General features: G+C 66.3%; 33 protein-coding genes and 1 pseudogene. 20 read left to right on the forward strand and 14 right to left on the reverse strand.

Annotation, left to right across the window (positions count from 1 at the left end):
• Positions 1-347 precede the first annotated feature (347 nt).
• Positions 348-1,166: an AraC family transcriptional regulator ligand-binding domain-containing protein gene (locus BDO18943_RS36630; protein WP_260865378.1), complete on the forward strand. Its 819-nt coding sequence runs from the start codon at positions 348-350 to the stop codon at positions 1,164-1,166.
• Positions 1,167-1,403: 237 nt separating this feature from the next.
• Here BDO18943_RS36630 and BDO18943_RS36635 read toward each other — a convergent pair whose 3' ends face one another.
• The 5 genes from BDO18943_RS36635 to BDO18943_RS36655 form a co-directional block, all read right to left on the reverse strand.
• Positions 1,404-1,940, reverse strand: a complete 537-nt coding sequence (locus tag BDO18943_RS36635; protein WP_175026027.1) for a MarR family winged helix-turn-helix transcriptional regulator — start codon at positions 1,938-1,940, stop codon at positions 1,404-1,406.
• A 52-nt stretch (positions 1,941-1,992) separates the two neighbouring features.
• Positions 1,993-2,667 carry a TetR family transcriptional regulator gene (locus tag BDO18943_RS36640; protein WP_175026028.1) on the reverse strand — a complete coding sequence of 225 codons (675 nt, stop codon included), beginning with the start codon at positions 2,665-2,667 and terminating at the stop codon, positions 1,993-1,995.
• Between the two features lie 93 nt (positions 2,668-2,760).
• Positions 2,761-4,209 carry an AdeC/AdeK/OprM family multidrug efflux complex outer membrane factor gene (gene adeC / locus BDO18943_RS36645; protein WP_175026029.1) on the reverse strand — a complete coding sequence of 483 codons (1,449 nt, stop codon included), beginning with the start codon at positions 4,207-4,209 and terminating at the stop codon, positions 2,761-2,763.
• Entirely contained in the window at positions 4,206-7,364 is a 3,159-nt protein-coding gene (locus BDO18943_RS36650; RefSeq protein ID WP_175026030.1) for an efflux RND transporter permease subunit, read from the reverse strand. Before BDO18943_RS36650 ends, adeC begins: the two co-directional genes overlap by 4 nt.
• An 11-nt stretch (positions 7,365-7,375) precedes the next feature.
• A complete protein-coding gene (locus BDO18943_RS36655) occupies positions 7,376-8,536 on the reverse strand; it encodes an efflux RND transporter periplasmic adaptor subunit (protein ID WP_374101841.1) in 1,161 nt (386 codons plus the stop codon).
• 955 nt (positions 8,537-9,491) lie between these two features.
• Between BDO18943_RS36655 and BDO18943_RS36660 the strand changes: the two genes are divergently transcribed.
• A complete protein-coding gene (locus tag BDO18943_RS36660) occupies positions 9,492-10,460 on the forward strand; it encodes a LysR family transcriptional regulator (RefSeq protein WP_235996286.1) in 969 nt (322 codons plus the stop codon).
• Positions 10,461-10,565: 105 nt separating this feature from the next.
• Here the strand turns inward: BDO18943_RS36660 and BDO18943_RS36665 are convergent, their stop codons facing one another.
• Complete coding sequence (locus BDO18943_RS36665) at positions 10,566-11,225, reverse strand: TetR/AcrR family transcriptional regulator (RefSeq protein ID WP_175026031.1); 660 nt, start codon at positions 11,223-11,225, stop codon at positions 10,566-10,568.
• A 129-nt stretch (positions 11,226-11,354) separates the two neighbouring features.
• Positions 11,355-11,888, reverse strand: a pseudogene (locus BDO18943_RS36670) (porin); the annotation flags it as partial.
• Positions 11,889-11,916: 28 nt separating this feature from the next.
• Between BDO18943_RS36670 and BDO18943_RS36675 the strand changes: the two are divergent.
• On the forward strand, positions 11,917-12,174 hold the full coding sequence (locus tag BDO18943_RS36675) for a hypothetical protein (protein ID WP_175026032.1): 258 nt from the start codon (positions 11,917-11,919) through the stop codon (positions 12,172-12,174).
• A gap of 264 nt (positions 12,175-12,438) precedes the next feature.
• Here the strand turns inward: BDO18943_RS36675 and BDO18943_RS36680 are convergent, their stop codons facing one another.
• A complete protein-coding gene (locus tag BDO18943_RS36680; protein WP_175026033.1) occupies positions 12,439-13,533 on the reverse strand; it encodes a potassium channel family protein in 1,095 nt (364 codons plus the stop codon).
• Between the two features lie 82 nt (positions 13,534-13,615).
• Entirely contained in the window at positions 13,616-14,950 is a 1,335-nt protein-coding gene (locus tag BDO18943_RS36685) for an NAD(P)/FAD-dependent oxidoreductase (protein ID WP_175026034.1), read from the reverse strand.
• A 224-nt stretch (positions 14,951-15,174) separates the two neighbouring features.
• Here BDO18943_RS36685 and BDO18943_RS36690 point away from each other — a divergent pair, with 224 nt between their 5' ends.
• Together BDO18943_RS36690 and BDO18943_RS36695 are read left to right on the forward strand one after the other, a co-directional pair.
• Positions 15,175-16,029, forward strand: coding sequence for a helix-turn-helix domain-containing protein (locus tag BDO18943_RS36690; protein WP_175026035.1), 855 nt, complete (start codon positions 15,175-15,177; stop codon positions 16,027-16,029).
• Between the two features lie 126 nt (positions 16,030-16,155).
• Positions 16,156-17,823 (forward strand): ATP-binding domain-containing protein, encoded by a 1,668-nt coding sequence (locus tag BDO18943_RS36695; RefSeq protein ID WP_175026036.1) that lies wholly within the window; start codon positions 16,156-16,158, stop codon positions 17,821-17,823.
• Between the two features lie 54 nt (positions 17,824-17,877).
• On the opposite strand, the gene BDO18943_RS36700 is transcribed toward BDO18943_RS36695, so the two are convergent.
• Positions 17,878-19,437: a methyl-accepting chemotaxis protein gene (locus BDO18943_RS36700; protein ID WP_175026037.1), complete on the reverse strand. Its 1,560-nt coding sequence runs from the start codon at positions 19,435-19,437 to the stop codon at positions 17,878-17,880.
• Positions 19,438-19,668: 231 nt separating this feature from the next.
• Between BDO18943_RS36700 and BDO18943_RS36705 the strand changes: the two genes are divergently transcribed.
• Positions 19,669-21,183, forward strand: a complete 1,515-nt coding sequence (locus BDO18943_RS36705) for an MDR family MFS transporter (RefSeq protein WP_175026038.1) — start codon at positions 19,669-19,671, stop codon at positions 21,181-21,183.
• Positions 21,184-21,242: 59 nt separating this feature from the next.
• Here BDO18943_RS36705 and BDO18943_RS36710 read toward each other — a convergent pair whose 3' ends face one another.
• Complete coding sequence (locus BDO18943_RS36710; protein WP_175026039.1) at positions 21,243-22,241, reverse strand: quinone oxidoreductase family protein; 999 nt, start codon at positions 22,239-22,241, stop codon at positions 21,243-21,245.
• A 131-nt stretch (positions 22,242-22,372) separates the two neighbouring features.
• Here BDO18943_RS36710 and BDO18943_RS36715 point away from each other — a divergent pair, with 131 nt between their 5' ends.
• From BDO18943_RS36715 to BDO18943_RS36745, 7 genes are all read left to right on the forward strand, one after another.
• The gene (locus BDO18943_RS36715) at positions 22,373-23,245 is read left to right on the forward strand and encodes a LysR family transcriptional regulator (protein WP_175026040.1); all 873 of its coding nucleotides are present in this window, start codon (positions 22,373-22,375) and stop codon (positions 23,243-23,245) included.
• An 87-nt stretch (positions 23,246-23,332) separates the two neighbouring features.
• A complete protein-coding gene (locus BDO18943_RS36720; RefSeq protein WP_175026041.1) occupies positions 23,333-23,875 on the forward strand; it encodes a GNAT family N-acetyltransferase in 543 nt (180 codons plus the stop codon).
• A gap of 27 nt (positions 23,876-23,902) precedes the next feature.
• Positions 23,903-24,745, forward strand: coding sequence for a MerR family transcriptional regulator (locus BDO18943_RS36725; protein WP_175026042.1), 843 nt, complete (start codon positions 23,903-23,905; stop codon positions 24,743-24,745).
• Between the two features lie 123 nt (positions 24,746-24,868).
• Positions 24,869-25,852: a sulfonate ABC transporter substrate-binding protein gene (locus BDO18943_RS36730; protein ID WP_175026043.1), complete on the forward strand. Its 984-nt coding sequence runs from the start codon at positions 24,869-24,871 to the stop codon at positions 25,850-25,852.
• 348 nt (positions 25,853-26,200) lie between these two features.
• The gene (gene ilvA / locus BDO18943_RS36735) at positions 26,201-27,781 is read left to right on the forward strand and encodes a threonine ammonia-lyase, biosynthetic (protein ID WP_374101817.1); all 1,581 of its coding nucleotides are present in this window, start codon (positions 26,201-26,203) and stop codon (positions 27,779-27,781) included.
• 638 nt (positions 27,782-28,419) lie between these two features.
• Positions 28,420-28,623, forward strand: a complete 204-nt coding sequence (locus BDO18943_RS36740; protein WP_006485974.1) for a cold-shock protein — start codon at positions 28,420-28,422, stop codon at positions 28,621-28,623.
• Positions 28,624-28,900: 277 nt separating this feature from the next.
• Positions 28,901-29,125, forward strand: coding sequence for a hypothetical protein (locus BDO18943_RS36745; protein WP_043177258.1), 225 nt, complete (start codon positions 28,901-28,903; stop codon positions 29,123-29,125).
• A gap of 325 nt (positions 29,126-29,450) precedes the next feature.
• On the opposite strand, the gene BDO18943_RS36750 is transcribed toward BDO18943_RS36745, so the two are convergent.
• Positions 29,451-30,884 (reverse strand): CoA transferase, encoded by a 1,434-nt coding sequence (locus tag BDO18943_RS36750; protein ID WP_175026055.1) that lies wholly within the window; start codon positions 30,882-30,884, stop codon positions 29,451-29,453.
• A gap of 103 nt (positions 30,885-30,987) precedes the next feature.
• Here BDO18943_RS36750 and BDO18943_RS36755 point away from each other — a divergent pair, with 103 nt between their 5' ends.
• On the forward strand, positions 30,988-32,283 hold the full coding sequence (locus BDO18943_RS36755; protein WP_175026056.1) for a citrate synthase family protein: 1,296 nt from the start codon (positions 30,988-30,990) through the stop codon (positions 32,281-32,283).
• Positions 32,284-32,511: 228 nt separating this feature from the next.
• On the opposite strand, the gene speB is transcribed toward BDO18943_RS36755, so the two are convergent.
• On the reverse strand, positions 32,512-33,480 hold the full coding sequence (speB, locus tag BDO18943_RS36760; RefSeq protein ID WP_175026044.1) for an agmatinase: 969 nt from the start codon (positions 33,478-33,480) through the stop codon (positions 32,512-32,514).
• Between the two features lie 364 nt (positions 33,481-33,844).
• Between speB and BDO18943_RS36765 the strand changes: the two genes are divergently transcribed.
• From BDO18943_RS36765 to BDO18943_RS36785, 5 genes are all read left to right on the forward strand, one after another.
• Positions 33,845-34,516 (forward strand): lysoplasmalogenase, encoded by a 672-nt coding sequence (locus tag BDO18943_RS36765; RefSeq protein ID WP_175026045.1) that lies wholly within the window; start codon positions 33,845-33,847, stop codon positions 34,514-34,516.
• A 246-nt stretch (positions 34,517-34,762) separates the two neighbouring features.
• On the forward strand, positions 34,763-36,352 hold the full coding sequence (locus BDO18943_RS36770; protein WP_175026046.1) for a flavin-containing monooxygenase: 1,590 nt from the start codon (positions 34,763-34,765) through the stop codon (positions 36,350-36,352).
• A 21-nt stretch (positions 36,353-36,373) separates the two neighbouring features.
• A complete protein-coding gene (locus BDO18943_RS36775; RefSeq protein WP_175026047.1) occupies positions 36,374-37,306 on the forward strand; it encodes an SDR family NAD(P)-dependent oxidoreductase in 933 nt (310 codons plus the stop codon).
• Entirely contained in the window at positions 37,303-38,208 is a 906-nt protein-coding gene (locus BDO18943_RS36780; RefSeq protein ID WP_175026048.1) for a metal-dependent hydrolase, read from the forward strand. Before BDO18943_RS36775 ends, BDO18943_RS36780 begins: the two co-directional genes overlap by 4 nt.
• A gap of 4 nt (positions 38,209-38,212) precedes the next feature.
• On the forward strand, positions 38,213-39,130 hold the full coding sequence (locus BDO18943_RS36785) for an alpha/beta fold hydrolase (RefSeq protein WP_175026049.1): 918 nt from the start codon (positions 38,213-38,215) through the stop codon (positions 39,128-39,130).
• Here the strand turns inward: BDO18943_RS36785 and BDO18943_RS36790 are convergent.
• Positions 39,085-39,645: a putative glycolipid-binding domain-containing protein gene (locus BDO18943_RS36790; protein WP_175026050.1), complete on the reverse strand. Its 561-nt coding sequence runs from the start codon at positions 39,643-39,645 to the stop codon at positions 39,085-39,087. The two genes, BDO18943_RS36785 and BDO18943_RS36790, sit on opposite strands and share 46 nt — an antisense overlap.
• A 256-nt stretch (positions 39,646-39,901) precedes the next feature.
• Here BDO18943_RS36790 and BDO18943_RS36795 point away from each other — a divergent pair.
• Positions 39,902-40,615, forward strand: a 714-nt coding sequence (locus tag BDO18943_RS36795; protein WP_175026051.1) for an urea transporter, incomplete at its 3' end; no start/stop codon positions are given.

Here is a 40,615-nt window from a genome sequence, read left to right on the forward strand (position 1 = left end):
CGCGCGCGACATCTTGCAGAAGGTCATTCGCGCCAACAGTCGCTTAAGTTCCAAACAGAACGGAACACTGCACTAGTCTCTGTTTGTTGGATGTCGGTGCTTCGCTGACGCGAATGCCCGTCAGACCGGAGGCCGCGGCTTGCCCGGGCCCGGTCGGCGCAGGGTGGAGTCCGGCCAACCGTGCACATTGATCGACAGGATTGCCGTCGACGCGAATGCGTCAATCGAAAGCACAACGAAACAAACAACGTCGCGCACCAGTTTTGGCGCGTGAGTCACGACCCGGCGGTATCGCCACCGTTCTGTCGCGTTGTTTCTGGAAAGGAGTGTAGGTTTGGAGGGGACAGGTGGCAGCTACCCGTTCGGGTAGTTTGAGTGCATGGATTCCCCTGATCGGGGGCCGTGCATGCCGGCGTGAGCAACGCCGGCCATGTCATGCGCTAAGGCGACGATATTACGATTTACTTTCAGATGACCTCGGCCCGCTCGCGATGGCCATCCAGCATTCCGCCAATGTCCGCGAGGCCATGACGACGGCGTCCCGTTATCTGTACGTGCACAGCCCGGCCGCACAGCTTTCCGTGATCGAACCGAGCACGCGGGTCCAGGATGCGGCGGAGATCCGTCTCGAGTTGCTGGTTCCTCGCGCGCCCGTGTCCCGGCAAGCGCTCGATCAGTGCCTGGGCAGGATGCATCATCTGGTGCGGTCCTTCGCGGCGGACAACTATCGGCTGCTTGCGGTGGCGTTACCGTACGGGAACAGTGCCGATCCCGGCGCCTATGCGCGTTTTTTCGGGCCAGCGCGCATCTATACGGAGCAGGAGCACGCCGGTTTGCACGTGTCGCCGCAAACCCTCGGCAGCCGGCTGGAGAACGTCAATGCGTCGCTGAAGCACATCGCGCTGGAGTATCTGCAGCGGCACTACGGCGCCCCCGGATTGTCGATGGTCGAGCGCGTGCGACGGGCGCTGCATTGCACGCTCGGCGCGACCGGCGGAAGCAAGTCGGCGATTGCGGAGCTGCTGTTCGTGCATCCACGCACCATGCAGCGCAAACTGGCCGACGAAGGCGCGACTTTCGAAGGGGTCCGGGATGAGGTCCGGCAGGAAATCGCATTGCGCCACCTGCAGCAGACGACCATCCCGCTGGCCCAACTGACGAGCTAGTTGGGGTTTTCCGATCAGTCGGTCCTCACCCATTCGTCGATACGATGGTTCGGCATGCCCCCGTCGAAGATCCGTGCAAGTTCGCGATCTCGAGCGCCTGCTGCCGCGCATCGATCGCGATGAGCGGCGTCGATGTCGGAGGGCCGATCCGGGAGCAGGCACGCCCGTCCCGTTCGGCACCGGGGACGCATCAGCGAAGGCAGCCGTCGGTACGCAAGGAAAAGCCGGCCATGACGCTCATCCGCTCGCATCGCGTCGCGCCGCATTGACGAGCATGCGCGACAGCAAATCACCCATCATCCGAAGCTCGTCGTCGTTCGCGAAGGCGCTCATCTCGCGCTGGATCTCGTCTTGCACGTCGCGCCACGCAGCCGCGATCCGGCGCCCGTCCCGCGTGAGCGACACGTGGACGATACGGCGGTCATCCTCGTTCTGCGTTCGCGTCACGAGAGACAGCGCCTCCAGCCGGTCCACCAGGCGCGTCGCCGCGCTGCCGGCAATGCCGCAGGCATCGGACAGTTCGCCGGCCGTCAACGGTTCCCCGCCATCGAGTGCGTGCAAGAGCGACGCCTGCGACGTCGTAATGCCGAGCGCCCGCTCGACATGCCGGTCGACGCATCTGGACAGCAACGATTCGGCAGCCGACAGCAGGTGCACGATGGACATACCCCGGCTGCTCATTTCCCGTTGTCTGGAATCCGAACCAGACCTCTCCTGCACCACTTCACGGCACCCTTCTTTCTCGATTTCAAGTTCTTCCGGTACGGGATTCATGGCAGCACGCGCGGAACCCGGCGCTACACCGTCCGCCGAGCGCCCGACGCATTCATCCTTGAATCAGAGTCCGGACGATTTCGGTAATGTCAGCCATGTCCGGATTGCGACTTCCTGGCCGCGTCAACTCCCGGCGCAGCAATCCGCTCAACGTCGCGTGAACCACGCTGGCGATCACCGCCGGTTCATGTTCGCTCGCCAACTGTCCGGCCGCTATCGCACGACGCACGCAGGCTTCGATGCGCTGTTCGGCATGGCACGCGGCCTGACGAACCCGCTCGCAGAACGCGGCCGTTTCACCCGCGCTCTCGCAACGCGTGTAGGACAGCGTGTACAGGCGACGGGACAGCTTCGAACGGGTTGCCGCCCGCCAGCACGCGCCGAGTGAATCGATCAGCGCATCGAGCGCATGCGCCGCATCCTGACGCGGCGGAATCAGAAAAGGATCCAGCGGGATCGCCGCATCGGCGAAGATGGCATCGAGCACGTCGAGCTTGCTCTCGAAGTGCCAGTACACGGCCCCGCGCGTGACGCCGGCGCGGCGGGCAATTTCCTCGAGCGACGCATGCGCGAAGCCACGATCGAAGAACACGCCCTGCGCCGACTCGACGATGATGGCCCGTGTCGCCTGTGCCTGTTCACGGGTTCGTTTCACCATAACGTTTCCGAACGTCCATCCGCCTCGGGATGGCTCGCCTGTCACCTCGCAGCGGCCCGGCAAGGGCATGCGATTGCGAGCCCCGGGTGTCGGGGCACGCCTCCTGAATCACCGCAACGGGCCTGGCCCGTTACGGTGTCCTGCTTCACGTCAGCGCACGGATCAACCCGGCGGATGCGCGGCTTGCCCGGTCGGCACGTCGGCTTTCACGGTCCGGTCCTGCCAGCCGCCGCCCAATGCGCGGTAGAGATCGACCGTGTTCGTCATCCGCGCCAGCCGAACCTTCACCAGATTCTGCTGCGCGTCGTACAGCGACCGCTGGTTGACGAGCACGTTCACGTAGCCGTCGACACCCTCGCGATAGCGTACGTCAGACAACCGGTATGCCGACTGGCTCGCATCGACCAGCAAGCGCTGGGCCGTTTCCTGCTGGCCCCAGGTCGCACGCCCGTCGAGCGCATCGGAGACTTCGCGAAACGCCGTCTGGACCGCCTTCTGGTACGTCGCGACTTCGATGTCGCGATTGACCTTCGATACCGCCAGGTTCGCGCTGTTGCGCCCGTAGTCGAAGATCGGCACGCTGATCGTCGGCCCGAACGACCACGCCGCGCTGCCTGGATCGAACAGGTTGCGCAACGACGCACTGGCGGTGCCGCCGCTGGCCGTCAGCGAAATGCTCGGGAAGAACGCTGCGCGGGCGGCGCCGATGTTCGCGTTGGCCGCCATCAGCTGATGCTCGGCCGCCATGATGTCCGGCCGCCGCGCGAGCAGATCCGACGGGAGCCCGGCCGGCAGATCCTCGTCGAGCCGAACCGTCGCCAACGATTCGCGCGACAGCAGCGCGTCGTCGAGCGGCGCGCCGACCAGCAGCGTCAGCGCGTTGATGTCGGTCCGCACCTGCCGTTCGTACTGCGCGAGATTCGCTTCCGCGGCACGGACGGTCGTCTCGGCCTGACGCAGATCGAGCAGCGACGACGTGCCGTTTCGGTACCCCGATTCGACGATCTTCAGCGACGCCCGCTGGCTGGCGAGCGTGTCGGCCGTCAGCGACCGGATGTCCTGGTCGGCTTGCAGCGTCAGCCACGCAGTGGCCACCTCGGCGATCAGGCTGATCTGGGTGGCCTGGCGCGTGGCCTCGGTCGCCAGATAGGTTTGCATCGCCTGCTCCGTCAGGCTGCGGATCTTGCCGAACAGGTCCAACTCGTACGACGCGACGCCCCCGACGTTGTAGGAGCGCGTGACGCCGGCCTGCCCGGACGTCGACAGGTCCGACGGCAGCCGCTGGATCGACCCGGAGGCGCTGGCCGACAGCGTCGGCAGCAGGTCCGCCCGTTGGATCCGGTACTGCGCACGCGCCGCTTCGATGTTCAGCACGGCCACGCGCAGGTCGCGGTTGTTTTCCAGCGCCATGCCGATCAGCGTCTGCAGATGCGGGTCGGTGTAGAAGTCGCGCCAGCCGAGTTCCGCGGCCGACGGCTTGCCGGCGGTGTCCGGTGCAGTCGCCGCGTATTGCGCGGCGACCGACGGGTCGGGACGATGATAGGTTGGGATCATCGTGCAGCTCGCCATCAGCAGCGCCGCGGGCAACACCGCGAGTTTCAGGATCTTCATGCGGTCACCTCGTCAACCTTGTCGATGTCGTCGGCCTTGTCGGCCTTGCCTGTCTTGCCGCGCGAGAACAGGCCCGTCACCAGCACATAGAACAGCGGCACATAGAACACGGCCAGGAACGTCGCGGTCATCATCCCGCCGACCACCCCGGTGCCAACGGAGTGCTGGCTGCCCGAGCCGGCGCCGTTCGAGATCGCGAGCGGCAGCACACCGAGCACGAACGCCATCGACGTCATGATGATCGGGCGCAGCCGCAGCCGTGCCGCCTGAACGGCCGCCTGCATCAACGACATGCCTTCCTTTTCGTACAGCTCCTTCGCGAACTCGACGATCAGGATCGCGTTCTTCGCCGACAGGCCGACCGTTGTCAGCAGGCCCACCTGGAAGAACACGTCGTTCGTCAGGCCGCGCGCCAGCGTGGCGACCACGGCGCCGATCACGCCGAGCGGCACGACCATCAGCACCGAGAACGGCACCGACCAGCTCTCGTACAGCGCGGCAAGGCAGAGGAACACGATCAGGATCGACAGCGCATAGAGCGCCGGCGCCTGCGAACCCGACAACTGTTCCTCATAGGACAGCCCCGTGACCGCCAGCCCGAATCCGTTCGGCAGCTGCGCCGCGATCTTCTCGATCTCCTGCATCGCTTCGCCCGAGCTGTGGCCGGCTTTCGGCTGGCCCTGCAGTTCGACGGCCGGAATGCCGTTGTAACGCTCGAGCTTCGGCGAACCGTATTCCCAGTGCCCCGACGCCACCGCCGAGAACGGCACCATCTGGCCGTTGCTGTTGCGCAGATACCATTTGTACAGATCCTCCGGACCCACGCGCGCATCGGGCACGCCCTGGACGTACACCTTCTTCACCCGGCCGCGATCGACGAAGTCGTTCACGTACTGGGAACCCCAGGCGGCCGTCATCGTATCGTTGATGTCGGCGATGCTGACCTGCAGCGCACGCGCCTTCTCGTCGTCGATATCGATGTGGAACTGCGGCTCGTCGTTCATGCCGTTCGGGCGGACGTTGGCCAGCAGCGGGTTGTCATGCGCGAGCTTCAGGAACTGGTCGCGTGCCGCCATCAGCGCCTCGTGGCCTTGACCGTTCCGGTCCTGGAGGTACACGTCGAAGCCCTGCGAGTTACCCATTTCCATGATCGCGGGCGGCACGATCGGAATCACGATGCCGTCCTTGATCTTTGCAAAGGCCCCGCCAGCGCGCTGCGCCAGGCCGAACACGCTCGTATCGCTGCCCTTGCGCTTTTCCCACGGCTTGAGCGAGACGAATGCCAGCGCCGAGTTCTGTCCGCGCCCCGCGAAGTTGAAGCCGTTCACGGTGTAGACCGACTCGACGACATCCGCCTCGTCTTTCAGCAGGTAGTCGCGTACCTTGGTCAATGCGTCTTCGGTCCGTTCCGCCGATGCATTGCCCGGCATCTGGATCTGGACGAACAGCGTCCCCTGGTCTTCGTCCGGCAGGAAAGCGGTCGGAATGCGCGTGAACAGGAAGCCCATGCCGACCACGATCAGCAGGTAGACGACGATGTAGCGCCCCTTCTTGCGCAGGATCGCTGCGACCGCACCTTCGTAGCGGTCGGTACCGCGGTCGAACGTCCGGTTGAACCACCCGAAGAAGCCCTTCTTCACGTGATGATCGGCATCGCCCGGCTTGAGCATCGTCGCGCACAACGCCGGCGTGAACACCAGTGCAACCAGCACCGACAGCGCCATCGCCGACACGATCGTGATCGAGAACTGGCGATAGATCACGCCCGTCGATCCGCCGAAGAACGCCATCGGCAGGAACACGGCCGACAGCACCATCGCGATGCCGACCAGCGCGCCCTGGATCTGCCCCATCGACTTGCTGGTCGCTTCCCGCGCGCTCAACCCTTCCTCGGTCATCACGCGCTCGACGTTCTCCACCACGACGATCGCATCGTCGACCAGCAGGCCGATCGCCAGCACCATGCCGAACATGGTGAGCGTGTTGATCGTGAAGCCGAACGCGGAGAGCACGCCGAACGTCCCCAGCAGCACGACCGGAACCGCCAGCGTCGGAATCAGCGTCGCGCGGATGTTCTGCAGGAACAGGTACATCACCAGGAACACGAGGATGATCCCTTCGATCAGCGTCTTGACCACTTCGTGAATCGACGCGTGAACGACCGGCGACGTGTCGTACGGAATGACGATCTTCACGCCCGGGGGCAACAGCGCTTCCTGTTCCTTGAGCAGCTTCTTGACGGATTCCACCGTCTCGAGCAGGTTCGCGCCGGTCGCCAGACGCAGTGCGATACCAGCGGACGGCTTGCCGTCGTACATACTCGAGATCGAGTAGTTCTCCGGCCCGAGGCTCACGGTCGCGACGTCGCCAAGCTTGACCTGCGAACCGTCGGCATTCACCTTGAGCAGGATCTGCTTGAACTCGTCGGCGGTACGCAGGCGCACCTTCCCGATCACGGTCGCGCTCAGTTCCACGCCGCGCCGCGTCGGCAGCCCGCCGAGCTGGCCCGACGAGACCTGGACGTTCTGCGACCGGATCGCGTTCGTGACATCGAGCGGCGTGAGCGAATAGCTGTCGAGCTTCGCCGGGTCGAGCCAGATCCGCATCCCGTACTGCGAACCCATCAGCAGGTAGTCGCCCACCCCTTTCGTCCGCAGGATCGGATCCTGGAGGTTCGATGCCAGATAGTTGCCGAGGTCGCCGCTCGACATCTTCCCGTCTTCGGAAACGAGCGCCGCGACCATCATGAAGTTGATCTGGTACTTGACGACGCGAATCCCCTGCTGCTGCACTTCCTGGGGCAGAAGCGGCGTCGCGAGCGACAGCTTGTTCTGCACCTGGACCTGCGCGATATCGGGGTTGGTGCCCTGGTCGAACGTCGCGACGATCGTCATGCTGCCGTCGGCGTTACTTTCCGACGACATGTAACGCAGGCCGTCGAGGCCGTTGAGCTGCTGCTCGATCGGCTGGACGACCGTGTCCTGGACCGTCTGCGCGGACGCACCCGGGTAGCTGACCGTGATCGACACCGCGGGCGCCGCGATGTTCGGATACTGGTTGATCGGTAGCGAGCGAATCGCCAGATAACCGGCCAGCATGATGACGATGGCGATCACCCATGCAAAGATGGGTCGCCTGATGAAGAACTGTGACATGCGCGCTCCGACTAGCTGCCGTTTGCCGTAGACGGCGCGGCAATGCGCGCGTCACCCAGGTCGACATGGACGTTCGTCGAGGGCACCGCGACCACCTTCATGCCCGGCTGCAGTTTCTGCACGCCCTCGGTCACCACGCGTTCGCCCGCATTCAACCCGGAGCGGACGAGCCACGTATTGCCGACCGTCCGGTCCACCGCAAGCTGCTTCAACTGCACCTTGCCGTCGGCATCGACGACCCAGGCCACCGGCGTGCCCGTCGTATCGCGCGTGATGCCCTGCTGCGGCACCAGGATCGCGTCGCGCTTGACGCCCTCGTCGAGCTTCGTGCGCACGAACATGCCCGGCAGGATCTGGTGATCCGGATTCGGGAACTGGGCACGCAACGTTACCGAGCCCGTGCCTTCGTCGACACTGACCTCGGAGAATTTCAGCGTACCGCCGTGCGCATACGACGTGCCGTCCTCGAGCAACAGCCCGACACTGGCCGCCCCTGCGCTGACGGTCTGCAACTGGCCGTCGGCAAGTTCCTTGCGCAGACGCAGCATGTCGGACGACGACTGCGTCACGTCAACGTAAATGGGATCGAGCTGCGTGATGACGGCCATCGACTGCGCCTGGCCGTTCGTGACCAGTGCGCCTTCCGTCACGAGCGAGCGGCCGATACGCCCGGCGATCGGCGCGTACACCTTCGTGTAGTCCAGGTTGACCTTCGCGGTATCGAGATCCGCCTGCGCCTGGCGGTACGAGGACACCGAGTCGTCGTACTGCTGGCGGCTCACCGCGTTGTCGGCAAGCAGTTTTTCATTACGCTCGGCGAGATGCTGCGCCGACACCAGTGCGGCACGCGCCTTTTCGTACGCGGCCTTGTAAGGCGCATCGTCGATCTGGTAGAGCTGCTGCCCCTGCTTGACGTCCTCGCCTTCGACGAAGAGCCGCCGCTTGATCACGCCATTGACCTGCGGGCGCACCTCGGCGACACGCCACGAATTCGCCCGGCCCGGCAACAACGACTTGAGCGTGATCTCCTGCGGCTGCAGCGTGACCACGCCGACCTCGGGGACGGCCGCCACCGCGGCTTCCTTCTTCTGGCATCCGGCGACGGCCATCGACCCGACCACGACACACGTCGCAAGCAAGGCGCTTCTCTTGGGAATGATCATCCGGTACATACAACATCCCTCACTGTTCGTTTCATGTTTCTCACTCTCAACGTTGCGAATCCGGCAGCCGCTGGGGAAGCCCCTCGGTGCGCCGGGCTGAACGACAAGTCCCGTTCGTCGATCCATATGGACGCCTGCGTGGCGCATCCGCCATCGCGACATGCATACGATCCGCCGCACGCAACGTCGAGTCGGCAAGTGGCACCGCCTTCAACAATTTCTGCGCGCAGCATGACCCCCACCCGTTCCGTAGGTGTACTGATCTATAAGAAAGGACGTTAACGGTCCGGAACATCGCGCCCGTTAACGCACGACCCGACGCAACGAATCACCCGTACGAATGACGCGTGCGATGCGACGGGACCATCCACCCGATGGGGTAGGCATGCCACCCGGGTTGCCGGGCGCCTGTCGTGCGGGGCGGAAGCAGAGCGCGCTGCGCGCTATCCGTCCCCGATGGCCGGAATCCTCATGGTCGAAATTTATTCATCACGTGTTGATTTAATGCGATGGTAGGGCATCCGTCGCGACGCTGTCAACCGTTCGATCGTCGCGCCATGCGGCAGGACGGCACGCTCGAGGCAGCGCCAAACCGGGCGCAAGCAGCACTCACGTGGCAGAACGGACAGCGGATAGAAGTGCCACTCAGATCGAGGCAACGAGGTGCCAGGTGCGCCGACGGGAGAAGAATTTCAGCGATCGCACCGCCTGGACGAAGGGTCGGCGTCGAATCTGGCGAGCGTGTCGAAAGCGCTACCGCCACCCCGATCGACGCACTGAGCCGTCGTGGCGGACATGACAGCGCGAAGCGATCGCGGGCACGCTTCACGCATGATCATTTTTGCGCTATCATTTTATTCACCATGTGTTGAATAATGTTGGCGAACGATGCCAACGACCGTTCCCAAGCACATGCCGAACACGTCGATTGCCGGGCGCGATATGTCCGGGACGGAAACGACTCGTGAACCCGGAAACCGAAATGGACAAACTTCAATCGATGCGGTCGTTCGTACAGGTCGTGAACGACGGAAGCTTTATCCGCGCAGCCACCCGCCTCGGCATTTCTCAAATGATGATCAGCCGTCGCGTCAACTGGCTCGAGGAACAACTGGAAAGGCGCCTGCTCGTCCGCAGAACGCGGAGTGTGTCGCTCACGGATTTCGGGAAGACGTACTACACGCGCGTCAGCGACATTCTGGCGAAGCTCGCCGAAGTCGAGCACGCAGTGTCGGTGCCCACGCAAACGCCGTCCGGAACCCTGCGCGTAGCGGTCTCCGTCGGCCTTTCGCTGCGGCACCTGTCGTCGTGCCTGCGAGACTATTGCGATTCGTATCCGGAAGTGGTTCCCGTTCCCGTGCTGGTCGATCGCCCGGTCGATCTGGTCGCAGACGGATACGATGCCGGCATCTTCGACCTGTCGTCGTTGTCATGCACGAGCCTCGTCGCGCGCGCGGTCTTCAGCTCGCCGCTCATCGCGTGCGCATCCCCCGACTATCTTCAGCGGCGCGGCGAGCCGACGCGACCTGAGGAACTGGCCGAGCACGCGTACCTCGCGATCTCGCCCCCCCAGCGCGGCAAATCCGAGCTGCAACTGGACAGTGCCGACGGCACCGTGACGATCACGTGCCATCCGGCCGTCGTGGCCAACAATATCGATTTTCTGATGCAGATGGTCCTGTCGGGCGCAGGCATCGCGTTGATCCATCCCGCACTGGTTCAGCGGGAACTCGAGAAAGGCACGCTGAAGCGAGTTCTCCAGGATTACTGGGCGCCCTCGCCCACGTTCGGCATCGTCTACCCCAGCCGTCGCCACTTGCCGGCCAAGGTGCGAACCTTCATCGACCATCTGTTGGCGACGTTCGACGAATCCGAGACTGCCTGGCACGGCGCCGCATCGGCTCAATGCCAGGCAAGCGCGGATGCCGCGTGACAGCGGCTGCCCGCTCGGCCGCATGATGCGCCGGCCCCGCGACCTTCGTCACCACGCACCTCACCGGAATTTCGTCGCACCTGGCACTTCGGCGCGACGGCCACGCTATCGCAGCAGCCCCATCGCAATATCCAGGACGCCTTGCTTGAATTTTTCGGGGTGATCGGGCAGCGTTGAAAATTTCGCGAACACGTGGCCATACGAAATCGTATTGCTGATCGCATTCACGATCATCGCGTGCATCAGCTCGGGATCGTGAGACTTCATCTTTCCCGCTTCGATTGCATCCGCGAGAAGCGGAATGAACGCGTCACGATAGGGGCCGAGCAACCGTTCCACGAGGACGTTCAAGCGCTCGCCGTGCTCCGTCGTGGCGGTCGAGAAAAACATGCCGATATCCGGGTTGGCGAACACGTTGTCGATGAACAGTGTCAATGCCTGCCTGATCCGTTCGACCGGCGACATCCGGCTGTTGCGGAGCTGTTTCGTCATCTCGATCAACGGTGCCAGTTGCGCGGCCAGTTGGTCGACGACCGCCGTCCACAGCCCCTCTTTCGACCCGAAATGATGCGCCATCAATGCAGGATCGACACCGGCCAGACCCGCGATTTCCCGCACGCTGGTTGCCGCGTAGCCCTGCTTGGCGAACCGCTGCCGCGCACATCGCAGCAGCGAATCGAAACCCACGTGCGCAGTGCCGGACGGGCGTCCCCTGGTACGTTTGGCAGTGAGCTGGCGCTTGGCCGAAGTATCGGAGCTGGGCATGCAGGAATAGCGTCGAAGGCGGGAAGAGGTCGAAGTATACCAAGCACATGTTGCGCGCCCAACGCGATTACCGTCCATACGCGCCGCGATCGTTCACCCCGACATACCCGCCACACCGACACCCGCCGTTCAGAAGAAATGCCGGATACCGATATCGGCACCGACGGTCGTCCCCTGAACGCCATACAGTGCCCCGTCTGCGGAAATGCCGGTATTCATCGTGCCGTGGTTGTTCACGACAGCGACTTGCGCGCAGAGCGCCGTGCTTTTCGACAGGTTGTAGGTGGCCCCGGCAGCGCCCATGATCGAATGATTCGCCGTGTGATTCTGGTCACTGGTGAAATAGATCCCTCCGTTGAAATTCAACTGCGGTGTCACGTAGCTGTCCAGGCCTGCACTGTACACATTGGAATCGTACGAGTGCGCCACCTTGTAGTTGACGAACTGCGCCTTCGCCGTGACGACGCCGAAATGGTAGGTTGCGCCGATCGCGCGCCCCCAGAATTCGACCGTCGTCGGAATCGGCGTCGACACCGTACCGCCACTGTTGCCGGAATAGACTCCCGCGCTGATCAGGAGATTGCCGACCGTGTATTTCAGGCTCGCCGAATACTGACGGCCGGCCTGGAAATTGCCGGCGGCGCCCCCCAGTGCCATTGACGCTTCACACCGGCAGATGAACGAGACGTTCGTGGTTCGGGCGTCGAAAGACATTGGTGACGGCGCCGCGCAAAAGCGGTTCTCGATTCAGTTCATCGACACCGCGGCGGACATCACGATCGCAGCCTTGATCAGTGCGATGACCCGGATTCTCGACGGCGGCCCGAGTGCGCAGATCACCGCCGAGACAGTCGAATGCCTGATGCGGCTCTATGGCATCGCACCGGATGAAGCCCGCCGCCTTGCCGAAATGCCGCTGCCGGATTACGTCACCGATTTCTTCAAGTAACGCCGTCGCGGCCGTTGCGCGTCCATCGGCAACCCCGCACGGGCTCGGCACCCGCGACCGTCGAGCGATCGCGAAGTGGTCATGCCGGGCCGCGTGCCATCGGGTACGCCGTCGCGTCGCCGTTGAGACGGCCTGCACCCTGCACCGCCCTTTCGCGAGCGGCACCGGCTGCCCGATGGCGGTGATCTTCGACCGCCCTCGCTGAAGTCGGTCGGCGTATCTGCCTGAGTTGCTCGGGCTGCGTTCGGATCGAACGCCCGCCCATCAAATATCCGGATCCGGAATCCGCGCCGACTGGATCACGACCAGCGTGTCCCCCGCCTCGATCCTGCACGGCGGGTCCTCGTAGAACGAAAAAATCTTCCCGCACCGATCGAGCCCGACGACGATCGCGCCCGGCACGACGTTCGTCAGGCAGCCGATCTCGCTTGGCATCGCCTCGCGCTCCAGCAGCGTCGCGCGGCCGCGCGTCGACAGCATGTCGTTCACGAACGGCACGATATAGCGGCTATGCACGGCATCCGCGAGCAGCAGCGCGCCGATCTTCGTCGACGACACGATCACGTCCGCCCCCGCCTGCCGCAGTTGCCGCTGGTACAGGTTCTCCTGGATCCGCACGACGATCTTCGTATCGGGCGCGATGCTGCGCACCGACAGTGTCAGCAGGATCGCGGTCGGATCGTCGGTCACGGAAATGATCACGGCCTTCGCTTCACGCACCTGTGCCTGCTGCAGCAAATCCTCGTGCGCGGGATCGCCGAGCAATCCCGCCACGCCGAGCGACGTCGCGGCCTCGATCGCCTGCTGCTGCGAATCGATCACGATGAGCGTCGCCGGATCGACGCCGCTCTCGAGCAGTTCGCGCACCGCGATCGACCCCGACAGGCCATAACCGCATACGACGATGTGATCGGACAATTGCTTCTGCAGGCGTTTCATGCGGAATTCCTCGATGACGCGCTGGATCACGAACTGATACGCCGTGCCCAGGAAAATGAACCAGATGACGATACGGATCGGCACGATGAAGAACGCATCGATCAGGCGCGCCCGTGCGGTGACGGGCACGATGTCGCCGTAGCCGACCGTCGCGACGGTCACCATCGTGAAGTACACGAGATCGGCGACGGTCATCGGCGTGCTCTTGGTCGAATCGCGCAACCCATCGCGATCGAGATACAGCACGAGGAACGCGAGCGTGCACAGCAGCACGACCGCGCCGATACGGAACAGCAGCGTGCGCCGCGGCGACGTCGCGGGACGCGTGAACAGCGTGCGCGCACGCGGCGCCTGCCACGGATTACGGGCGCGACGCAGGCGTGAGCGCAACGAGCGGCGCTGGGCGGAAGGCGTTGCCAACGGGGAATCTCCTGAAGGATGCGGGCTCGATTCTACGATGGGTCGGCCGCGACCGGCCGACGTCATCGCGTCGCTTCGTCTGCTACAACATGCTGCGCGGCCGGACCATCGTCCCGTCGACGAAGCGCTGCGCGCGAAACGCCGACAGGTCGAGCGATGGCGCGCCCGTGTCGACCCATTCGGCAAGCAGTCGCCCGACGATCGGCCCCATCGCAAAACCGTGGCCGCAGAATCCCGTCGCAATCGCGAGCCCGGACGGCGTGCCCGGCGCATCGATCACCGGAATGCCGTCGGGCAGCACGTCGATCAGGCCGGCCCAGGCTTCGACGATCTGCGCGTCCTTCAGCGCGGGGAAGATTGTCTTGAGTTTCGTGAGCGCACGCGGCGCATGCGCACGATTCGGCTGCGGCTGCGGATCGCGCGGCTCGATCGGCCCGGCCGCACCGTTGATGCGGGCAAGCGCATCGCGCCACGCAGCCCCGTTCACGTGCAGCCGGAACTTGTCGCGCTGCGACCAGAACTCCGGCCAAAACAGGCTCAATCCGCGCAGGTGACCGAGCGTCAGGTCGACGTCGACCTGCATGTCGTCGGCGAGATTGATCGCGCCGTTCTTGCGCTGCCGGATGCCGAGGCCATGCCCCCACACCGTCGACGCCGACACCGGCGGCACCACATTGGTGCGCATGCAGGTGCCGCGGACGGCCTGCTGCGGTAGCCGGATGCCGACGCCGTCGAGCAGCCGGAAGCTGGTCGCGCCGGCCGCACAGATCACGCGCCGCGTACGGATCGTGCCGCGCTCGGTCACGACACCGACCACCGCGCCGCCGGCCGTCTCGATCGCGGTCACGCCGCAGCCTTCGAAGAAGCGCGCGCCCGCCTCGGCGGCACGCGCGGCGAACGCGGCGGCCACGCGGCGCGGCTCGGCCTGGCCGTCGGTCGCGGTGTACAGTCCGCCGAGCGTGCGTGCCTGCGACGAAAGGCCGCTGACGCGCTCGTCGATCTGCGCGCGCGTCAGCGTACGCGTGTCTAGCCCGTGCTCGCGCGCGACGGCGAGCCACGCGTTGAACGACGCCCAGTCCGTTTCGTTGTCCGCAATATAAAGACAGCCGCCCTGCCGCCATTCGAGGTCGAAACCGAGGGTTTCCTCTAGCCCCTCCCAGATCCGCATGCCGGCCATCATCAGCGGCACCTCGGCCGCTTCGCGGCCCTGCTGCCGCACGAAGCCCCACGCACGGGTCGACTGCTGTCCGGCGATGCGCGACTTGTCGAGCACGACGGCCTTCAGGCCGCGCAGGCCCAGGTAATACGCGGCGGCGCAGCCCATGATGCCGGCACCCGCGATCACGACGTCGGCTTCTGCCGGGAATCGCGTGCCGGCGGGGGTCAGGGCATCGTGCAGCGGATAAGTTGTCGTCATTGTTTCCTGTCAGGCGTTAATGCATCCGGATACGAACCGCGACGGTAACGTCGTGACACACCTTTCACACAAACGCACCTTTCACGGCGCTGAATGACGACCATTTTGCGGTAAAGTTATCTTTTCCGCGCGTGGCCGGTCGGCTCGCCCCTGGACGTCTTGAAGACTGTCCGTCGAGACTGCCGAAAGGCGTCGTTCTGAACGTCACGATCCGTTCCCGTAGCATGACCACTGAAGCAATCACCACGGATTCCCTCGCGGTTGCCGAGCGCGTGCGCGAGCTGATGACCCGCAACGGCATCGGCAAGCGCCAGCAGACCACCGAGCTGTGCCGCATCCTCGACCTGAGTTTCTCGCAAGGCCATCGCAAACTGCGCGGCAGCAGCCCCTGGACGCTCGCGCAGATCAAGAAAGTCGCCGAAGCATACGGCGAACCCGCCGCCCAGCTGTTCGGCGCGCAAACGCTCGACCCCGGCATGGTCGGCGCCTATTCGCAGGAAGCCGTCCTTTATGCGGGCGTCGCCGAGATTCCGTGCACCGCATGGATCGGCGCGCCGCTCGAAGCCGGCGCTCGCCCCGAGTTCGTCGCGTATGAACAAAACGGCCGCTGGCGCGTGCTGCGCCACACGGGTGTGCTGTACCAGAACGCGTACGACGTGCACAAGATCGAGATCTATCCACGCCGCGCGGAGAACGACAAGCTCGTCGTCGCGGTGATCGACCCCGATCGCGTCAGCGCGACCGAGCTGTGCCGCTATCTCGAACGGCAGGGCTTCGCGACGGCCGCATTCGACGGCCTCGCGCCGTTCGTCGACGCGCTGCAGGGCCAGGCGTTCGACGCGGTCCTGACCGAATGGCTGTTCGACGACAGCACGGCCGCCACCGCAATCAAGGCCGTGCGCACGTCCGACAACCCGGGCGCGCCGATCTTCGTGCTGACCGGCGACCTGCTCACCGGCCGCGCGAGCGAGGCCGATATCAGCGACGTGATCCGAGCGTTCGACGTCGTCTGCTACGAAAAGCCCGCGCGCATGGCGATCCTCAGCGCCGACCTCGCGAAACGGCTCGCGCGCGGGTAACGTCCCCGGGCCGTTCCGCCTCCGGACGGCCAACGTCCGCGCGGCCCGGCGGTCGTGAACAGGCTCATAGCTCAGTACAATAGCCGCACCCGTTCACGCCCACGCCGGCTTCCGCCGCCCGACGCCATGGCCCGCCTCATCCCCGACGACTGGAAAAGCCTCGCCGCGACCGGTGCGGCCGAACGCGAGCGCGAAACGCTCGCCGCGCTCGAACACGCGCTGCCCGACAGCTACACCGTGTATCACGGCGTGCACTGGACGCGCGCCGATCAGGCATTCTCGGTGTTCGGCGAGGCCGCGTTCGTCGTCGTGAGCCCGGCCGGCCGCGTGCTGCTGATCGAGCAGAAAGCCGGCTTCCTGCGCGAAACGCCGAAGGGGCTCGTGAAGGTCTATCTGCAGAAGGAACGCAATGTCCCGATCCAGCTCGCGCGCACGCAGGAAACACTGCACCGGCGCCTGACGGCCGCGCTCGGCGCGGGCGTCTACGGTGTCGAAGCGCTGCTGTACTGCCCCGACTACGCGATCCGCGACGCGTCGATCGCCGGCGTCGCGGCCGACCGCATCGTCGATGCGTCGCGCAAGGCGCAGCTCGCGCAGGTGATCCTGCAGATCCTGCCCGAAGACGACGAGCACTTTCCGAACGCGCCGAAACTCCACCATTTCCTGGCTGACGAACTCGCGCTCACGCCCGATACGAGCGCGCTCGTCGGGCAGGCCGGCACGCTCGTCACGCGGCTGTCGGGCGGGCTCGCCGCGTGGGCGCGCCAGCTCGAATTCGCGCCGTTCCGGCTGCGCGTCACCGGTACGGCCGGCTCGGGCAAGACGCAGCTCGCGGTGCAGGCGATGCGCGATGCGGTCGCGGCCGGCAAGCGCGTGCTCTACGTGTGCTTCAACCGGCCGCTCGCCGACTACATCGCGCGCATCGCGCCGCCCGGCGCGAAGATCGCGAACTACCACCAGCTGTGCGACTGGGTCGCACGCGACGGCGGCTATACGCCCGACTTCCAGGTGCCCGGCGAGTTCGAGCGGCTCGAAACGCGCTTCGCGGAAACGCCGATTCCCGAGCACTGGCGCTTCGACGTGCTGGTCGTCGACGAAGGGCAGGATTTCCATGCGCCGTGGGCGGCCGCGCTGGAGCGCTTGCTGGCGCCGGATGGCGCATGGTGGTGGCTGGAAGATCCGCTGCAGAACCTGTACATGCGCGAACCCGTCGCGCTGCCGGGCTGGGTCACGCTGAAGGCGCTCACGAACTACCGGAGCCCGCGCGACCTGCTCGAATTCGTGCGCGACATCGTCGGCCGGGTCGAGCCGCTGGCGGCCGAGCTGCGCTCGGGCAGCCCGTTCGACGGTTCGGATCCGTCGGTGTCGGCATACGGGGAAGCAGGCGCGTCGGGAGACGCACTGGCCGACGCCTGCATCGACGCGACCAAGCGGGCGATCACGCACGCGCTGTCGCTCGGCTTCCGCAAGCAGGACATCGCGCTGCTGTCTTATCGCGGCCGCGAAGGCTCGGTGCTCGCACCGCTCGACCAGCTCGGCCCGCACCGGCTCAAGAGCTTCACCGGCAAGTACGACCTGTTCGGCAACCCGGAGTATCGCGAAGGCGATGTGCTGCTCGATTCGATCTACCGCTTCAAGGGCCAGTCGGCGCCGTGCGTGATCCTCACCGAGGTCGACTTCGATACGCTCGACGCGCGTGCCGCGCGCAAGCTGTTCGTCGGCGCGACGCGTGCGACGATGAAGCTGCTGATCGTCGCGTCGTCGCGCGCGGCCGCGCAACTGGCAGCCGTCTGACGTAACGGGCGGGCGACCGGCTGGCCAGCGCCCACCCGTCGCCGCCCCGGTCGATCAAGCGACCCGGAACGCGCCGACCGCGCGGCGCAGCCCGTCGGCCTGCTCTTCCAGCGACGCAGCGGCCGCCGCTGCCTGCTCGACGAGCGCCGCGTTCTGCTGCGACACCTGGTCCATCTGCGACACCGCGCGGTTCACCTGCTCGATCCCGTCGCGCTGCTCGTTCGATGCAGCCGCGATCTCCGTCATGATGCCCGTCACGCGCCCGATCGCCTGCTGGATGTCCTGCATCGTCGTGCCGGCCACGCCGACGAGCCGCGAACCGTTCGCGACACGCTCGACCGATTCGCCGATCAGCGTGCGGATCTCCTTCGCCGCCGACGCCGAGCGTTGCGCGAGTGTGCGCACCTCGCCCGCGACCACCGCGAAGCCGCGGCCCTGCTCGCCCGCGCGCGCGGCTTCGACCGCCGCATTCAGCGCGAGGATGTTGGTCTGGAACGCGATGCCCTCGATCGTGCCGATGATGTCGGCGACCTTCTGCGAGCTCTGGTCGATCTCGTTCATCGTGCCGATCACCTCGCCGACCACTGTCGCGCCGCGCGTCGCGATCTCGCTCGCGCTGTCCGCGCACGCCTGCGCCTCGAGCGCATGGTCGGCGTTCTGCTTCACGGTCGCCGTCAGCTGCTCCATGCTCGCGGCCGTCTCCTGCAGCGCGGACGCCTGTTCCTCGGTGCGCTGCGACAGGTCGGTATTGCCGGCCGCGATCTGGTGCGTCGCCGTCGAAATCGCCTCGGAACCCTGGCTGACCTGGCGCACCGTGTCCGCGAGGCTGCGCTGCATGCCGGTCACGCCCTTGACCAGTTCGGCCATCTCGTCGCGCGACGACCAGCGCACCTCCGACGTCAGGTCGCCGTCCGACAGGCGGCGGAAGTGCGACAGCAGCCGGTTCACCGGCTGGGTGATCGCGAAATGCAGGCCGACCGCGCAGCCGAGGCATGCGGCGAGGCCGAATGCGATACCCGCGATCGCGCCCACGCGCATCCAGCCGTAATAGGTTTGCGCGGTGTCGTACACCGCCTTGCCACGCGCGGCCTGATACGCATCGAGCGCATCGGTCGCCTGCGTGAGCGCGACCGACAGCGGCGGCGCGACCTGCATCAGCAGCCGGTCGGCCTCGTCGCGGCGGCCGTCGCGGACCGCGTCGATCATCGGCTTCAACGCCTGCCCGATCAGCGCCTGACGCGCGGCGTCGAGGCGGCTCGCAAGCGGGCCTTCGTCGCCGTCGTGCGGCATCGCCGCGTAGCCGCGCCAGGCGGTGTCGGCCTTCGCGAGATAGTTCTCGGCCTTCATGACGAGATCGGGCACTTCCGGCGCTTCCGGATGCAGCAGCGCGCGGTCGAGCGTCGTACGCACGACCGTCAGGTTCAGGCTGGCCGCCGACAGCGCGGTCTTCGCAGCGAGCTGCTGCGTATAGGCCTCGTCCAGCGCGCGGTTCGAGCTCTGCATGCCGGCGAGGCCGATCAGCCCCGATACGACGAGCAGCGCGGCGACGAGGCCGAGCGTGGAGAAGATCCGCGTACGGATCGAGAAACGGGAAAACAGGACGTTCAGGTTCATGACGGGACGTGAGCGATGAAAGGTGCCACGGCAATCGGTCCGCAGCACTCTGGATTACGGTTTGCCTGCAGAAAACTTGAGTCCGGCCCTGCTTTCCGCCTGATCCCGATCAATTTTTCGGGCCGGCAATCTCCTGTTACGGCTGCAACATATCGAGGCTGGGCAGAAATTGACCAGTCAATCATCTGTGGCTATAGTTCGACACAATTCCCTGCCATGGCAGATATCTCGATGACGACCGACACCCTCCTCACTCCGCCGGCCGCCGAAACGGCCCGCCGCGACGCGCCGACCGGGCTGATCATCGCCGCGCTGCTGCTCGTCATGCTGCTGTCCGCACTCGACCAGACGATCGTGTCGACCGCGTTGCCGACGATCGTCGGCGAGCTCGGCGGGCTCGACCAGTTGTCGTGGGTCGTCACCGCGTACCTGCTGTCGTCCACCGTCGTGCTGCCGCTGTACGGCAAGCTCGGCGACCTGTACGGCCGCAAGATCGTGCTGCAGGCCGCGATCGTGCTGTTCCTCGCGGGCTCCGCCCTGTGCGGCGTCGCGCAGGACATGACGCAGCTGATCGTGCTGCGCGCGCTGCAGGGACTGGGTGGTGGCGGCCTGATGGTCGTCACGATGGCCGCGATCGGCGATCTGGTGCCGCCCGACCGCCGCGCGCGCTACCAGGGGATGTTCGGCGGCGTGTACGGCCTCGCGACGATCATCGGCCCGCTGCTCGGCGGGTTCCTGGTCGAGCACCTGTCGTGGCGCTGGATCTTCACGATCAACCTGCCGCTCGGTTTTCTCGCGCTCGCGGTGATCGGCGTCGCGTTCCGGCCGCACACCGCGCACGTGAAGCACCGGATCGACTACATGGGCGCCGCGTTCCTCGCCACCGCCCTCACCTGCGTGATCCTGTTCACGAGCGAAGGCGGCTCGCTGCTGCCGTGGTCGTCGCCGCAACTATGGATGACACTCGTGCTCGGCGTCGTCGCGATCGGCGGCTTCATCTATGAAGAACGGCTCGCGGCCGAGCCGATCATGCCGCTCGAACTGTTCCGTCATCGCACCTTCGTGCTGGTCAGCCTGATCGGCTTCGTCGTCGGCATCGCGCTGTTCGGCTCGGTCACGTTCATCCCGCTCTACCTGCAGGTCGTGAAGAGCTCGACGCCGTCGCAAGCCGGGATGCAGCTGCTGCCGATGATGGGCGGGATGCTCGTGACGTCGATCGTCAGCGGCCGGCTGATCTCGCGGCTCGGCTCGTACCGGATGTTCCCGATCCTGGGCACGCTGACCGGCGGCATCGCGATGGCGCTGCTGTCGACGCTGACGCTCGATACGCCGCTGCACACGATGTATGCGTACATGGCGCTGCTCGGGATCGGGCTCGGCATGGTGATGCCCGTGCTCACGCTCGCCGTGCAGAACACGGTCGAATTCCGGCACATGGGCGTCGCGACGTCGGGCGCGACGCTGTTCCGCTCGATCGGGGGTTCGCTCGGGGTCGCGGCGTTCGGCGCGCTGTTCTCGCACGGGCTGCAATCGCGGGTGATGGCTGCGCTGCCGGCCGGCGCCGAGCTGCCGCCCGCGCTCGGCCCGGCCGCCGTGCACCAGTTGCCGGATGCCGTGCGTGAGGTGTACCTGCATGCGTTCGCCGGTTCGCTGCATGTCGTGTATCTCGCGGCGGCGACCGTCATCGCGATCGCGTTCGTGCTCGCGTGGTTCGTCGAGGATGCGCCGCTGCGCAAGCATCACTGAGCCGCCCGTGGATCGCGATGCGAGCGGCGGGCCGCATCGCGATCCCCATCCGCCCGCCGTCAAGGCAGCAGCACGACCCCGCCCGTCGTCGCGCGCGACTCCAGCAGCCGGTGTGCATCGGCCGCCTGTTCCAGCGGTAGCCGCGCGCCGATCTCCATATGCATCCCGCCCGCCAGCCGGTCGAGCGTCGCGCGTGCAGCCTCCCGATATCCGTCCACGTCGCGCGCGATGAAGCCGAGCACGCTCGGCCGCGACAGCGCGATCGACCGCGCCGGTCCCAGTTCGTCGAGATCGAACGTCTGCCGCGCGCCGATCGCGGCCACCTGTCCGATGCTCGCGACCATCCCGAACGGACGGACCGCGCCGAGCGTGCGCGTCAGCACGTCGCCGCCGATCCCGTCGATCGCAAAATCGACCCCCGCGCCACCGCCGAACGCGCGTGCCGCCGCGACAAAATCTTCCTCGCGATAATCGACGACCGCCTCGGCGCCGTGCGTGCGCACGAGCGCGGCTTTCGCGGCCGACCCGACCGTGCCGATCACCCGCGCGCCGAGCGCACGCGCCCATTGCGTCGCCAGCAGCCCGACGCCGCCGGCCGCCGCGTGCACGAGTACCGTGTCGCCGGCGCCGAGCTGCCGGACGCGATGCAGCAGCATGTAAACCGTGATCCCTTTCAGCAGCCCGGCGGCGGCGGCTTCGTCGCTCAGGCCATCGGGGATCGGCAGCACGCGCTCGGCCGGCATCGTGCGCAGGCTTGCATAGCTGCCGGTCGGCATGCCCGCATACGCGACGCGCTGGCCGGGGACGAGCGCCGTCACGCCGGGCCCGACCGCATCGATCACGCCGGCCGCCTCGACACCGAGCGCGTCCGGCAGCGCGGGCAACGTGTGCGTCCCCGTCCTGAAATAGATGTCGACGAAATTCACGCCGATCGCGGTCTGGCGAATCCGTACTTCGCCGGCGCCGGGCGGCGCGACGGGTGCATCGACGCGGCGCAGCACGCCGGCGTCGCCGTAGCGGTCGATCCCGATCCGGATGGCAGTGGCAGTCTGGGTCATGACGTTCCTCGTAATCGAATGAAGTGACACGATCATCCCATCGTGCATAATCGAACGGAATTCATGTAAATCGCCCATCTACTGTGCAAAATTCAACCGATCCGGACGCCGCTCCCGCATCCGCGTTACCGATGAGCTGGGACGACATCCGCTATTTCCTCGCGGTGATGCGCGGCGGCAGCCTGTCGGCCGCCGCGCGGGCGCTGCAGGTTCAGCATTCGACGGTCGCACGCCGCATCGACGCGCTGGAGTCGGCGCTCGGCATCCGGCTGTTCGACCGGCTGCCGCGCGGCTGGCCGCCGACCGACGAAGGGCTGCACCTTGCCGAGCATGCCGCCCGCCTCGAAACCGACGCGCATGCGTTCGCGCGCGCCGCCCAGGGCGCGGCGGCGTTAGACGGCGTGGTGCGCGTATCGGCGTCGCCGGTGTTCGCGAGCCATTTCCTCGCGCCGCGGCTCGCCCGCGCGCAGCGCGCATGGCCGGCGCTGCGGATCGACCTGATGGGCGAAATGCACGCGGCGAACCTGTACGCACGCGAAGCCGACCTCGCAGTGCGGCTGTCGCGGCCGAGCGAGCCGGGGCTCGCCGCGCGCCGGCTCGGCACGATGCGCTTCGCGCTGTGCGCGTCGCCGGAATGGGCGGACGCGCCGCCGGAAACCTGGGCGTTCGTCGGCTACGACGATGCGCTCGCGCAAACGCCGCAGCACCAGTGGCTCGCCCGCTTCGCGGCCGGACGCCGTTTCGCGTTTGTCACCAACGACCTGGCTGCGCAGCATCACGCGTGCGCGGCGGGCGCCGGCGTCGCGCTGCTGCCGAGGTTTCTCGTCGACGATCCGGCCGCGCACGCCGGTGCGCCGCTCGTCGAGCTGACGGCCGCACCGCGTTGCGACATCGAGCGCGAGATCTGGCTCGTCGTCCATCCGGACGTGCGACGGTCCCCGCGCGTGCAGCGGGTCGCCGACGCGATCGCCGATGCGGTTCGCGCGGCGGACGGCCGGCTCTAGGCGGCCGCGGCCGCACGCGGCTTTGCCATGCGCTTCGGCGGCCGGCATAGTGGTGGTTTGCGTTCTGAATTCGCCGGACCCACCGCCATGCCCACCGCTCCCGCCTGCGTCGTTCGCGACGCGACCGACGCCGACCTCGATGCGATCCACGCGATCTATGCGCACCACGTGCACCACAGCGTCGCGTCGTTCGAAGAGACGCCGCCCGACGTCGCCGAACTGCGCGCGCGCCGCGACGCGGTGCTGCGCCACGGGCTGCCGTATCTCGTCGCCGAATGCGACGGCCGCGTGGCCGGCTACGCATACGCGACGCCGTACCGCACGCGCAGCGCGTACCGCTTCACGATCGAGGATTCGATCTACATCGACGAGTCGCAGCGCGGGCGCGGAATCGGCCGCGCGCTGCTCGCGGCGCTGATCGAACGCTGCGAGGCCGGCCCGTGGCGGCAGATGATCGCGGTGATCGCCGACGGCGGCACCGGCGGCTCGACGTCGCTGCATCGCGCATTCGGCTTCGAGCCGGCCGGCATGCTGAAGGCAGCCGGTTTCAAGCACGGCCGCTGGATCGATACGGCGCTGCTGCAGCGCCCGCTCGGCGACGGCGCGCGCACGCTCCCTGTCTCGCCCTAGCCCGCCGCGTCGCGCTAGAATGGCCGCATGTCAAAACAGACTCATTCCACACCCGACGAGGCGGCGCCGGACTCCCGCAACGAGTACACGGTCGACGAACTTGCACGCGTGTCCGACACGACCGTGCGCAATGTCCGCGCCTACCAGGATCGCGGGCTGCTCGCGCCGCCGGAAAAGCGCGGCCGCGTCGGCATCTACGACGACACGCACGTCGCGCGCCTGAAGCTGATCAACCACCTGCTCGCACGCGGCTATACGCTGTCGAACATCCAGGACCTGATCAAGGCGATCGACGAAGGCCACGACCTGCGCTCGATCCTCGGCCTCGAAAACGCGATCGGCGGCCGCTGGTCGCACGAACTGCCGAAAACCTATTCGCTCGCCGCGCTCGCGCAGATGTTCGGCCCGCAGGCGACCACGCAGCTGTCACGCGTGACCGAACTCGGCTTGCTCGAACGGCGCGGCCTGTCGTTCGTCGCGAAGAACCCCGCACTGCTCGAAGCAGCGGCCGCGATGACGAAGGAAGGCATCCCGCCGCGCGAGCTGCTCGACGTGATCAGCCTCGCGCGGCCGCATTTCGACGCGATCGCGCGACTGCTCGTCGATCTCGTCGTGAAGCGGCTCGACCGCTACGACGCCGACACGCTGCCGCCCGCCACCGACGTGCCCGAACTGGTCGACGCAATTTGGCGCCTGCGCCCGCTCGCGGCCGTGTTCGTCGAAGGCGAGACGAACCGTGCACTCGAAACCGCGGCGAGCGCCTATCTCGGCGGCCGTGTCGCGACGATCCTCGACAAGAAGCTCAGCGACGAGGCCGCGCGGCAGTCGTCCGGCACACCGGCATCGAAAGACGACAGCGACGAAGCATAGGCGCGCCGCCGTCATATTGATATCGGCAATGCTTCGTTTGCGGGCGTGATCGCCCATGCGACGATTCTTCCAACCGAGCAGCACCACCGCTCGCCCGAAGACGTTTCGCATGGAGTCCGTTCGATGATTCGTTTCACCCGCTGGATCGCCCGCGCCGCCGCAGTCACCACGCTCGTCGCGCTGTCCGCCGCGCCGGCCTTCGCGCAAGGCGGCGCCGACAAGGTCGTGCGCATCGGCTACCAGAAGGCCGGCCTGCTGTCGGTCATCAAGGCGCAAGGTTCGCTCGAAGCGCGGCTCAAGCCGCTCGGCTATGGCGTCCAGTGGTTCGAATTCCCGGCCGGCCCGCAACTGCTCGAAGCACTGAACGCGAACAGCATCGACTTCGGCTATACGGGTGCGCCGCCGCCCGTGTTCGCGCAGGCGGCCGGCGTGCACTTCGTCTATGTCGGCGCGGAACCGCCGGCGCCGCACAACGAAGCCGTGGTCGTGAAGGCCGATTCGCCGATCCGTTCGGTCGCCGGCCTGCGCGGCAAGAAGATCGCATTGCAGAAGGGCTCGAGCGCGAACTACCTGCTGCTCGAAGCGCTGAAGAAGGCCGGCGTGCGCTACGACGAAATCCGCCCCGTGTACCTTGCGCCGGCCGACGCGCGCGCCGCGTTCGAGAGCGGCAACGTCGACGCGTGGGTCGTCTGGGATCCGTACTATGCAGCCGCGCAAAATGCGCTGAAGGTGCGCACGCTGTCCGACTACACGGGACTCTCGGCGACCAACAACTTCTACGAAGCGACGCGCGATTTCGCGCAGCAGCATCCCGACGTGGTCGGCGCGATCCTGAAGCAGGCGCGCGAGACGGGCCAATGGGTCAACACGCATCCGGCCGACACGGCCGCGCTGATCGCACCGAAGGTCGGCCTGCCGCAACCGCTCGTCGAGACGTGGATCAAGCGGGTCCCGTTTGGCGCGGTGCCGCTCGACGAAAAGATCGTCGCGGCCCAGCAAGGCGTCGCCGATGCGTTTTATGCGGCGAAGCTGATTCCGCAGAAACTGAGCGTGGCCGACAACGCATGGGTCGACAAGAGCGTGCAGAGTGCGCTCGCGGCGAAGTAACGCGCAACCCGCAGCGCGAACTGATTCGCACGAGGCCGACCGGCACCCTGCCCGACGGCCTCGTTCGTTGCTTGTCACGGATGACCGGGAAAGGCGACGCGAAGTACCGGCATTCGACCAGGCAACCATCCCATGATGGCCGGAATTCGCTCGATACAGTTGACAACTACCGTTGCCATGGTTGATGCTTGAAAACATGAGCCGCCAAGCATTCGCCATTGCGCTGATTATTCGCACCATTCTTCGAATGGTGGGTTAGCGCGCATCCGGCTCAATGACGACAACCCGCCCCTGAGGCGGGTTGTTTCATTTCCGCCCTGGGCATTTCAAACCCGCCCTCGAAAGGAAATGACCGTGTCTTTGTACCGAAGCTCGCCTGACGCTTGCACCGCGCTTGCCACGCAAGCCCAGCCTCCCGTCGACTACGTCAAGAAAATTCTCACCGCCCGTGTCTACGACGTCGCGCGCGAGACGGAACTCCAGCCCGCCCGCAACCTGTCGGCCCGGCTGCGCAACGCCGTCTACCTGAAGCGCGAGGACAACCAGCCGGTGTTCTCGTTCAAGCTGCGCGGCGCGTACAACAAGATGGCGCACATTCCGGCGGACGCGCTCGCACGCGGCGTAATTACGGCGTCGGCCGGCAACCATGCGCAGGGAGTCGCATTCTCGGCAGCGCGGATGGGCGTCAAGGCCGTGATCGTCGTGCCCGTCACGACGCCGCAAGTGAAGGTCGACGCGGTGCGTGCGCACGGCGGCCCGACGGTCGAGGTCATCCAGGCTGGCGAGTCGTACAGCGACGCGTACCAGCACGCGGTCAAGGTTCAGGCGGAGCGCGATCTCACGTTCGTCCACCCGTTCGACGATCCGTACGTGATCGCCGGCCAAGGCACGGTCGCGATGGAAATCCTGCGCCAGCACCAGGGGCCGATCCACGCGATCTTCGTGCCGATCGGCGGCGGCAGCCTCGCGTCCGGCATTGCTGCCTACGTGAAGGCCGTGCGCCCGGAGATCAAGGTGATCGGCGTGCAGACCGAGGATTCGTGCGCGATGGCGCAATCGCTCGCGGCCGGCCGGCGCGTCGAGCTGACCGAGGTCGGCCTGTTCTCGGACGGTACCGCCGTGAAGCTGGTCGGCGAGGAAACCTTCCGGCTGTGCGCCGAATACCTCGACGGCGTCGTGACGGTCGACACCGATGCCCTATGCGCGGCCATCAAGGACGTGTTCCAGGATACCCGCAGCGTGCTCGAACCGGCCGGTGCACTCGCGGTCGCGGGTGCAAAGCGCTACGCGGAACGCGAAGGCACCGAGAACCAGACGCTCATTGCGGTCACGTCCGGTGCGAACGTGAACTTCGACCGGATGCGCTTCGTCGCCGAGCGCGCGGAAGTGGGTGAAGCGCGCGAAGCCGTGTTCGCGGTCACGATCCCCGAGGAACGCGGCAGCTTCCGGCGCTTCTGCGCGCTCGTCAGTGATCGCAACCTGACCGAGTTCAACTACCGGATCGCCGACGCGCAATCCGCGCACTTCTTCGTCGGCATGCAGATCAAGCGCCGCGGCGAATCGGCCGAGATCGCCGCGAGCTTCGAATTGCACGGCTTCAGGACCATCGACCTGACGCACGACGAATTGTCGAAAGAACATATCCGCTACATGGTGGGCGGCCGTTCGCCGCTCGCGCTCGACGAGCGCCTGTTCCGCTTCGAATTCCCGGAACGGCCGGGCGCACTGATGAAGTTCCTGTCGGCGATGGCACCGGACTGGAACATCAGCCTGTTCCACTACCGTAACCAGGGCGCGGACTACAGCTCGATCCTCGTCGGGCTGCAGGTGCCGCAGGCCGATCGCGACGCATTCGACCACTTCCTGTCGACGCTCGGCTATCCGTACATCGAGGAAGGCAGCAATCTCGCCTATCGCTTGTTCCTGTAGTACGGATCGCGCTTGTCGGCGACGCGGGTCTTCCGGACAGTCAATCGTCCTTGCCGCGTCGGGTGCGGTTGCCATCCCTCTCGCACGATCGGTGGCGCATCGGGACATGCGCCGCCGATCGCTTCGTCCATCTGCTTCGGCACATGACGGGCGCACGACGCGTCGGCCTTGTTTGTTCTTGCCGAATTTTCGCGAAACGCGTGGCGAACGGTCGGCGCTCGGCCAGAGCGCGGGGCTCTTTTATGGTTGTCGTGGACGACCGCGAAGCGATTGCCCGTCGCAACGTGATCCCCGATTCGAATGGCCGCTTTGGATAAGGTGATGTGGCCGCTTCGGGTCATTCATCGCCACCAACCCCATCAGGCCCTGTCCAACCTGTGCGTCATCCCGGATAGTGCCCGCAGCCAGGCGGGGCCACATCGACTCATCCGCAAAACGGACCGCGTGGTAACACAGTTACAAGATAACGATTGACGCCAGCACCGCCCAGCGGTTAGTGTATCGTCCGAAGTTCAAGAAGTCCGATTGCTGTTCATCAATTGATCGCTCCTCAGCGGTATTCGTTGTCCTCTCCCTCCTTGACGCTTCACGCGCTCTTTTACAGAGCAAATCTTTCTATTTTTTCTCAAGGAATCTTCATGGATACCGGTATCGTCAAGTGGTTCAACGACAGCAAAGGCTTTGGCTTCATCACGCCCGACAACGGCGGCGACGATCTGTTCGCTCACTTCTCCGAAATTCGCGCCGACGGCTTCAAGACGCTGGCTGAAAATCAGAAGGTGAGCTTCGAAACGAAGCAAGGCCCGAAGGGTCTGCAAGCGGCCAACATCAAGCCGCTGTAAAGTTTGAAGGACCCGGCCTCCCGTAACGGACGCCGGGTTGCAGCGACATCCTCGCGGAGATTGGTCTCCCAAAGTTGGCGCGATTGCTCTTAGCTGCATCGGTTCATTCAGCAGCTCGCCGAGCGCCACACGCCTCGTTGCACTTCATTCCCCCTCAGGCTGCCAAGCCCTTTTTCGCTTTACGACTGCTTCAGATTCAGCTCGCAATGGCTTTGAATCGGCGCACCTGTGCACATTCCGCACGGCACGCACGCACTCGAACATTATTAAAATTAAAATGCAGAACAATCGAATTCAACAATACAACGGCTATGCCGTTCACCCCTCGGCGCATCGTTTGCCCGACGGAAGTTTTTCATCCAACCTGCTGCTTGAACGCGCCGGTAGCCCACGCACCGAAGGCCGCTACCAGTTCTATTCGCTCGATTACTTCACGAGTGAGGAGCAGGCGTTGCAGCATTCGGCCCGCTGGGCACGCAACTGGGTCGACACGCGCGGTTGAAGGCAAGGCCCGACCATCGATCCAGCGACGCGCAACGCGCCGGCCGCGTTGACCACGAAATCGAGGGGCTCGAAACGCTCTGCCAGCGTCCTCCGAACGCGGTCCACCTGATCAGGCACGCCCAGGTCGGCAGTCCGGGCACGGTGGGACGCGCATCGGGAAACACGCCGCCGATCACTTCGGCGGCGTGTTCCAGCACGTTCGCGCGCTGTCCGACGATGACGATGACGACCTGCGCATTGCGCTGAGCGCAATGCATTGCCATGGCCGGGCCGATTCCCGTCCCGCCGCCACTCACCGACACCAGCCGATTCATCGCGCCGATTCAAAGATCGCCGTTCGAAGACAACCACTCGGGTTCGTACGCACCCAGTGCGCGCGCCGGATAAAACCATCGGAGCGGCGCATCGTCGATCTGCAAGGGCGGGAGGAGCCGGGATGCCGGCCCCCACGACGTCGGCTCGACGTGCTCCGCACGATCGCGTTGACCGTCGGCGACCAGTTCGACCACCTCGCTCATGGGCTCCGACCGCAGTTGCAAATCGGCCGCCGTGCGCGCCAGCGACGCGCGGACCTCGGTACCGACACCCTGTTTCATTCGTGTCGTCAGCCCACGGATGGCGGCCGTCGCCATCAGGTAACCCGTCGCATGGTCGATGGCCTGAACGGGCAGGTTCACCGGTTCATCGCTGCCCATGACGCGCATGCCCGCCTCGGCGATTCCCGTGCTCGTTTGAATGAGGCTGTCGAAGCCGCGCCGGCAACGCCAGTCACCGCTCCAGCCATAAGCGTCGAGCGACACGTCAATGAGCGCAGGATTCAGTTCGCGCCGATGCGCAGCATCGAGACCGAGGCGCGCGAGCGCGTCGGCCCGGTAACCGTGCACGACGATATCCGCGCTGGCGAGCAACTGTTTGAGCGTATCGAGATCCGCCGCATCTTTCAGGTTCAGCCGCGCACATCGCTTGCCGAGGACGACTTCGGGCACCGTGCCCGGTTCTTCCCAGCCGTACGGATCGATGCGCAGTACGTCTGCGCCCAGGCCCGCAAGAAATCGCGTCGCCACGGGGCCGGCGAGGATGCGCGTCAGGTCGAGCACGCGGATGCCGCGCAACGGCCGGTCTTTCGAAGGGCGCCAGTCACGCGCAATGGCATCGGTCGCGGCATGAACATGCAGCAACGGTTCGGTTGCGACCGCCTTGCCCTGCGGGTGCTCGGCCCACTCCTGCGCCGCGTACATCGCCGCAGCGCAACCGCCTCGCTCGACGATCGCGTCTTCGAGCGCACCGGCATCCCAGCGACTCACCGCTTGCGCGACCGCCTGTGCATCGGCGGCACAGCCCAGCACCGACAAGGCGGCCAGCCGATGATGCGGCGCGTTGGCGTGCAACCGGATCCAGCGATCGCGCGCCCGATAGTTGCCGGCCACCGGATCCCATTGTGGCGGCATCGTCCAGCCCTGCGGACGCAGCGACGTGCCGAACCACAGCGACGCCATGCGCCGGTCGACCCGCACCGACGGCAACGTTCCGGTCGACGCATGCAGCAATTCGGCAACGGACGTCCCTGCCGCGCCGATTGCCGCCGTGGCCATGTCGGTTACGCGAAACGCGGAAACCAGCTCGCCCGCCCCGCTGAAGCTGCACGACTCGAGGAACGCCTGAGACCCACCCGCCGCCAGCCAGAACGCCCGCAGATGACGCGACACCCGATCCTCATCGGCCACGGCCAGCTCCCTCGACATTTGATCGATACGCATGTTCGCCTCGCATGAATTAGGTGAGGCAAAGATCGTCTCGCTCGCATTTGCTGTCAACGTTGATTATCCTGATCAACCTGTCGAACCATTCCCCCTGCGCACGATGTCGAACTACCTGAATTCGACCGAAGCCGCGGCAAGGCTCGGTGTCTCGCGGCAAACCCTCTATGCGTACGTCAGCCGCGGCCTGCTTCGCGCGGAACCGGGCGGCAGTCATCGCGAAAGCCGCTATCTCGCGGCCGAGGTCGACCGGCTCGCGGATCAGCGCGCACGAGGCCGCAAGCCGAAGGAAGTGGCGAAAGCCGCGCTGAACTGGGGTTCGCCCGTGCTCGAGTCGAGCATCACGTTGATCGACGGTGGCCGGCTCTTCTATCGCGGTGTGGATGCACTCGATCTCGCGTCCCGCGCGAGTCTCGAGGAAGTCGCGGCGCTGCTATGGCGATGCGACGAGCAGACCGCTTTCGGCCGCCACATTCCCGCTACGCCCGCGGTGCTGCGAACGCTCTTCAGGCACTACGACGAGCAACGCGCCGAGCAGGCCCTGCTGCCGCTCTTCACCGTCGCAAGCGAGGACGCGCCAACGGCGATCTGGCAGCAATCGACCGATCGTCAGGCGCAGGGCTGCGGCGATCTCGTGCGGATTCTTGCCGCATGCCTGTTGCGAACCCGGATCGACACAGCGCCCATCCACGTGCAATGCGCGCGGGCGTGGGGCGTCGGGCCTGCTGGCGCCGAGGTGATCAGGATGGCGCTCGTGTTGTGCGCGGATCACGAACTGAACGCGTCGAGCTTCACGGGACGATGCATCGCGTCGACGAACGCGAGCTTGCGGGCCGTGGTGGTCGGTGGTCTGGCCGGCCTGTCGGGCGAGCGGCATGGCGCGACCACCGCGCGTGGCGAAGCACTGTGGGACGAACTGGGTAATAAGGACATCGAGCAAAAAATGAGCGAACGTCTCGCCCGGGGAGACGGCTTGCCGGGCTTCGGACATTCGCTCTATCCCGACGGCGACGTGCGTGCGACGTATCTGTTGTCGCGGATCCTGCCGCGCCATCCGCAATGGAAAAGGATGATCGATGCAGGGAGCGCGCTCGTCGGCCACAAGCCCTCTTTGGATCTCGCGCTGGTGGCGCTGCGCAGACATTTGCGGCTTCCCGTCGGTGCTGCATTCGGCCTGTTCGCGCTGGGCCGCTCGATCGGCTGGATCGCGCACGGGCTGGAGCAGCGCGAGCAATCCGATCTCATCCGGCCGCGTGCGGTTTATACGGGGACGTGGCCAGGTGGATCCGGTGCCGGGCCGGATCATGCGCGATCCCGCGGACGGTCGGGAAAGCGGCAAACAACGCAACCTGCAGCGCCGAAAGACGACATGCTTGCCGCTTTTTTCAGGAGTCGATAGCTTTTCTTGATGCGATGACGTCAGCGTGCATCATCGGTGACAAGCCAACGCCTCGTTGGCGCATGCAAGCCGCCATCCGATGACGTTCCACCGATGTCGCCAACGGGTCGGCAATCACGCGCCACGGAAATCCGCGAAGATCTTTTGCCTGAGCCACGCGATGCAAACGGCACACGGCACACCGATCCGGCGATGCGCGCACCGCGCCAACGGCACGCGCATGCTGACTTACTTCAGCGCCCCCGCCACCTTCTTCTGCCGCCACAGACACAGCAAGTCACACGCGACGTGCGCGGCCGCAATCGCCGTGATGTCCGCGTGGTCGTACGCGGGTGCCACCTCGACCACATCCGCACCCACCAGGTTCACCGCGCCGAGCGCGCGCACGATCGCGAGCGCCTGTGCCGAAGAAAGGCCGCCCGCGACCGGCGTGCCCGTGCCGGGCGCAAACGCCGGATCGAGACAATCGATATCGAACGTCAGGTACGCGGGCCGCGCGCCGACGATGTCGACGATCCGCTCGACCGCCGCGCGCGACCCGTGGTCATGCACCCACGCCGCATCGAGCCGCTCGATACCGAGAAAGTCGTCGTTCCACGTGCGAATCCCAACCTGCACCGACGTCGCCGGATCAATCAGCCCTTCCTTCACGGCCTTGTAGAACATCGTCCCGTGATTGAGACTGTCCGGATCGTCGTCGGCCCACGTATCGCAGTGCGCGTCGAAATGGATCAGCGACAGCGGCTTGCCGTAGCGCTCCGCATGCGCGACCAGCAGCGGATACGTGATGTAGTGGTCGCCGCCGAGCGTCAGCATCTTCGCGCCGGAACCGAGGATCGTGCGCGCATGCTCGATGATCGCGGGCTTGATCGACAGCGGGTTGTGCGCGTCGAACCAGCAGTCGCCGTAGTCGATGGCCGCGAGATCGTCGAACGGGTTGAAACCCCACGGATACGGATGAAGCTCCGCGAGCTGCACGCTCGCCGCGCGGATCGCAGCCGGGCCGAGCCGCGCGCCGGAGCGGTAAGTCGTCGCGAGGTCGAGCGGCACGCCGGAGATCGCGACGTCGACGCCGTCGAGCTCGCGCGAATAGTTGCGGCGCATGAACGACAGCACGCCCGCGTAGGTGTTTTCGATCGACGAGCCGTACGGCGTCGTGCGACGGATCGCGCCGTCGCCGTGGAGAAGTTCGGTCATGGTCGGACCTGTTTTCGTGGGGAGGCCAGCCCGCCCCGCGTCGCATGGGCGCGCGGGCCGGGCATGGCATGGATTCATCGGGCACGCACCGGCTTGCGCATCCTGTCGCGCGGCCGGGCGGAACAACGACAGCAACAACCACATCGACAACGGCAATACCGCGGCGATCATAGCAAGCCGAATTGAAGTCGTTGCCCCGGTTCAACCGGGGCAACGCGCGGAGAAATCCGGCAGTAGCGGCGCCCTCGCTTCCTAGAAGGATTCGCCGGTTTTCGCCCCCCTTTTCTTCCGGATAATGGCCGACAGCCGCGCCCTCGACCGCGCGCCGTCCACCGCAGACAACGACAAACCGGAGACACCCGCCTTGATCGCCATGCTTCCCGCCACCTACCGCCGGCTCTGGCCGCTCGCCGTCGCCGCCGCGCTGCTGTACGGGCTGTCGCTCGCCGCCGCGCCCTATCCCGGCCAGGCCGCCGCGAAAGCGGCGATGGGCATCCTGCTGCTCGCGGCGGGCAGCACCTGCGCCGCACCGCGCGAACGCGCGTGGCTGTGCGCGGCGCTCGTGACGGCCGTGCTCGGCGACGTGCTGCTCGCACTGCCCGACTGGCCGCTGTCGTTCGTCCTCGGCCTCGGCGCGTTCCTGCTCACGCACCTGTTCTATTGCGCGATCTTCTTCCGCTGGCGCGCGCGGCCGCACGGCTGGCGCATCGTCGCGCTCGTCGGGCTGTGGATCGCCGCGCCGGCGTTCTACGTGGCGTTCTTCCCGCATCTCGGCGAGCTGGTCGCACCGGTCGCCGTCTACATGCTCGTGCTGTGCACGATGGCCAGCTTCGCGCTCGCGGCCCGCACGCGCGACCCACTGGTCGCGCTCGGCAGCCTGATCTTCGTCGGCTCCGATACGCTGATCGGCGCCGGCCGCTTCCTCGGCGGCTTTCCGGGCATCGACTACCTGATCTGGGGCCTCTACGCGCTCGCGCAGGTCACGATCGTGGCCGGGGTTTTCCATGAGACGGCCGCCCGAACGATCCGTCCCTGATACTGTTTCAAACAGACCGCCGCGCGCCGGCGGTCTCGTCCGCCCCCTCTCTTGCCCTACCGACGGCCCTTTCGCCGCATCCCGCGATGCGGGAAGCGCGCCGTTCCAAACCCCGCTCAGCCTTTTCCCGTCTGGCTTCCGGCCCTTAGAGCGCCGCTTCTAGCCTCTTGCGGTTTCCGGGTTCACCCACTATCGTTACATCGAACAATGTAACATTCAAAAATGAGCCAAATCGGAGACACCCGGATGAATGCTCGCACGTTGCCTTTCGGTCCGCCCGGCCACGACGGCCTGGACGAGACCATCGACATCGCCATCATCGGCACCGGCTTCGCCGGCCTCGGCATGGCGATCCGCCTGTGTCAAACAGGCGTGACCGACTTCGTCGTCCTCGAGAAGGCCGCGTCGGTCGGCGGCACGTGGCGCGACAATCATTACCCCGGGTGTGCATGCGACGTGCAATCGCACGTCTATTCGTTCTCGTTCGCGCCGAATCCGCGCTGGACGCGCATGTTCGCGCCGCAGCCGGAAATCCGCGCGTATCTGGAAGACTGCGTGCAGCGCTTCGGCGTTGGCCCGCACCTGCGCCTGAACCACGAGTTGCAGCGCGCCGAGTACGACGAGGCCGCACAACGCTGGCGCCTCACGTTCGCGAACGGCAAGCGGCTGTCCGCGCGCGTGCTGGTGTCGGGGATGGGTGGCCTGTCGCGGGCCGCGCTGCCGTCGATTCCCGGCGTCGAAAACTTCAAGGGCCGCGCGTTCCACTCGCAGCACTGGGATCACGACTATGCGCTTGAAGGCAAGCGCGTCGCGGTGATCGGCACCGGCGCGAGCGCGATCCAGTTCGTGCCGCAGATCGCGCCGCGCGTGAAGGAACTCGCGCTGTTCCAGCGCACGCCGCCGTGGATCATGCCGAAGCCCGACCGCAACCTGACCGGGCTCGAGAAGTGGCTGTTCCGCACGCTGCCGTTCACGCAGAAGGCCGTGCGCAGCAGCATCTACTGGATGCTCGAATCGCGCGTGCTCGGCTTCGCGATCCATCCGTCGCTGATGAAGAACGTGCAGAAGCTCGCGCTGCGCCACATCCGCAAGCAGATTCCCGATCCGGAGCTGCGCAAGACCGTCACGCCGAACTACACGCTCGGCTGCAAGCGCGTGCTGATCTCGAACGACTACTACCCGGCGCTGTCGCGCAAGAACGTCGACGTGATCACGACCGGCATCGACCACGTCGAAGCCGACGCAGTCGTGACGACCGACGGCCGCCGCCATGAAGTCGACTGCCTGATCTACGGCACCGGCTTCCAGGTGGCCGATCCGTTTCCGCGCGGCGCGATCCTCGGCCGCGGCGGGCTCGACATCGTCGACGCGTGGCGCGACGGCGCGCACGCGTATCTCGGCTCGACGCTGCCCGGCTATCCGAACTTCTTCATGATCGTCGGCCCGAACACGGGCCTCGGCCACAACTCGATGGTGTTCATGATCGAGTCGCAGATCGAGTACATCCTCGGCGCGCTGCAGGCGATGCGCCGCGAACGCGCGGATGCGATCGAAGTGCGCCCGCTCGTCGAGACGCAATTCAACAGCGACCTGCAGGGCAAGCTGAAAAAGGCGATCTGGTCGACGGGCGGCTGCAAGAGCTGGTACCTCGATCCGCGCACGGGCAAGAACACGACGCTGTGGCCGGGCTTCACGTGGCGCTTCCGCCAGGCGACCGCGCACTTCTCGATCGCCGACTACCACGCGTATCGCGCGCCGCAACACGACACGACCGCGCGGCCCGCCGCCGCGCCCGCCGCTTCCGCTTCGACTTCCACGTCCGCCGAAGCGGCCTGAGCCAGACAAGGAGCAACCGACATGAGAGATTTCGCCAACAAGGTCGCCGCGATCACGGGTGCCGGCTCGGGCATGGGCCGCTCGCTCGCGATCCAGCTCGCGCAGGCCGGCTGCCACGTATCGCTCGCCGACAAGAACGGCGTCGGCCTCGCCGAAACCGAGCGGATCGTCCGCACGATCGCGCCGAACGTGCGCGTGTCGACGCGCGTACTGGACGTCGGCGACCGCGACGCGATGTTCGCGTGGGCCGACGACACCGCGAAAGAGCACGGCAAGGTCAACCTGATCTTCAACAACGCAGGCGTCGCGCTGTCGAGCACGATCGAAGGGATGGAATACAGCGATCTCGAGTGGATCGTGAACATCAACTTCTGGGGTGTCGTGCACGGCACAAAGGCGTTCCTGCCGCACCTGAAGGCCTCGGGCGACGGTCACGTGATCAACACGTCGAGCATCTTCGGGATCTTCGCGCAGCCGGGCATGAGCGGCTACAACGCGACCAAGTTCGCGGTGCGCGGCTTCACCGAGTCGCTGCGCCAGGAACTCGACATGATGAAGTGCGGCGTGTCGGCCACCTGCGTGCATCCGGGCGGCATCCGCACCAACATCGCGCAGTCGAGCCGCGTCGCGAAGAACATGGTCGGCTTCATCGTCGAGAGCGAGCAGCAAGGCAAGGACAGCTTCGAGAAGTTCTTCATCACGACCGCCGACGATGCCGCGCGCACGATCCTCGCCGGCGTGCGCAAGAACAAGCGCCGCGTACTGATCGGCCGCGACGCGAAGGGGGCGGACTGGCTGGCGCGCATCCTGCCGTCGGCCTACCAGGCGCTCGTCGTGCTCGCGACGCGCCGCGAGGCCGCGAAGGCCCGCCGCGCCACGCGCGGCACGCCGGCGCCCGCGCCGCTGCACGCCACCTACAACAACGCAGGCAATCAGGGAGGAGAACAATCATGACGACCCCGAACATGATGCCCGTGCGGCGCGACATCCGTTTCGCGCTGCCCCCCGAACGCGCGCGCGACTGGCACGTGCAGGGCGTGCCGGTCACGCACTTCATGAACGCGCTGTCGCTGCTGTTCCCGGCCGGCGAACGCTTCTTCATGGATTCGGTGCGCAACTACCGCGACCAGATCGAGGATCCGGAACTGAAGAAGCAGGTGCTCGGCTTCATCGGCCAGGAAGCGATGCACACGCGCGAGCACATCGAATACAACGACCTGCTGCAGTCGTCGGGCCTGCCTGCGCACAAGCTCGACAAGCGCCTGTGGACGATCCTCGGCTGGTTCAAGAAGGCGCTGCCGCATTCGATGCAGCTCGCGATCACGATCGCGCTCGAGCACTACACGGCGATCCTCGCGAACCAGCTGCTGTCGGGCCACGAGCATCGCATCGACGGCTCGGTCGAAGGCTACCAGCAGATGTGGATGTGGCACGCGATGGAGGAAACCGAGCACAAGGCGGTGTCGTACGACGTATGGACCACCGTCATGAAGCCGGGACTCGGCAGCTACCTGCTGCGCACGGGCACGATGCTGACGACGACCGTGTTCTTCTGGGCGATCGTGTTCGACTTCCACCTGCGCCTGATGCGCGCGCACCGTCGCGAACACGGCAAGTTCGGCGGCATGTGGCGCCTCGTGAAGTATCTGTACAGCCCGAAGCACGGCGTGTTCCCGAACATCGCGCGCGAATGGCTCGACTACTTCCGCCCCGGCTTCCACCCGTGGGACCACGACAACCACCAGTACCTGCAGGGGCTCGACACGCTGCTCGAGAACATCGACGCGACCAACGCGCGCTACGCCGCGCAAGCCGCCCCGCGCCGCGTGCCGTTGCACCCGGTTCCGCAGGCATGACGTCATGGCGCGCGCCCACGAGATGCTGACCGTCCAGTCCGGCGACGTGAAACTCGCCGTCTACGTAAGCGGGTCGCGTCGCGCCCCGCCGCTGATCCTCGTGCACGGCTACCCCGATTCGGCGGCCGTGTGGGCGCCGATCCGGGCGCGGCTCGCGAAGCGCTACCGCGTGATCGCGTACGACGTGCGCGGCGCCGGTGCATCCGATGCGCCGCGCCGCCGCGCCGACTACACGCTCGAACGGCTCGCCGCCGACCTGAAGGCGGTGGCCGATGCAACCTGCGGCGGCCGGCCGTTCCACCTCGTCGGCCACGACTGGGGGTCGATCCAGTGCTGGGAGGCCGTGACCGACCCCGCGTTCCGCGGCCGGATCGCGTCGTACACGTCGATCTCGGGCCCGTGCCTCGATCACGTGTTCCGCGCAAAGATGCGGCTCAAGCAGAGCCTGAAGTCGTGGTACATCGCGTTCTTCCACCTGCCGCTCGTGCCGTCGCTGGTGTGGCGGCTCGGCGGCGCGGCATTGTGGCCGCGCTGGCTGCAGCTCACCGAACGCGTGCGCGCCGAGCGCGATCCCGTGCAACTGAAGAACGCGCTGAACGGCCTGCAGTTGTACCGCGCGAACTTCATCGCACGGGCCCGCAAGCCGCGCGAACGGTATGCACAGGCGCCCGTGCAGATCCTGGTGCCGGTGCGCGACCGCTATGTGACGCCCGAGATGTCGGTCGATCTCGACCGCTGGCTCGGCGACCACGTGCGCGAGGAAATCGACGGCAGCCACTGGGTCGTGCTGCGCCACCCCGACATCATCGCGTCGCGCATCGACCGCTTCGCGTCCGCGCACGAGCGGCCGGCGCTCGCCCCGGCCGTGGCTCGGGTTCAGCGCACCGTCGGCGCCGGCAGGCGTCTGAACAGCGTCTCGTAATCGATCACGAGCCCGTCGTCGTCGATGTCCATCTCGGCGGTGAAGTCGCGGAAGATCCCTTCGTAGCGGTAGCGCCGGCCCGGCTCGAGGCACGCGTAGGCCTGCTTGACCGGCGTAACCTTCAGGTCCGGCGTCGAGATGTACGCGACGTCGATCGGCCGCCGCTCGCCGCGCGCGAGCCCGAGGCGGCCGATCGGCAGCGAATTCGTGAACGGCGTCGCCGCGATGTCGATGTCGATGCAGCCGTCGAGCTCCGGCAGTGCGCGGCCGGAGCCGTCGTGCCAGTGGCCGGCGCCGTCGCTGCGCAATTCGAGCGTGCCGCCGCCCATCACCTTGAGCACCGCATAGGTCACGCACCAGTGCGTGTCGCACTCGACGCGATACGCGAGCCCGTACGCACGGCCATATCGCTGGCCGACCACCGCGCTTTCGACGACGATCCCGCCGTCGCTCCGGTCGAACGTCAGATGTTCGACCCCGTCGCCTTCGAGCGACGCCCACCGTACTTCGCCCATCTCTCCTTCTCCCGGTATGCCCGATGCGAGGCATCGTCGCACAGATTGCTCGACGAAAATGCCGGCCACTGCCGGGATTCGAGTCCCAATCGGGCAACCCCGCCGAACGTGCCAACAGCTCGGCGTTCGGGCACGAATCGACATCTGCATTCACCGTTTCGGGGCATCGACCACAAATCCTGACTATCCAGAATTCCCTATTCCGGTGCATGGCATTGTGTCCTATGCTCGCGGCTCGTCCTGTGCCGCCGCCATCATGCCTACCGCCCGCCCCGTCCCGCCGTCGATCGACCTGCGTATCTTGCTGCGCGGCATCGGGCAGATCGTGCTGCAGGCGAACGCGTTCACCGGCGCGCTGCTGCTCGCCGCGCTGGCGCTGACCGACCTGCGGCTCGCGAGCGCGGCGCTGGTCGGCTCGGCCGCCGCCAGCATGACGGCCGTGCTGACAGGCGCCGAGCGCCGCGACGTCGAACAGGGGCTGCACGGCTTCAACGGCGCGCTCGCCGCGCTGATCGCCGTGTTGTTCGCGCCCCATCAACTCGCCGCCGTCGTGCTGGTGCCGCTGGCCTCGATCGGCGCGGCGCTCGTGCAGCGCGCGATGCGCCAGCCGCTCGCACGCTGGCGCCAGTGTCCGTATTCGAGCCCGTGCCTCATCGTCACCACGCTGTGGCTGCCGTTTGTCGCGCTGCAACATGCAGGCGGCACGACGACCGGCCCGGTGTTGACGCTGACTTCCGCCGCCGACGCCCTTCTGTCAGGCGTCGCGCAAACCACTTTCGCGCAAGGCGCATGGGCCGGCGCGCTGATCGTCGCCGGCCTCGCCGTCGCGTCGCGTCGCGCGGCCGCGTTCGCGCTTGGCGGCGCGTTAGTGTCGACCGCGCTGCTGGTCGCGCTCGGTACCAGCGGCGCGTCGTTCGGCGACGGCCTGCTCGGCTTCAACGGTGCGCTCGCCGCGCTCGCGCTGATGCCG

Source organism: Burkholderia aenigmatica, from assembly GCF_902499175.1.
Lineage (GTDB): Bacteria > Pseudomonadota > Gammaproteobacteria > Burkholderiales > Burkholderiaceae > Burkholderia > Burkholderia aenigmatica.

Excerpts from the sequence above, each read along its gene's own strand:
- BDO18943_RS36635 (WP_175026027.1), bottom strand. The coding sequence starts at position 1,940 with ATGAATCCCGTACCGGAAGAACTTGAAATCGAGAAAGAAGGGTGCCGT.
- BDO18943_RS36640 (WP_175026028.1), bottom strand. The coding sequence starts at position 2,667 with ATGCCCTTGCCGGGCCGCTGCGAGGTGACAGGCGAGCCATCCCGAGGC.
- adeC (WP_175026029.1), bottom strand. The coding sequence starts at position 4,209 with ATGAAGATCCTGAAACTCGCGGTGTTGCCCGCGGCGCTGCTGATGGCG.
- BDO18943_RS36650 (WP_175026030.1), bottom strand. The coding sequence starts at position 7,364 with ATGTCACAGTTCTTCATCAGGCGACCCATCTTTGCATGGGTGATCGCC.
- BDO18943_RS36655 (WP_374101841.1), bottom strand. The coding sequence starts at position 8,536 with ATGTACCGGATGATCATTCCCAAGAGAAGCGCCTTGCTTGCGACGTGT.
- BDO18943_RS36665 (WP_175026031.1), bottom strand. The coding sequence starts at position 11,225 with ATGCCCAGCTCCGATACTTCGGCCAAGCGCCAGCTCACTGCCAAACGT.
- BDO18943_RS36685 (WP_175026034.1), bottom strand. The coding sequence starts at position 14,950 with ATGACGACAACTTATCCGCTGCACGATGCCCTGACCCCCGCCGGCACG.
- BDO18943_RS36690 (WP_175026035.1), top strand. The coding sequence starts at position 15,175 with ATGACCACTGAAGCAATCACCACGGATTCCCTCGCGGTTGCCGAGCGC.
- BDO18943_RS36695 (WP_175026036.1), top strand. The coding sequence starts at position 16,156 with ATGGCCCGCCTCATCCCCGACGACTGGAAAAGCCTCGCCGCGACCGGT.
- BDO18943_RS36700 (WP_175026037.1), bottom strand. The coding sequence starts at position 19,437 with ATGAACCTGAACGTCCTGTTTTCCCGTTTCTCGATCCGTACGCGGATC.
- BDO18943_RS36705 (WP_175026038.1), top strand. The coding sequence starts at position 19,669 with ATGACGACCGACACCCTCCTCACTCCGCCGGCCGCCGAAACGGCCCGC.
- BDO18943_RS36710 (WP_175026039.1), bottom strand. The coding sequence starts at position 22,241 with ATGACCCAGACTGCCACTGCCATCCGGATCGGGATCGACCGCTACGGC.
- BDO18943_RS36715 (WP_175026040.1), top strand. The coding sequence starts at position 22,373 with ATGAGCTGGGACGACATCCGCTATTTCCTCGCGGTGATGCGCGGCGGC.
- BDO18943_RS36720 (WP_175026041.1), top strand. The coding sequence starts at position 23,333 with ATGCCCACCGCTCCCGCCTGCGTCGTTCGCGACGCGACCGACGCCGAC.
- BDO18943_RS36725 (WP_175026042.1), top strand. The coding sequence starts at position 23,903 with ATGTCAAAACAGACTCATTCCACACCCGACGAGGCGGCGCCGGACTCC.
- BDO18943_RS36730 (WP_175026043.1), top strand. The coding sequence starts at position 24,869 with ATGATTCGTTTCACCCGCTGGATCGCCCGCGCCGCCGCAGTCACCACG.
- ilvA (WP_374101817.1), top strand. The coding sequence starts at position 26,201 with ATGACCGTGTCTTTGTACCGAAGCTCGCCTGACGCTTGCACCGCGCTT.
- BDO18943_RS36740 (WP_006485974.1), top strand. The coding sequence starts at position 28,420 with ATGGATACCGGTATCGTCAAGTGGTTCAACGACAGCAAAGGCTTTGGC.
- BDO18943_RS36745 (WP_043177258.1), top strand. The coding sequence starts at position 28,901 with ATGCAGAACAATCGAATTCAACAATACAACGGCTATGCCGTTCACCCC.
- BDO18943_RS36750 (WP_175026055.1), bottom strand. The coding sequence starts at position 30,884 with ATGCGTATCGATCAAATGTCGAGGGAGCTGGCCGTGGCCGATGAGGAT.
- BDO18943_RS36755 (WP_175026056.1), top strand. The coding sequence starts at position 30,988 with ATGTCGAACTACCTGAATTCGACCGAAGCCGCGGCAAGGCTCGGTGTC.
- speB (WP_175026044.1), bottom strand. The coding sequence starts at position 33,480 with ATGACCGAACTTCTCCACGGCGACGGCGCGATCCGTCGCACGACGCCG.
- BDO18943_RS36770 (WP_175026046.1), top strand. The coding sequence starts at position 34,763 with ATGAATGCTCGCACGTTGCCTTTCGGTCCGCCCGGCCACGACGGCCTG.
- BDO18943_RS36775 (WP_175026047.1), top strand. The coding sequence starts at position 36,374 with ATGAGAGATTTCGCCAACAAGGTCGCCGCGATCACGGGTGCCGGCTCG.
- BDO18943_RS36780 (WP_175026048.1), top strand. The coding sequence starts at position 37,303 with ATGACGACCCCGAACATGATGCCCGTGCGGCGCGACATCCGTTTCGCG.
- BDO18943_RS36785 (WP_175026049.1), top strand. The coding sequence starts at position 38,213 with ATGGCGCGCGCCCACGAGATGCTGACCGTCCAGTCCGGCGACGTGAAA.
- BDO18943_RS36790 (WP_175026050.1), bottom strand. The coding sequence starts at position 39,645 with ATGGGCGAAGTACGGTGGGCGTCGCTCGAAGGCGACGGGGTCGAACAT.